Source organism: Pseudoduganella aquatica (genome assembly GCF_009857595.1).
GTDB classification, from domain to species: domain Bacteria; phylum Pseudomonadota; class Gammaproteobacteria; order Burkholderiales; family Burkholderiaceae_D; genus Rugamonas; species Rugamonas aquatica_A.
In genome coordinates, this window is sequence record NZ_WWCU01000001.1 from 1 (window position 1) to 56426 (window position 56426).

Consider the following 56426-nt stretch of genomic DNA (forward strand, 5'->3'; position numbering starts at 1 on the left):
ACCCTGCCGTGGCGGCGCGCATCGCCGCCCTGCCGGTCCACGCCGACCGCCGCGCCGCGCCCTTCCCTGCCCGCCAGGCGGTGCAGCGCGCGCGCTTCCAGCTGCCATCCTTCCCCACCACCACCATAGGCTCCTTCCCGCAGACGCCGGCCATCCGCGCCGCGCGCGCCGGCTTCAAGCGCGGCGAACTCGGCGCGGCGGCCTACGAGCAAAGCATGCGCGAGGAAATCGCCTACGCCATCGCGCGCCAGGAGGAACTGGGCCTGGACGTGCTGGTGCACGGCGAAGCGGAGCGCAACGACATGGTGGAATACTTCGGCGAACAACTGGACGGCTTCACCTTCACCCAGCTGGGCTGGGTGCAATCCTACGGCTCGCGCTGCGTGAAGCCGCCCATCATTTACGGCGACGTGGCCCGTCCGCAAGCAATGACCGTGGACTGGACCGTACACGCCCAATCGCTGACCGGCAAACCGGTGAAAGGCATGCTCACCGGCCCGGTCACCATCCTGCAATGGTCCTTCGTGCGCGACGACCAGCCGCGCGCCCAGACCACGCTGCAAATCGCGCTGGCCATCCGCGACGAGGTGGCGGACCTGGAACAGGCCGGCATCGGCATTATCCAGATCGACGAACCCGCCGTGCGCGAAGGCTTGCCGCTGCGCCGCAGCCGCTGGGGCGAATACCTGGACTGGGCCACGCGCGCCTTCCGCGTGTCGGCCAGCGTAGCGCGCGATGAAACGCAGATCCACACCCATATGTGCTACGCCGAGTTCAACGACATCCTGCCGCAGATCGCCGCCATGGACGCGGACGTCATCACCATCGAAACCAGCCGCTCGGCGATGGAACTGCTGGCCGGCTTCGGCGCCTTCCGCTATCCGAACGAGATCGGTCCCGGCGTGTACGACATCCACTCGCCGCGCGTGCCGGAAACGGCGGAAATGGTGCGCCTGCTGAAAAAGGCCAGCGCGGTGATCCCGGCGGCGCAGCTGTGGGTGAATCCGGACTGCGGCCTGAAGACCCGTGGCTGGAAGGAAACGGAAGCCGCGCTGCGCAATATGGTGGCGGCGGCGCGCGAATTGCGGGCCGCCTGACGCGCGCGCATCCCGCCTGCCGCCCAGGCCCAGAGCCGTTTCACGCGTGAGACGGCTCTCCCATTTCCGGCCCAACCACAGTAAAATGCTTGAGCCTTTGGCAAATCCTGGCCGATGGGCCGCCAAGCTGACTCTTTTACTGATCGTTTATGTCCAAAAGCTCGTTCCAAAAGCCCATCGAAATCAAAATTTCCACCGTCGTTGCCGTTTCCGCCATCCTGAACACTTCGGATGGCATCGCACTCGACGCCGCCCTCAACGAAATGACCGGCGGCACGCCCGACTTCTTTGAAGGCGACCTGACCGTCATCGACGTCGGCTCGCTGGCGCCGGGCTGCGCGCGCATCGACTGGGGCAGCATTATTGCCCTGCTGAAAAAATACCGCTTGAATCCGGTGGCCGTGCGCAACGCCGCGCCGGACATGATAGACGACATCCTGGCCCAGGGCCTGTCGCTCGACAGCGGCAAGCGCGACGAAGAAAAACCGGCAGCGCCGGCGCCGGCAGCAGCGCCAGCACCCGCGCCGGTGGCCGAAGCCGCCCCGGCAGCCGCGCCCGCCGTCGGCGCCGCCGGCACCATGATTATCGACACCCCGGTGCGCGCCGGCCAGCGCATCTACGCGCGCGGCGGCGACCTGATCGTGACGGCTGTGGTCAACAACGGCGCCGAAATCATCGCCGACGGCAGCATCCACGTCTACAACACCCTGAACGGCCGCGCGCTGGCGGGCGCTTCCGGCAATGCCGACGCGCGCATCTTCGCCCTGTCCATGTCGCCGGAATTGGTGTCGATTGCGGGCGTGTACAGCACTTTTGAAGACGGTTTCCCTGCCGAGCACGCACGCAAACCCACACAAATCAGCCTGGTGGGCGACCGAATCGATATACTATCTGTCAATTCCCCTACTCGCGCTTAATGCTCAACCGCGGCTAGACTGCGGTTCAGCTTTCTGAAAAGGACACTTTTGTGGCAAGAATTATCGTTGTAACGTCCGGCAAGGGCGGTGTCGGCAAGACGACGTCCAGCGCCAGCTTCTCCTCCGGCCTGGCCTTGCGCGGGCACAAAACCGTGGTGATCGACTTCGACGTCGGCCTGCGCAACCTCGACCTGATCATGGGCTGCGAACGCCGCGTGGTGTACGACCTGATCAACGTGATCAACAAGGAAGCCACGCTGAACCAGGCCCTGATCAAGGACAAGCACTGCGACAACCTGTTCATCCTGCCCGCTTCGCAGACGCGCGACAAAGACGCGCTGTCGGAAGAAGGCGTGGAAGCGGTGCTGCACGAGCTGATCAACATGGGCTTCGAATACATCATCTGCGACTCGCCGGCCGGCATCGAGCACGGCGCGCTGATGGCGCTGACCTTCGCCGACGAGGCGCTGGTGGTGACCAATCCGGAAGTGTCGTCGGTACGCGACTCGGACCGCATCCTGGGCATCATCCAGGCCAAGTCGCGCCGCGCGCAATCGGGCGGCGAGCCGGTCAAGGAACACCTGCTGATCACCCGCTACTCGCCGAAACGCGTGGAAGCGGACGAAATGCTGTCCTACCAGGACGTGCAGGAAATCCTGCGCATCCCGCTGATCGGCATCATTCCGGAATCGGAATCGGTGCTGCACGCATCCAACCAGGGCAATCCCGCCATCCACTTCAAGGGCACCGACGTCGCCGACGCCTATGAAGACGTGGTGTCGCGCTTCCTGGGCGAAGACCTGCCGCTGCGTTTCACGACCTACGAAAAGCCCGGCCTGCTGCAGCGTATCTTCGGAGGGAAGTAATATGGCCCTGCTGTCATTCCTGTTCCCGAGCAAGCCCAAGACGGCCACCGCCGCCAAGGAGCGCCTGCAAATCATCATCGCGCGCGAACGCAATGGCCGCGCCGGTCCGGACTTCCTGCCTGCCCTGCACAAGGAACTGATCGAGGTGATTTCCAAGTACACCAAGGTGAACGCCGACGACATCAAGATCTCGCTGGACCGCCAGGGCAACCTGGAGGTGCTCGACGTCAACGTGGTGCTGCCGGACGCCTGAGTCCGGCTAGGGCGCAGCGTCGCGCTGCGCCAGCATGACCTCCTGCGCCACCCTGGCGCAGGCTTCCACGTGCTGGTAGCCAATCTGGCGGAAGGCGAAAAAGCCGATCGCCGCCGCAGCGGCCTGGCCGGCCAGCGGTACAAAACGGGTAGCCTGCCTGGCCACCAGCCCGGCGCCGGCCCGCTGCATCATCCGCAGCACCACTTCCCTGGTCACATATTTGCCCACCATGGTGCCGCCCACGTTGACGGCGGCCTGGTAGGCCAGCAGCCGGAAACGCGGCTGCAAGCGCCCCACCTGCTCCGGCGTCAGGCCGAATTCCCGGTTCACGTCCTCGATCAGCTCGGAAAACAGGCGCAAGTCGGACACCACGTCCAATCCCGGAATCGGCACCGCCGACATGCCGGCCGACACGGCGGCACGCCGCTGCACCAGGCGCCGGCAGCGCGCGCGCACCTCGTCAAGCTCCTGTTCAGAGGCCGGTATCAACGTCCATTTCACGTCTTTCTTTGTAAACATGATGACTTTTCGTGTTACGCAATTGTACCAAAGGCCATTGAAAAGCTACTTTTAAGGGAGTACCGTGTAATCATACGACGAGTTTGCATAAGAACATTTTTGATTCTCACAGGAAAAATTTCATTCCTGAAGTGATACACTCTGTCGGCCGCCCGTGTAACTATATTCCAACTTCCTCGGCGAACGCCTTGCATCGCCGGACTTGAACCGCCCTATCATGAGAATCGTAGTACTAGACAATGACCGCAGCCAAGCCGACGTGATCTGCCAGGTGCTCACCTCGGCGGGTCACATTTGCCACGGCTTCCAGACCGCCAAGGACCTGCTCGGCCACTTGCGCAAGGACAACTATGACATGCTGATCCTGGACTGGCAGGTGGCGGACATGAGCGGCGCCGAAGTGGTGCGCCGCGCCCGCGAAAAAATGCCTGAACAGGCGCCGGTGCTGTTCCTGACCACCGCCTCCGGCGAAGACGACATCGTGGCCGGCCTGGCTGCCGGCTGCGACGATTATATGATCAAGCCGCTGCGCCGCAGCGAACTGGTGGCGCGCGTGCAAGCCCTGCTGCGCCGCGCCTATCCTACGCAGAACGGCGCCGAACAGCTGCAATTTGGCCAGTACGTCTTCGAAACCCGCCCGGGCCGCCTGCTGATGGACGGCGCCGTGCTGGACGTGACGCACAAGGAGTTCTACCTGGCGCTGCTGTTTTTCCGCAACATCGGCCGTCCGCTGTCGCGCGCCTACATCCATGAAGCCGTGTGGATACGCGAAACCGCCATTCCTTCGCGCACCATGGACACCCACGTCTCGCGCGTGCGCAACAAGCTGCAGCTGAAGCCGGAAAACGGTTTCCGCCTGGTGCCGGTGTACAGCTACGGCTACCGCCTGGAAAAGCTGGGCGCCTGAGCCGCGCCTCAAGCAAATAGCGGCTATCGGCCCCGGCCGCCGGTGAGGCCGGACGCATCACGGTATAATGACCGGTAACGTTCCTATCCCGCCGCATACTGTCAAAAATGCAACTGCTTGCCGTCGGCCTCAACCATACCACCGCTCCAGTGTCGCTGCGCGAACAACTGGCGTTCGCCCCTGAGCAACTGGGTCAGGCGGTGACGGCGGCGCGCGCGTGGTTCGAGCGCATCGACCCGCGCGGCGGCGACGAGGCGGCCATCCTGTCGACCTGCAACCGCACCGAGCTGTACGCGGCCAGCCACGGCGTCAATCCGCTCGACGCGGGCGCCCATTTCCTGGCCGACTTCCACAAGCTCAACTACGGCGAACTGCGCCCGCATTTGTACATGCTGCCGCAACACGACGCGGTGCGCCACACTTTCCGCGTCGCTTCCGGGCTGGATTCCATGGTGCTGGGCGAAACCCAGATCCTGGGCCAGATCAAGGACGCCATCCGCACCGCCGAGGAAGTCGGCGGCTTGGGCACCTATCTGCACCAATTGTTCCAGCGCAGTTTCTCCGTGGCCAAGGAAGTGCGCAGCACCACCGAGATCGGCGCGCACAGCGTGTCGATGGCGGCGGCCGCCGTGCGCCTGTCGCAGCGCATCTTCGACAAGATTTCCGAGCAAAACGTGCTGTTCATCGGCGCCGGCGAAATGATAGAACTGTGCGCCACGCACTTCGCGGCGCAGAATCCGAAAAGCATCACCATCGCCAACCGCACCATGGAGCGCGGCGAGCAGCTGGCGCACCGCTTCGGCGCCAAGGCCATGCGTCTGGCCGATTTGCAGGACCGCCTGCAGCACTACGACATCGTCATTTCCTGCACCGCCTCCTCGCTGCCGCTGATCGGCCTGGGCATGGTGGAGCGCGCCATCAAGGCGCGCCGCCACAAGCCCATGTTCATGGTGGACCTGGCGGTGCCGCGCGACATCGAACCCGAAGTGGGCCGCCTCAGCGACGTCTTCCTGTACACCGTGGACGACCTCGGCAAAGTGGTGCAGACCGGCATGGAAAACCGCCAGGCGGCGGTGGCGCAGGCCGAAGCCATTATCGAAACCCGGGTGCAGTCCTTTATGCACTGGATAGACGACCGCGCCGTGGTGCCCGTGATCCAGAGCCTGCAGGAAAGCGGCGAAGCGCTGCGCCAGATGGAACTGGAGCGCGCCCGCAAGATGCTGGCCAAGGGCGAAGACATCGACGCGGTGCTGGAAGCCCTGTCCAAGGGCCTGACCGCCAAGTTCATGCACGGCCCGCAGCAGGCGCTGCACCGCGCCCAGGGCGACGAGCGCGCCCAGCTGGCCACCTTGCTGCCCCAGATGTTCCGCGGCCGCCGTTAGCGCAGCCAGCTTCCCCCCTGGCGTCCGCGCCGCAGCAGTACCGCACTCCCCATTCCACGTATTTCACAGAGCACCCATGAAACCATCAATGCTGGCCAAGCTGGACCAATTGGCAAACCGACTCGACGAACTGGACGAACTGCTGATGTCCGAGGGCGCCACCTCCAATATGGACAGCTACCGCAAGATGACGCGCGAACACGCCGAACTCGGTCCGCTGGTGGCGCTGTACAAGGACTACCAGGGCGCGCTGGGCGACATCGCCGAGGCGCAGGCCATGCTGTCCGATCCGGAGATGAAGGAGTTCGCGCAGGAAGAAATCGAAGCGGGCAAGGGCCGCCTGGCCGAACTGGAGCTGGCGCTGCAGAAAATGCTGCTGCCCAAGGACGCCAACGACGAGCGCAACATCTTCCTCGAGATCCGCGCCGGCACCGGCGGCGACGAGTCCGCGCTGTTCGCGGGCGACCTGCTGCGCATGTACACCCGCTTCGCCGAGCGCAACCGCTGGCAGGTGGAGATGGTGTCCGAGTCGGCCTCCGACCTGGGCGGCTACCGCGAGGTCATCGTGCGCCTGGTGGGCAACGGCGTGTACTCCAAGCTGAAATTCGAATCGGGCGGCCACCGCGTGCAGCGCGTGCCGGCCACCGAGACCCAGGGTCGCATCCACACTTCGGCCTGCACCGTGGCGGTGATGCCGGAAGCGGACGAGGTGGAGGACGTGCACATCAACCCTGCCGACCTGCGCATCGACACCTTCCGCGCCTCGGGCGCGGGCGGCCAGCACATCAACAAGACCGACTCGGCCGTGCGCCTGACCCACTTGCCCACCGGCATCGTGGTGGAGTGCCAGGACGACCGTTCGCAGCACAAGAACAAGGCGCAGGCCATGAAGGTGCTAGCGGCGCGCATCAAGGACGTGCAGCTGCGCGAACAGCAGTCGAAGGAGGCCGCCACCCGCAAGAGCCTGATCGGCTCGGGCGACCGCAGCGAGCGCATCCGCACCTACAACTACCCGCAGGGCCGCATGACGGACCACCGCATCAACCTTACGCTGTACAAGCTGGACTTCATCATGGACGGCGACCTGGCGGAGCTGACCAACGCCCTGGCCGCCGAGCACCAGGCCGAGCTGCTGGCCGCGCTGGGCGACTAAAGCGATTAATTGAGGCTTAAGGCGCGGGCACGCCGCTTTGTGCGAAAATTGCCCCGCCTATAATCTTTCCATACCATGATGAATCCACGTTCCCTGCTCCTGTCCATCGCCCTGGCCTGCTTCGGCCTGATCGGCGTCGCCCTGTATCTGCAGCACGTGGTGGATCTGCTGCCCTGCCCGCTGTGCGTGATCCAGCGCTATCTGTTCCTGCTGATCGGCTTCGCCTGCCTGGCCGGCTACTTCATGAAGAACACCGCCATCGGCACCGGCATCGGCCTGCTGGGCGCGCTGGGCGGCCTGGGCGTGGCGGGCAAGCACCTGTATGTGCTGGCCCACCCCGGCTTGTCTTGCGGCATCGATCCTATGGAAACCATGCTCAACAAGATCCCCACCGCGACCTATCTGCCCTTCCTGTTCCAGGCCGACGGCCTGTGCGAGAACGCCACCGACGGCCTGCTCGGCATGTCGATCCCGCAGTGGGCCTTTGTCTGGTTCGGCCTGTTCGCGGTAGCCCTGGGCTGGTCGCTGCTGCGCCGCCGCGCGCAATGATCGCTGCCGGCGCCACCATCGCCGCCGTGCAGGCGCAAACGCACTACGCGCAGCGCCTGGACCCGCTCGACAACCGCATCCTGATCTGCCACGCGCTCGGCCTGACGCGCGTGGCCCTGATCACCCAATCCGAACGCGCGCTCACGGCGGACGAGGCGGCCCGCCTGTCCGCGCTGCTGCAGCGCCGCCTGGACGGCGAACCCATCGCCTACATCGTCGGCGAGCGCGAGTTCTTCGGGCTGCCCTTCAAGGTCAGCCCCTCGGTGCTGATACCGCGCCCGGACACCGAACTGCTGGTGGAGCTGGCCATCGAGCGCCTGCCGCCGTCCGGCCGCGTGCTCGACATGGGCACAGGCAGCGGCGCCATCGCCGTGGCGCTGGCCCATACCCGGCGCGACGCCGACGTCACCGCGCTGGACGTGAGCCCGGCCGCGCTGGAGGTGGCGCGCGGCAACGCCGAACTGAACGGCGCCCGCGTGCGCTTCCTGGAAAGCGACTGGTACAGCGCCGCCGCCGGCCAGCGCTACCAGCTGATCGTCTCCAACCCGCCCTATATCGCCGACGGCGACCGCCACCTGTCCGAGGGCGACCTGCGCTTCGAGCCGGGCGGCGCGCTGACCGACTACGCCGACGGCCTGAGCGCGCTGCGCACCATCATCGCGGGCGCGCCGGCGCACCTGGAAGCCGGCTGCTGGCTGCTGATGGAGCACGGCTACGACCAGGCCGAGGCCGTGCGCGCACTGCTGGCCGCGCAGGGGTACACTGAGGTGCAAAGCTGGCGCGACCTGGCCGGCATCGAGCGCGTCAGCGGCGGCATCGCGCCCACCACGGCGGCCTGAAACCGCGCCGTGGCGCGGGCCGCGCGCCTTTTGATAAAATAGCAATCCGAGCTTTTTGGGCGGTCGCCGACGCGCTTGGCCGTTTTCGGTTAATCTCGCACCAATCTTACATTGCTGCACCAGAAAGGAAGCCCAAATTGTCCAACCTATTGACGCGCCGCCTGGCCTTGTTGGCCGATGACAAGCACCGCGCGGTGCTGGGCGGCGGCTTGCGCGGCATAGAGCGGGAAACCCTGCGCGTGGACCCCGCCGGCCATCTGGCGGCCACCTCCCACCCGGTCGCGCTGGGCTCGGCGCTCACGCACCCGGAAATCACCACCGACTACGCGGAAACCTTGCTCGAGTTCATCACTCCGGCCGAGCACGACATCGCCATCACGCTGAACAAGCTGGACGCCATCCACCGCTACAGCTACAGCAAGCTGGGCAGCGAAATGCTGTGGAGCCAGTCCATGCCCTGCCAGCTGCCGGCCGAGGAAGACATCGAAATCGCCTGGTACGGCAAGTCGAATATGGGCATGCTCAAGCATGTGTACCGGCGCGGCCTGGCCGTGCGCTACGGCAAGGCCATGCAGTGCATCGCCGGCATCCACTACAACTACTCGCTGGACGAGCGGCTGTGGGCGCTGCTGCACGACAGCGAAGCGGACGATCGCAAGCTCTCGGCCAAGGCCTACCAGTCCGAGCGCTACTTCGCCACCATCCGCAACTTCCGCCGCTACAGCTGGCTGCTGATGTATCTGTTCGGCGCCTCGCCGGCGCTGTCGGCCAGCTTCCTGCGCGGCCGTCCGCACAAGCTGGAGCAGCTGTCGGACGACACGCTTTACCTGCCCTACGCCACCAGCCTGCGCATGAGCGACCTGGGCTACCAGAACGACGCCCAGTCCGGCCTGAGCCCGCACGAGAACTGCCTGGACAGCTATGTGGCCACGCTCACCAAGGCGGTGAACCAGCCCTACGCGCCCTACGCGGAAATCGGCACCAAGAAGGATGGCGAATGGGTGCAGCTGTCCACCAATGTGATCCAGATCGAGAACGAGTATTACTCGACGATACGCCCCAAGCGCGTGATCCGCAGCGGCGAGCGCCCCATCCAGGCGCTGTGCTCGCGCGGCGTGCAGTACATCGAAGTGCGCTGCATGGACGTGGACCCGTTCGAGCCGGTCGGCATCAGCCTGGAAACGGGCCGCTTCCTGGACGCCTTCCTGCTGTTCTGCGCGCTGGAGGAAAGCCCCGCCATCTCCGAGGAGCAGGGCCGCATCTACACCGAGAACTTTGCGCGCACCGTGAAGGAAGGCCGCCGTCCTGGCCTGACGCTGCAGCACAACGGCGCCGAAGTGACGCTGCAGGCCTGGGGCCGCGAGCTGCTGGACCGCATCCGCCCCGTGGCCGAACTGCTGGACCGCCAGCGCGGCGGCAGCGTGCATGCCGAGGCTATGGCCGTGCAGGCCGCCAAGCTGGACGATCCGGACCGCACGCCGTCCGCGCGCGTGCTGCGCGAACTGCGCGCCAACGGCGGCTCGTTTGCCGCCTTCGGCCTGCACCAGAGCGAACGCCACGCGGCCTACTTCCGCAGCCATCCGCCCACCGCCGAGGAAGCGGCCTACTTCGACGCGCAGGCAGCCGCCTCGCTGGCCGAACAGGACGCGATGGAAGCGGCCAACACCGGCAGCTTCGACGACTTCGTGGCCGCCTACCGCAACAGCAACCTGTGTAAAAACGTCGGCTAAGCCACCGTGCTGACCTTCTACAACGAGCAGCACGGCCAGCACCAGGGCCGCTACGAAATCTTCCGTGGCGAAATGGTGCCCTGCTTCGAGAAGGCGGAGCGGGTCGACTCCGTGCTGGCCGAACTGGGCCGGCGCGGCCTGGGGCAGATCGTCACGCCGCACGGCGTGCCGCTGATGACGCTGGAGCGCGTGCACAGCCCGCGCTATCTGCAGTTCCTGCGCGGCGCCTGGAACGAATGGCTGGCGCTCGATCCGGCCAACGCCGGCAAGGACGCCTTCCCCGCCGTGTGGCCGGTGCGCTCGCTGCGCTCGGACATCGAACCGGATAATTTCTGCGCCAGGCTGGGCCTGTATTCCATGGACAGCGGCACGCCCATCACGGCCGGCACCTGGACCGCCGCCAAGACCGGCGCCGACTGCGCCGTCAACGCGGCGCACGCGCTGCGCCTGGGCGAGCGCAGCACCTTCGCGCTGACGCGCCCTCCCGGCCACCACGCCGGGGCCGACTTCTACGGCGGCTACTGCTTCCTGAACAACGCCGCGCTGGCGGCCCAGCACCTGCTGGACGACGGCGCGCGCAAAGTCGCCATCCTGGACATCGACTACCACCACGGCAACGGCACGCAGAGCATCTTCTACGACCGCAGCGACGTGCTGTTCGTCTCCATCCACGCCGACCCGCGCCAGGAATATCCCTTCTACCTGGGCCACGCCGACGAAACCGGCGCGGGCGCGGGTCTGGGCTTCAACGTCAACCTGCCGCTGCCCCACGGCACCGGCACGCAAGCCTGGTTCGCCGCGCTGGAGACCGCCTGCGTGCGCCTGCAGATGTATGCCCCGGAAGCGCTGGTGGTGTCGCTGGGCGTGGACACCTTCGCCGGCGACCCGCTGTCGCACTTCGCGCTGCAAAGCGCGGACTACCTGCGCATCGGCGAGCGCCTGGCCTGGCTCGGCCTGCCCACCGCCTTCGTGTTCGAGGGCGGCTACGCGGTGAAGGAACTGGGCGTGAACGTGGTCAATGTGCTGGAAGGCTTCGAGACAGCCTTGTAAGCGCTGTACGCGCGCGCTCACGCCGATGCCGCAACAGCAGGCCCACGTTGCCGCCACCCTGCTAGACTAGGCGCCTCATTCCCTCACGACAGGAGACGCCATGAAATTCAGCAGCAAACTGTTTGCAATCGCAGCCCTGGCCAGCGGCATGGCCAGCAATGGGGCCACTGCGGCGCCGGTCAGCTACGACGTCGATCCGCACCACACCTTCCCCAGCTTCGAAGCCGACCACATGGGCATCTCCTTCTGGCGCGGGAAGATCAACAAGAACAGCGGCAAGATCGTGCTGGACCGCGAAGCCGGGCAAGGCACGGTCGATATCGCCATCGACCTGTCCAGCATCGATTTCGGCGAAGACCTGCTCAACAAATGGGCGCTCGGCAAAGACTTCTTCGACGTGAAAAAGCACGGCAAAACCGCGCGCTACAGCGGCAAGCTCAATCTCGCCAACGGCGACCCCACCGAAGTGCAGGGCCAGCTCACGCTGATGGGCGTAACCAGGCCGCTCACGCTCAAGCTGAACCGCTTCAAATGCATACCGCACCCCATGCTCAAGCGCGAGCTGTGCGGGGCGGACGCCGCCGCCACCTTCAACCGCGAGGAGTTCGGCCTCGCGGCAGGCAAGGACTACGGCTTCTCGATGGATGTGGCCTTGCGCATCCAGGTGGAAGCGGTGGCGGCGAAGTAAGGCGCAGGCGCCCGGCTCAGCGGTGCAGCTCGCCGGCGCGCTCCGGCTGGTACAGCACGTCCAGCACGGTGAGCTTGAAGGCGGCGCCGTCGGGACGCGTCCAGTCGATGGAGTCGCCGGCCGCCAGGCCGATCAGGGCGTTGCCGACCGGCGCCAGCACCGAGATGCGGTCGTCGCCGGGACGCATGTCCTTGGGATAGGCCAGCGTGAGCGTGAATTCCTCGGCCGGCTGGTCCAGCGCAAAGCGCACGCGCGAGTTCATGGTGACGACGTCCGGCGGCATGTCGGCCGGTTCCACCAGCTCGGCGCGCGACAGTTCTTCCAGCAGTGCATGGCGGGCGGCCGACTGCGCGGACGGCAGCGCGTCCAGCAGCGTCTCAAGGCGGTCCATGTCGACGGACGACACAACGATATTGGGTCTCATGATGTAACTCCACAAATGTCAGGAAAAAGGCAAGGCAGTTGGAGAGCGGCCCGGAGGGAGGGAAGACGGCGTCTTCCTGGCGTTCCCGCCGGGCCTCAGGAAAGGCCGGCGAGATCACGCGCGTGCGCGCGCCAGCCTTCGTCGCACAGGGGCGAAGGGGCGCAGCAATACGGGCGGTTACTCGGCAGGGTCATGAGGATCAGGATATCGGGACTGTCCCGAGTATAACCGCTTTGTTCAGACGCGGGCCGGCGCCGGCCAGGCGCCCATGGCCAGCGCCACCACTTCCAGCAGTTTCTTGCGGCCGGCGCCGTCGCGCGCCTGCAAGGTCATGCCTTCGATCACCGTGTAGTAGAAGCGCGCCAGCGCCGCCGCGCCGGTGTCGGCCGGCAGTTCGCCGGCGTCGATGCCGCGCGCGATCCAGCGGCCGATACCGGCCTCCACTTCGGCGCGGCGCCCGCGCAACAGTTCCTGCACTTTGGCCGCCGCCGGCGAGCCGTTGACGGCGGACGCGATCACCATGCATCCCGGGGGTTGTCCGGCGCGCGTCAGCTCGATGGCGTTGCTCTTCAGGAGCTGCTCCACCGTGCTGCGCGCGCTCTGGCCCTGCGCGAACACCGCCTCCGCATTGCCCGGACCGGCCGCGTAGCGTTCCACCGCCTCCAGGAACAGGCGCTCCTTGTCGCCGAAGGCCGAGTACAGGCTGGGCGGCGTGATCCCCATGGCCTGCGTGAGGTCGCTGATGGACGTGGATTCATAGCCATGCCGCCAGAACAGCAGCATGGCTTTTTCCAGGGCGGCGTCGCGGTCGAAGGACAGCGGACGCCCGCGAACGCGGACCGGCGGGGTGGCGGGAGCGGTTTCTTTTTTCATAGTGATCGATATTAAATACATTGACAGCGCATTGCAAGCGGAATATATTTCATCTAATTACATAGTGATCGCTATGTATATCAAGTCAATCGACCCGGAGAAACCCATGAAATCCCCTATCGGCGCCCTGCGCGCCATCGCCATTGCCGCCGCCATCGCCGCTACCGGCACGCTGGCCCCGCCTGCCGCCCACGCTGCGCAACCAGCCAAGATCAGCAAGGCCGAACTGAGCGACACCGCACTGGTGAAATCCCTGCCCGGCTTCAGCAACGGCTACGCCGAAGTGAACGGCACCCGCCTGCACTACGTGGAAGGCGGCAAGGGCGAAACGCTAGTGCTGCTGCCGGGCTGGCCGCAGACCTGGTGGGCCTTCCACAAGATCATGCCGGAGCTGTCCAAACACTACCGCGTGATCGCGCTGGACCTGCGCGGCATGGGCGGCTCGGCCAAGCCGGAAGGCGGCTACGACAAGAAGAACATGGCCAAGGACGTGCTGGAACTGCTGAAGCAGAAAGGCATCGAGAAAGCCCACATCGCGGGCCACGACATCGGCGCGCAAGTGGCGTGGAGCTACGCCGCCAACTTCCCGCAGGCGACCGGCAAGCTGGTGATGATGGATGTGCCGCATCCGGACCAGGGCCTGTACAGCTGGCCCATCCTGCCGGGCGTGGGCACCTTCAACGAGAAGATCGACGAGCGCGCGCCTTTCGCCTGGTGGTTCGCCTTCCATCAGGTAAAAGGCCTGCCAGAAAAACTGCTGGCCGGCCGCGTGCACCTGGAGCAGGAATGGTTCTTCACCTATCTGCTGAAGGATGAAGCGGCGCTGTCGCCGAAAGACCGCGCCATCTACGCCAGCGCCTACAACAGCGCGGACGCCATCCGCGCCGGCAACGCCTGGTACCAGGCCTTCCCGCAGGACATCGTGGATGAGAAGGAATACAAGAAGCTGGAGATGCCGGTGCTGGGCATTGCCGGTCCGGGCTACGGCTGGCTGAGCTCCACGCTGGCGGCCAAGGCCAGCAACGCGCGCACCATCCGCCTGGAAAACAGCGGCCACTTCGTGCAGGAAGAAGCGCCCGCCGACACCACCAGGCACATGATTGAATTCCTGAAGTAAGGGGAGCACCATGGACCGCAACCACTCGGTGCCGGCCAATCCACAACGGCGCCTTTTGCTGCGCGCTGTAGGCGCGGTTGCCGGCATGTCCGGCGCCTTCGCTGCGCTGGGCAGCAGCATGCTGGCAGCGCCGCTGGCGGCCGAGCTGGCGGATGGCGCCAGGACCGGCGCAGGCAGCGACGCCATCGTGCCATTCCGGATTGCGGTCCCACAGCAGCAGCTGGACGACCTGAAACAGCGGCTGGCGCGCACGCGCTGGCCGGATGCGGAAACCTCCGGCGACTGGCGCCAGGGCGTGCCGCTGGCGACCGCCCAGGCGCTGGCGGCGTACTGGCAAGGCGAGTACGACTGGCGCAGCTTCGAGCGCCGGCTGAACGCCTTCCCGCAATTCCGCACCGAAATCGACGGCCTGGGCATCCACTTCCTGCACGTGCGCTCGAAGCACGCCGGCGCGCTGCCACTGCTGCTCACGCACGGCTGGCCGGGATCCATCGTCGAATTCCTGAAGATCATTCCCATGCTGACTGACCCGGAAGCGCACGGCGGCAAGGCCGAAGACGCCTTCCACGTCATCATTCCTTCCTTGCCCGGCTTCGGCTTCTCCGACAAGCCGCGCGGCGCAGGCTGGAACCTGATGCGCACCGGCCAGGCCTGGGCCACGCTGATGGCGCGCCTGGGCTACAAGAAGTGGGTGGCGCAAGGCGGCGACTGGGGCGCTGGCGTGACCACGGTGCTGGGTCATCTGCGCCCGCCCGGCCTGGCCGGCATCCACCTGAACTGGCAGTTCGTTTTCCCCGAGAAGATGCCCGAGGTGCTGAGCAAGGAAGAGCAGCGCGCAGTCGATGGCGCCAATCGCTTCCTCCACGAAGGCTCGGGCTATTTCCGCATGCAGGCCACGCGCCCGCAAACCATAGGCTACGCGCTGGACGATTCGCCGGTGGCGCTGATGGCCTTCATCTACGACAAATTCCGCGACTGGACCGGCCCGGCCTCCACGCTCACGCGCGACGAGTTGCTGGACAATATCAGCCTGTACTGGCTGACCGGCACCGGCGCCTCATCGGCGCGCATCTACTGGGAGAACGCGAACGGCAGCTTCTCGGGCGGCAAGCTGTCGCTGCCGGTGGCGGCGTCCGTGTTCCAGCACGAGATCTACCGCGCGCCGGAAAGCTGGGCGCGGCAGACCTATTCGCAGCTGGTGTACTGGAACGAGGTGGGCAAAGGCGGCCATTTCGCCGCCTTCGAACAGCCCGCGCTGTTTGTGCGGGAACTGCGCGCGGGCTTCCGTCCCATGCGCTAGGCGGCGGCCGGCTGGCGCCGCAATGTAGGCGCCCAGGCCAGCAGTCCGGCCAGCGCCAGCAGCATCTGTCCGGCAGCCAGCGCCAGCATCGAATGCTCCAGCGCGGGCGCCAGCACCGCCGTCACCGCGGCGGCCAGCATCACCATCGAGAAGGACTGCATGGATGCCGCCACGCCGCGCGTGTTCGGGAACAGGTCCAGCACCATCAGCGTCAGTCCCGGCGATGCCAGCGACATGCCGAAACCATAGAAGAAGATGGGCATCACGCTCCACGGCAGGGACGGCGGGAACGCGGCGTGGTAGGCCACGTTGGCAACCGTGGCGGCCAGCAGGATGGCGTAGCCGGCGGCGATCTGCCCGCGTAGGCTCAATTTTTCCGCCAGCCGTCCGGCCGCATACGAGCCAAGGAAGATGCCGCCGACCATGGGAATGAACTGCCAGCCGAACTGGCTCGCGCCCAGGCCCAGGTGCCGGCCCACAATGGCAGGCGCCGCCGCCACGAACAGGAACAGGCCGCCGAAGTTGAAGGCGATGGCGGCCGAGCCGCGCTGGAAGTCCACCGAGCGGAATACCGCCAGATAGCTGCGCAGCATGCCGGCCGCCTGCAAGGGCTGGCGCTGCGCCGCCGGCAGCGTCTCGGGCAGATGGCGGTAGCAATACCAAAGCAGCAGCACGGTGTAGGCGCTCAGGAAGGCAAAGATGGCGCGCCACTGGAAGGCCGTCACGATCCAGCCGCCCAGTACCGGCGCCAAGGCCGGGGACAGCGAGAAGATCATGCTCACCAGCGCAAGCATGCGGGCGGCCTGCGTCCCTTCATACAGGTCGCGCACCATGGCGCGGCCCACCACCGTGCCGGCGCCCGCCGCGACACCCTGCAGGGTGCGGAAGGCGGTCAGCCAGCCGATGTCCGGCGCTAGCGCGCTGCCCAGCGAGGCGGCGCCGAATACCACCAGCGAAGCGAGTATCACCTTGCGGCGGCCCAGCGCGTCGGCCAGCGCACCATGCCACAAGCTCATGGCGGCAAAGGAGAACAGGTAGGCGCTCAGCGTGAACTGCACCTGCTGCGTTCCGGTGTGCAGGGAGCTGCGGATATTGTCGAATGCGGGCAAATAGGCATCCACCGAGAGCGGCCCCAGCAAGGCGAGGCCGCCCAGCAGGAAGGCGATGGTGCGCGGATGGCTGCTCATCGCATGCCACGCTGCACGGCGGGACGACTGCCCACCAGTTCCATCCAGCGCAGCAGCGCAGGCTTGGTGCCGATGCGCTCGGCCAGCACTTCGGCCAGGAAGGTGGACGCGGTCACGGCCCAGGGGTAGGCGGCGATGTCGGCGATGCTGTATTCGTCGCCCGCCAGGTAGCGGCTTTCCGCCAGGCGCTTGTCCATGACCGACAGCAGCCGGTCGGCCTCGGCGAGGAAGCGCGCGCTGGCGGCCGCCGACTTCTCCTGGGCGAATTTCTCGAAGTAGCCCAGCTGGCCCAGCATGGGACCCAGGCCGCCCATTTGCCAGTTCAGCCATTCCAGCGTCTTGTAGCGCGCAGCGCCGCCGGCGGGCAGGAAGCGCCCGTGGCGCTCGGCCAGATAGGTGAGGATGGCGCCGCTTTCAAACACGGACAGCGGCCCGCCCTCCGCGCCGTGGTCGACGATGGCGGGAATCTTGTTGTTGGGGGAAATGGCTAGGAAGCCCGGCGTGAACTGCTCGTTGCGGCCAAGGTTGACCGAAATGCTCTCGTAGGCGAGGCCCAGTTCTTCCAGCAGGATGGCGACTTTGCGGCCATTCGGCGTGGTCCAGGTGTAGAAGGAAATCATGGTGTGCTCCGGAAGGCAGGACAAGAAAAAGGGCCGGCACTGCCGGCCCCGTGGGGATCAGACGGAAAGAGGCGCGATCAGATCTGCGCGATGCCGCCGTCGACGAACAGCTCGATGCCGTTGATGAAGCTGCTGTCGTCCGACGCCAGGAAGGTCACGGCCTTGGCCACTTCGGCAGGCTGGCCCAGGCGGCCGATCGGCACCAGCGTGGCCAGGTGTCCCAGCAAACCGGATTGATGCTCTTCCGGCACCAGGCCGGCCAGGCCGGGCGTATGCACCGGACCAGGGCTGACGGCGTTGACGCGGATATTGCGCGGTTTCAGGTCCAGCAGCCAGTTGCGGGCGAAGTTGCGCACGGCGGCCTTGCTGGCGCTGTACACGCTGAAGTTCTCGGTGCCCTGCACCGAGGTGGTGGAGGCGGTCAGTATCACCGAGCTGCCATCCTTCAGCAGGCGCAGCGCTTTTTGCACGGTGAACAGCGTGCCCTTGACGTTGACGTCGAAGATGCGGTCGAAGTGCTCTTCGGTGACGTCGGCCAGCGGCATCATGTCGCCGCCGCCGGCGTTGGCGAACAGCACGTCAAGGTGGCCGCTGCGCGCTTCGATTTCAGCGTAGATGCGGTCCAGGTCTTCCAGCTTGGCGACGTCGCCCTGGATGCCGTAAGCGGCGGCGCCGGTGGCGGTGATGGTGGCCACGGCTGCATCCAGCTCGGCCTGGCGGCGGCCAGTGATGTAGACGGTCGCGCCTTGCGCTGCGAAGTCCTGTGCCGAAGCCAGGCCGATGCCGGTGGTGCCGCCGGTGACCAGTGCGATTTTGCCTGCCAGTTTCTGTGCGTTGCTCATTTCAGTGCTCCTTTAAGTGGATGAATGTGTTTGACGACGGAATCCACTTTACGCTCGCTGGATTATTGAATAAAGTAGCAATAACAGAATACTTTATTCCCCCATGTGAATAATAAGGACGCACGATGGACCAGTTGCAGGCAATCCGGGCCTTTGCCCGCGTGGTCGAAGCGGGCAGCTTCACCAAGGCGGCGGACACGCTGGGCATGCCCAACGCCACACTGACCAAGTCGGTGCAGGCGCTGGAGGCGCACCTGCGCATCAAGCTTTTGCAGCGCACTACGCGGCGCGTTTCGGTCACGCCCGAGGGCGCGCAGTACTACGAGAAAACGCAGCGGCTATTGAAGGAACTGGACGACGTGGACGCCAGCTTCAGCGCGGCGCAGTCGCGCCCGCGCGGCCATCTGCGGGTGGACGCCGGCAGCTCCATCGCCAGCCAGGTGCTGCTGCCCGCGCTGCCGGCCTTCCTGGCCCGCTATCCGGACATCCGCATCGACATGGGCGTATCGGACAAGCATGTGAACCTGATCGGCGATAACGTCGACTGCGTGATACGGGGTGGGGAACTGACCGACCTGTCGCTGATCGGCCGCCAGGTGGGCAGCGCCTCCTGGGTTACCTGCGCCACGCCTGCCTATCTGCGCGATCACGGCACGCCGAAGCATCCATCCGAGCTGGAACAGGGCCACACTGTCACGCACTACCTGTCCACGCGCACCGGGCGCGGCATGCCGCTCAATTTCGCCAAGCAGGGAGAGAAGCTGGAGATACTGGGCGAGCGTTCAGTGGGGGTCAACGAGAGCAACGCCCACGTCGCGGCCGGCCTGGCCGGCCTGGGCGTGCTGCAGACCTTCCGCTACGGGGCCGCGCCGCATATCGCCAGCGGCGCGCTGGTGCCCATCCTGGAGGACTGGCGGCCGGCGCCCTACTCCTTCTACGTGGTTTATCCGTCCAACCGCTATGTGAGCAACCGGCTGCGGGTCTTTATCGACTGGACCGCTGACCTGTTCGCCGCGCTGGAGTAAGCGCAACGCTGCTGCCGGACGATGGAGGCAGTCCAGCAGCGCTTATTTCGCTTTTGCAGGCTCGATCAGCACGAGCCGGCCGGTCTTGGGGTCGCGGAATACTTCGCCGACGCGGTCGTAGCCGCTGCCGTCCTGGGTAACGCCGGAGGCGGGGCGCTCGATCTGGCGGCCCTTTTCCACCGGCTTGGGCGCTTTCAGCGCGCCCTGCGTGCCGGCGATGGCGGCGATCAGGCCGCAGGCGAAGACCAGCATCACGTCGACCAAGTTGACCAGGCTGGCGCGCGGGTCTTCGTCGCCGTCGTCAAAGCGGGCGTCGAGGCGGGAGTAGAGGCGCAGACGCTGGCGCGCGGGCTGGGCGCTCACGCCGCTTGCTCCAGAGAGTGCTCCATGGCTTCCAGCGTTTCCTCGTACCAGCGGCGGCGCAGCTTGCCGATCACCAGGCCGCCGATGCCGGCGACGAGGCCGAGCACCGTGGCGTCGAAGGCCACCGTCACGGCGCTGGCGAGTTTGGCGGGGTCGCCCTGGCCTAGCGCGGCCAGGCCGGGTCCGAGCGGAATGATGGTGGCCATCAGGCCCAGCATCGGCGGGATGCGCGCCAGCAGGTCGGCGCGTTCCAGGCGGTGGCGGGCGATGGCCTGCACTTGCGCCAGGTTGCCGCTGGCGCCCAGCTTGGCCAGGCCGTGGAAGCGCTCGCCGACGGCAATACCCGCTTCCACCACCGCGATCGCACAGGCGATCAGCAGGGCGGCCAGGGCAGGTGCGAGCAGCCAGCGGACTGCGTCGTGCAGCCAGGCGAAGGACAGAATTTCGGTCATGGGGAACTCCTTACAGGTTGAGATACGTAACGGCCGCGCCACAGGCCCAGCGAGAACAAGGCCAGCACGGCGGCCAGCGCGCCAAGCAGCTTGGCGGCGCGCAGGGCGGGCGCTTCGGGCGGCTCGGCCTTCTGGTGCAATTCATAGGCGCGCGGGGCAGGCTGGGTGGGCTGCGCGGACGCCTCGGCGTCGGCGGCAGGTGCCGCCTGCGCTGTCTTTGCGGCTGCGGCGTCCGCAGGCGGCGCGGATAGCATATCGCCGCGCGCCTTGGCCAGCGTGACGCCCAGCGCGCCCGCGTCGGCGCTTTCCAGCTGCGGCGCAAGCCACTCCCACATGGGATGGTTGGGCGCGGCGTGGCCGCTGCCAGGCAAGCCGTTCCTGGCCACCAGGCGCGCCAGCTCGCCGCCCATCTGCTTGATGGTGGCGGGGTCGGTTTTCCAGTAGCCCTTCTCCGCAGCCACCATGAAGATGGCCAGCATGTGCGCCTTCACATGCGCGTTGTGCTGCTGGCCGAGAAACTGCGGCAGGCCCAGTTTGTGCGCGTCGTCGAAGTAGACCGACTTCACCTCGTCCCAGGCCCAGTTCTTCACCAGGTCCGGCCGCGTAACCTGCCAGCCCCAGAGGTTCTCCAGGAACTCCTGGCCCATGGTGCGCGCACCGGCGTAGCCGTGGCCCATCAGCGGCTTGAGCCAGGCGGGGTTGAGGAAGCGGCCGCGCAGTTCGCCCAGCAGGGCGGACGCCAGCGGCTCCACGTCGGCGCGGCCGGGCTGCGCGTGCTGCAAGATCATCGCTTCCGGCACGCGGCCGGTGCGGCCTTCGATGGCCAGCGACAGGCCGCCCAGGTAGTCGAAGGCGTCGTTGTTGTCCAGCAGGCCGTACAGATTGCTGGCGCGGCCATGATAGGTGCGCGTGATGCCGTCCAGCGCCACGTCGAAGGCGGCGTGGTTGGCTTCGCCGCTCGCGTCCAGGCCGTAGGCATGGCCCATGCGGTTGCGGTAGGCGCGGCCGATTTCGTCGCGCTCGCGCCAGGCGCCCGAGCGTTCGGTCAGGCGGTTGACGCCGGTGCCGTAGGCGCCCGGCGCGTCGCCGAACACGCGCTGCGCGGCGGCGCGGCCCGCGTCCGCTGCCGGCATGCCGCCGGCGGCGAGCGCACGCTGGCGCACCAGCCATTCGCGCGCCACGCGGTTCTGCGCGGGGTCTTCGCTGCCCCAGGCCGCAGCGGGCACCGGTTCCAGCGCCGCCTGCAAGGCTTCTTTCAAGGCCGGGTCTTTCGCGGCCAGGCCGGCAGCCGATGCGGCCAGCGCCATGCGGCCGGCGCGGTCTATCAGGCGGATCAGGTTGGGATACAGGTCGCGGAACAGGCCGGAGGTGGTCACCAGCGCGTCGCGCCGAACCGCGCCCGGCTTGAGCCGCACGTCGGTGACGATGCCGCGCGCGTTCCACACCGGCTCCGCGCCCATCATGGCCAGCGCGAACGCCACCATCACGCCCTCGTCGCGCACCGCGTCGGAGGCCCACAGGATGATGCCTTCGCTGCCCTTGTCCGTGCCGTTGCGCGCATTGGCCTTGTCCGCCATGCGCTCGCCCAGCTGGTAACCCAGGCGGGTGGGCAAAATGTCGCCGTCGACCGCGTGGAAATTGCGGCCGGTGGGCAGCGCTTCGGGCGAACGCAAAGGGTCGTTGCCCTTGCCGGGTTCGATGTAGTGGCCATCCAGCCCGGCCAGCAGCGCCAGCATTTCGCGGCGCGGCGAATCGGCCAGCTTCGCGGCGACGTCCGGGCCTTCGATGCCGCCCTTCTTCATCGAGTCGAGCATCAGGTCTATCGATTCCTGCTTCCACGGGCGGCCGAATATATGCAGGCCGTGCGGCATGAATTTTTCCTGCAGCTTGGTCAGGTAGTGGCCCACTTCGTGCGCCAGCAGGTCGTCATCGGCCGCGTCGAAACCGATGCCGCGCACTTCCAGAACGTCCGCCATCGACGCTTCCAATTCGGCCTTCAGGTTCAGCGCGTTGACGCGCTCGCGCATCAGCTTCGCGGCCTGCGCCTTGAGCGTTTCGGAACTGGCGGCTTCAAAGCTCTCCACCACCTGCCGCAGGGCCAGCAAGTCGTCATACAGCGGCGTGGCGGCCAGCGGCGGCGTCAAGTGGTCGACGATAACGGCCAGGCCACGGCGCTTGGCCTGCGTGCCTTCTCCCACGCCGTCCACGATGTAGGGATAGATGCCGGGCAGGTCGCCCGCGATCAGGCTGGGGTAGTCGTCGGAACTCAGGCCAACCGCTTTACCGGGCAGGAATTCGTAGGTGGAATGGCGGCCGACGTGCACCAGCGCGTCCGCCTTGAAGCGGTCGCGCACCCAGTGGTAGAAGCCCAGGTACTGGTGCGGCGGCGTGATGCTGGTGTTCGCGTGCAGCAGTTCCTCGTCCACTTCCCATCCGCGTGGCGGCTGCGGGCCGATGAAGACATTGCCGAACACCAGGCCGGGCACCAGCAGCTTGCCGCTGTCGACCATGATTTTTCCGGGCGCAGCGCCCCAGCCTTTCAGGCCTTCGATGCCGTAGCCGGACAGGCGCTTGCTGAGCGGCGCCAGCGCGCCGCAGCCGTTCTTGCCGGCCTTGCTGCCTTTGACACTCTTGCCATCCTTGGCGCCGGCCAGCTCCAGGCAGGCATGGTAGCCCTCCAGCAGTTCGGCCAGGCCTGCAATCGCCGCTTCGCGCTGCGGATGGTCCGCGCCTTCAACCAAATGCTGCAGTTCCTTGATGATGACCTCGGCCTGCTTGCGGCCCAGTGCGCGTTCGCCGTTCGCTTCGGCCTCCAGCACGTCGGCGTGCAGGCGGCCCAGCAGGCCGCTGGTCATTTCGCCCTGCACGCGCGGCGGCAGCGTGGCGAACCAGCGGCCGTAGTCGGCCGCGCTCACGCTGTTCACGGTGCCGCTCAGCTCACGCAGGGCGGCGCGGTCCTCCGGCAGGTTCACGCCGTGCGCCATGATCATGTCCAGCAGCGCCTGCGGCGATTCCGGCAGCGGGCCGGTGCTGTAGCCCGCCGCCTTCATCGCATTGAGCATGTCGAACAGCGAGGCCGGTACGTCGAGATTATCCGCGCCGATGTTCTGGCGGCCCGGCGGGTGGTTGTAATAGATCAGCGCCACGCGCTTGTCACGGTTGGCCTTCACGCGCAGCGCCAGCCAGCGGCTCACGCGCGCGCCCAGGCGCCCGGCTTCGTCGGCCAGCACCACGGGTGGACGGTTTTCTATGCCGGTCTGCCTGTCGCGCTGCGGCTGGCCCAGGGCCGCCACCACGATGGGCTGGCCTATGCCCTGCAGCTCCGGCAGCGCCACGCGGTACTGCACCGAGTCCGGCGGCAGGCCGTCCGGCGACAAGCGCCATTGCACGGCGCTACGGTCGGACAGGCGGATGGCCTTGAAGACCGGTACATTGAGCCGCTTGAACGCTTCGGTGACGGCTTCTCGCCCTTCGGCGGCGCCCACCACAAAGTCCTGCAACACCACCAGCGCCGCCGGCTGGGCCGGCGCGACCAGCTCGGGCAGGCGCTCCAGCGCCTCGCGCGAGGCGCCGCCCCAGCGCGTGAGCACCTGCACGCAGGGCTGGCCGCGCTGTTCAATCTGCCGGCACACGGCGGCGGGAACCACGCTGTCCATATTGGACAGGTCCAGCACCACCACGGTGGGCTGCGCCTTCAGGCCGAGCTGCGCGGCCTTGCCCCAGGCCTGCGCATCGGTCAGCTCGCGCTGGCCCACGCGCACGCGCAGCGTGGGTTCAGGCTGCGGGTCCGCAAGCTTCATGGCCGGATTGAGCAGATGCGCAAACAGCGCCGCCGTGTTGTCCACGCCGCCCGCCTGCCAAACCTGGCGCGCCGCCAGCCAGCGGCTCGCGGCGGGGTCGGCCTGCGCGGCTTTCAGGGCGGCGGGCGGCGGCGCTTCGGAGGACAGTTCGCGCAGCGTGTCCGGCGAAAAGGCCTGCAGGCTGGCGCGCCCGTCGCGGCTCATCAGGCTCAGGCTCGCTTCGCCGTTGAAGGCCAGCACGGCGGTCTGCGCGCGTAGGTTGCGCGGCAAGGCGTCCTTCAGGCGGCGCGCGGGGTCGCCGAACAGGGACACGGCCAGCACGCTGTCGGCCTGCTTGATCCAGAGGCCGGCGTCGCGTTCGCTGGCGGCCATCCACTGGGCCGGCGTGCGCAGCACGATGCGGTCGCCGGGATGGCTGGCCAGATGGCGGTGCGCGGCCTCGATGGCGGCCGGCGCGGCGCGTTCGGTGACGATGGCGAACAGATTGGCCGCAGGCGCGTGCGCACAAGCGCAGGCGCACAGCAGCGCTGCGGCTAGCCGCAGGAGTATGGAAGTGCCCAATTTGAACTTTAGCAGTGACTGCGCGCCAGGCGCGCAGGAAAACAGGAAAAACCACACCCCGGGTTTTGCACAATCTTCGTGACTGGCCGGTCTTCTGGCTGGCCTTCATCCTTCCCTGACCCTGCCTTCCCGTGCAATGCACAGTGGCGTTCGGTCAAAGTCGTCAGGCTTACAGCAGCGGGGGCTGCGCCGGACTGGCCCGCAATGAAAATCGCGCGCGTCACCGGCTTCCCGTTTCACCCTCCAGCCGACAAGCGGGAGGGCACCATTCACGTAATGCCGCGATTCTACCGTACCCGGCGTCTACATTGAACAAATTTGAGCAAGGTCATGAAACCCCTTCGTCGCGCTGGACGCGGGCGACCATGCGCATTATGGTTTTTTGCACCGCACGGAAAAGGAAGGCCATGAAACCGTCCACTTGCAGCGCCATCGCCCCGCCCGGGGCGGAGATTGAACCGGCCGCAAACTGGCCCACCCTGCTGGCGGTGGCCGTGTTTTCGGCCGCCCTGCTACGGGGCCACTGGCTGGCCCTGGGCCTGCTGCGCAGCTATCCTTCCGCCACGCTGCTGGCGCTCGTGGCCGTGCTGGCCTTCTGCATTGCGGCGTCCGGCATGACCTACGAAGCGGCGCCCCGGCCACTGCGCACGCTCATGCGCGGCCTGGGCATTGCCTGCGGCCTTTACAGCATCCTGCTCTACCCTTCGGTCCCGGCGATTGCGCATGACTTCAATGGCTGGAGCCAGTTCATGCTGTCCGCCGCATGGCTAAGCGCGGGACTGGCGGCGCTGCTGGCCATGCAACGCCCGGCGTGGCTGCTGTACTGCGGCTTCTACGTCTACTGGATCAAGCATGCGGCGGGCTATATCACCGGCTTTCCCTACGAGACGCAGCTCGACGTCTATCCGCTGATACAGCTGCCGGCCTATCTGGCCGCATCGTTGCTTGCACTGGAGCTGGTGAAGCGCGCGTGGCCTGCGGGCCGCAAGCACCTGGACGGCGCGGCGCCTTACTGGACCGTACTGTTTATCGCAGTCGCCATGCAGGCGGCGAACTATTTCTATTCCTCGCTGGCCAAGGGCAGCCTGGATGGCGGTGTGCTGGACTGGGTGCTGAACAACGAAAACCGCAACATCTATCACATCGCGCTGCATAACAAGCAGCTGCTATGGGGCGACTGGACGGCGCTTACCGGTGCGGTGTCCAGCCTGCTGCAGCTGGTGGGGCGGCCGTTCGCGGTGGGCGTTTTCCTGATCCAGCTGTCGGCCATACTGGTGTTCTCCAACCGGCGCCTGCTGCTGCTCCTGTTCGCCTTGTTCGACCTGATGCATCTCGGGATTTTTGTCCTGGTCGGCGCGAATTTCTGGACCTGGTTCATGGTGAACCTGTCCATCATCGCTGCGACGTCGCAGCTGCCGCGCAGCGCGTTCAACTGGCGCACGGGCGCGGCGGGCGCGCTCGCCATTGCGCTGTCGCCGCTGTTCGCGCATGTCGCCAGGCTGGGCTGGTATGACAGCCTGGCCGTCAACGAAGTGTATTTTGAAGTGATGCAGAAGGACGGCGGCACAGCGCGGGTGCCGTCGACCGCGTTCGGCTTTTATTCCTATCCGATAGCGCACATGAGCTTTGGCCTGCCGCCGGGGAACTACCTGCCCACGGCCACCAACGGCGGCACCTTGTCCTCCGCCGTGTTGCGCCAGTCCTACCGCTGCGATTTCAGCAGTTCGGCGCCCGCTGCAGGCGCGGCCTGGAACGGCGCGGCGCTGTCGGCCTTTATCCGGGGCTTCCATCGCCAGGTGCTCGGCAAGACGGGGCCGGACGGGCGCTGGTCGAACCAGCTCTACCCCCATCATTTCTGGAGCGCGCCGTCGGTGGAGCATGCATTTGCGGGCGTCGACATGCGCAGCGTGGACGCGTATCGGCTGGTGGTAGAGTCGGTATGTCTCGACCCGGACAGCGGCGCCCTGAAGCGAAAGGTCTATCCCAATGAATATCGTATCGGCCTTGCAGGCTGAGTATCCCGGCGGCCTGGTGATTGTGTACGACGGCGAGTGCCCGTTCTGTGCCAGCTATGTGCAGGTGCTCAAGCTGCGCGAGTCCGCCGGTCCGGTGCACCTGGTCGATGCGCGCGCCCGGCCTGTACTCGTCGGCATGCTGCGGGAAAGCGGCTATGACCTGAACCAGGGCATGGCCGCGCTGTACGGAGGACGCATCTACTACGGCGACAAGTGCGTGCATATGCTTGCGCTGCTGAGCACCGAGTCCGGCGCGTTCAACCGCATCAACAGCGCCGTGTTCCGCTCGCGCGCCCTGTCCCGCGTGCTGTACCCGGTGCTGCGCTGCGGACGCAACTTCACGCTCAGGCTGATGGGACGCAAGAAGCTGCCGGAATAGACCTCTTTGCTACAGGCCCGCTTCGAGTATGCGGCGGCTCGTCTCCAGCGTCACGTCCTGGCGTTCGCCCAGGGCCGTCATGCCATGCGCTTCCAGCTGGCTTATCACCGTTTCGATATGGTGGGCGCCGATATCGTGATCGCGCAGCCGCGTCGGCACGCCCAGGCTTTCAAAGAAGGCGCGGGTGCGGGCTATGGCCTCATCGATGCGCTGATCCTCGCTGCCTTCGGTGATGCGCCACACGCGCTCGGCGTACTGCAGCAGCTTGGCGCGCTTGGCTTCTCGGCGCACCTGCATATTGGCAGGCAGCACGATGGCCAGCGTGCGCGCATGGTCGACGCCGTGCAGCGCGGTCAGCTCGTGGCCTATCATGTGCGTGGACCAGTCCTCCGGCACACCAGCCGCGATCAGGCCGTTGAGGGCCATCGTGGCCGCCCACATCAGGTTGGCGCGCGCGTCGTAGTTGGAGGGCTCCGCCAGCACCTGCGGGCCGATCTCGACCAGGGTTTGCAGCAGCCCTTCGGCAAAGCGGTCCTGCACGCGGGCGTCGGCCGGATAGGTCATGTACTGTTCCATGACGTGGGTGAAGGCGTCCACCACGCCATTCGCCACCTGTGTCAGCGGGAGGCTGAAGGTTTTGGTTGGGTCGAGCACCGAGAAGCGCGGGAACACGTGGGGGCTGGAAAACACCAGCTTGGCCTTGGTCGACTTTTTGGACACGACGGAACCGCTGTTCATCTCAGAGCCCGTGGCCGGCAGGGTCAGCACCGCGCCGAAGGCCATGGCGCGGCGCACCGTGGCGCCGTGCGTTTCCATGATCTCCCACGGATCGCCCTGGTAGCCCACTGCCGCCGCCACGAACTTGGTGCCGTCGATGACGGAACCGCCGCCCACGGCCAGCAGGAAGTCCAGGCCTTCCAGGCGTATCTGTTCTACGGCGCGCATCAGCGTTTCGTAGCTGGGATTGGGTTCGATGCCGCCGAACTCGCGCACGTCGCGCTGGCCAAGGGCGGCCCGCACTTCAGCCAGCGTGCCGTTGCGGCGCGCGCTCTCGCCGCCGTAAAGTATCAGCACGCGCGCAGTGGCGGGCACCAGTTCGTCGAGGCGGCTGATGGTGTTCGCACCGAACACGATGCGGGTGGGGTTATGCAGATCAAAATTGTTCATGTAGCTGTTCTCAATTTAAAATTTACTGTGCGGCGGCCAGCATGCGGCGGCGCGTTTCGATGGCTTCGCCGAAGACGCGCTTGGCCTGGCCGCGCACCTGCACGAATTCCAGCTGCTCGCCTTCAGGTCCCTTCGCATAGATCAGCGTCCAGCCGTCGGACTTGCCGCTGGTGATGCGGTTGGTCATGGTGTTGAGCGGCGCCTTCAGGCGTTCCTGTTCGCTGCGCGAGGAGATGATGCGGTTGGCGCGCACATTGCTCATGCCGCGCTTGGCCGATTCGGCCTCCAGGTCGCGCACGAACTCGTTGAAATCGACGTCCTCGCGGATGTAGAAGCAGATGTGCATGGAACGAGGATAGGCCGGACTGGTTTTCTCGGTGGGCGGCGCGAAGCTGGCGCCGTTGCCTTGCGGCTGGCTGCTGTCGCGGTACTGCAGCAGCTCGATCACCACGTTGTCGAACTGGATAAAGCGCACGTCCAGGCGCTGCGCGCCGCTGCGCAGGTCGGGTATGCCGACGGTGCGCGGATTCACCTGGCGCTGGGCTGCGTCCAGCTCCTCGGTCAGCAGCAGCGTGTTGTGGATCACGTCGCCCTGGAAGTCGCCGTCGCGCATGATCTCGGTGCCGCCCAGTACTTCGGTGTAGAACGCGAAGGCACGGTCCATGTTTTGCACGGTCACGCCGAAATGCTGCACGCCCTGCAGCCGGGCGCCGAGCGCGCTGCGGCTTGCCGAGACGGGCGCCGCCTGCACTGCGGCTGGAACGAAGGCCGTCACGGCGGCCGCGCCGGCGGCGAGCATCAGTTCGCGGCGGCCTGGATTATCGATAGACATGGTGTAGCTCTCCAAAATTGAATTGAACGCGTCCACTGTAGCGAGCAGGCATATGGCGCACCAGTTAAGACCGGTAAATTTTGGTAAAGCGGCGCCGCGCCGCCACAACCACGCAGGGTGAACCGGTGCAGCAGGCAAAGGCCGGCGTGCCGGCCGTTTTCACCAACCTGTCCGACAACGGCATCGACGTGCTGACCAAGCGCGGCGAGCTGCGTCCGCTGGTGCGCGATGCCCGCTTCCTGTGGCCGGACAACGTCCATTTCGGCAAGGACTCGTGGCTCTACGTCGCCATCAACCAGCTGCACCGCAATCCCATCTTCACCAATGCGGCCGACCAGGGCAAGCCGCCCTACCTCATTGCGCGCGTGTGGACCGGCACGCGCGGCCAGCCCGGACGCTAAACATCGCCCGGCGCTTGGAAGCGCGGTCCGGTCTGTGAGATCATGGCGGGGCACGCCAGGATTTCCCACTCACCAGCGCCGGACCCCATGACGACCAGCGACCAGCCCAGCTCCAGCGCGGAGCGCGAGTACAGCTTCGCGCCGTTCCGTTTTATCCCGGGACAGCAGTTGCTGCTGCACGGCGACACCCCTGTGCGGCTGGGCAACCGCGCGCTGGATATTCTGGCCGAGCTGGTGGAGCGCCCAGGAGAACTGGTGAGCAAGCGGGAGCTGATGGCGCGCGCCTGGCCCACCAGCGTGGTCGAAGAAAGCAACCTCAAAGTGCACGTGGCGGCCCTGCGCCGCGCATTGTGCGACGACGGGCGGGAGCACCGCTACGTCGCCACCGTGAGCGGACGCGGCTACCGCTTCGTCGCGCCGGTCACGTCGCAGGCGCGCGCGGCGGCGCCGCCTGCCGCCCTCCCCTTTCCGCTTCCGCCGGCAGCCGGCGAGCCGCCGCGCCGGCTGCCGTCACCGGCCGCCGTTCTTGCCGGGCGCAGCGAAACCATCGCCGCCCTGCTGCGCATCATGGAGCAGCGCCGCTGCGTCAACATCGTCGGGCCGGGCGGCATAGGCAAGTCCACGGTGGCCCTGCCGGTGGCCGAAAGCTGCGCGGCCCAGGCCGGCCTGGAACTATGTTTCGTGGACCTGAGCCCCATTTCGGACGCACAGTTTCTGGCGGGCGCGGTGGCGGCCGCCATCGGCGTCACCATCCAGACCGGGGACGCCGCGCAGCCGCTGCTGGCCGCCCTGCGCGGGCGCCCGCTGCTGCTGGTGCTCGACAGCTGCGAGCACCTGATCGATGCGGCGGCCGCACTGGCGGAACGGCTGATCCAGGGCGCGCCCGAGCTGCGCATCCTGGCCACCAGCCGCGAACCGCTGCGCATCGCCGGCGAGTATGTCTACCGCCTGATGCCGCTGGCCTATCCCGCCGCCGGCAGCACCCTGACCGCCGCCTCGGCGCTCGCCTTTTCCGCCATCCAGCTGTTCGCCCTGCGCGCCGCCGACTGCCAGGACGGCTATCAGCTCAGCGACGCCGACGCGCAGCCCGTGGCGGAAATCTGCCGCCGGCTGGAAGGCATTCCGCTCGCCATCGAGCTGGCCGCCACGCGCATGGACGCCCTCGGCGCGGCCGGGCTGGCGGCCCGCCTGGGCGACCGCTTCCAGCTGCTCAAGCGCGGCCGCCGCAGCATGCTGGAACGCCACCGCACACTGGAAGCGGCCCTGGACTGGAGCTACGAATTGCTGTCCGCACGCCAGCAGGCGCTGCTGCGCGCGCTGTCCGTCTTTGCCGGCGGCTTCACGCTGGACGACGCCACCGGCTTGTGCCAGGACGCGCAGTTCGACGCCGCCACCATCGTCGACGGCGTGGCCAACCTGGTGGACAAGTCGCTGCTGTCGGCCGACACCTCCCAGCCCTGCGTCCACTACCGCCTGCTCGACACCACCAAGGCCTACGCCCAGGAAAAGCTCGACCAGTGCGGCGAAACCGGCTACAAGCGGCGGCGCCATCTCGAATACCACCGCGCCCTGCTGGAACGCGCCTCGGTTGAATGGGACACCATACCCGGCGCAGAATGGCTGGCCAGGTACGGCCGCTGCCTGGACGACGTGCGCGCCGCGCTGGCCTGGGCTTTTGCACCCGGCGGCGACGCCGCGCTGGGCACCTGTTTGACCGTATCGGCCATACCAATGTGGATGCAGCTCTCGCTGCTGGAGGAAGGCCGGCGCTGCGCCGAGCGCGCGCTGGCCGGCGCAGGCGGCACGCTGCCCGACGCCTGCGCCGAAATGAAGCTGCGCGCCGCTTGGGCCGCAGCCACGCTGTATGCCAACGGCCCAATACCGGCCACCGAAGCCGCGTGGACGCGCGTACTGGCCCTGGCCGACGGGCTGCAGGACAAGGAATACCAGTTGATGGCGCTGTGGGGCACGGCGGTATGCCGCAGCTATGCCGGCGAGCCGCAGGCGGTTCAAGTACTGCATGAGCGCTTCCGCTCCGTGGCGCCCGATGTGGACGCCGCGCCGGTCAGCATGGAAAGGCTGCTCGGCACCGCGCTGTACTACGCGGGCGACCAGGCCGGCGCCAGGCGCCATCTGCAATGCATGCTGGACCACTACGCACCGCCGGTGCGCGGCTCGCGCCTGGCGCGCTTCCAGCTCAACCAGCGCGCAGCGGCGCTCGGCACGCTGGCCTGCGTGCTATGGCTGCAAGGCTGCCCCGAACAGGCGGCGGATACCGCGCAGGCAGCCCTGCAGGAAGCGCGCGCCTCCGGCCACGCGCAGTCCATGATGTACACCATCAGCAATGCGGCCTTCCCGCTCATGCTACAGACCGGCGACTTCGCGGCCGCCGAAGCGCACCTGGCCGAGCTGTCCTGCTACATGAAAACGCATGCGCTCACGCAATGGGAGACCCTGTGGCGCTGCATGCAGGCCACCTTGCAAGTGGCGCGCGGTGTCGCCGCCGCTCTGCCGGTGCTGCAGCAAACCGTGATGGAGTTGCAGGAAGCGGGCTACCGCATGCATTTGATCAGCCATCTCGGCACGCTGGCCGAGGCGCTGGGGACGCAGGACCAACGCGCCGCCGGCCTGGCGCTGGCAAACGGCGCGCTGGCGGCGTGCGAGGCCGGGGAAGACCGCTGGTATCACGCGGAACTGCTGCGGATTAAAGGCGCACTGCTGGAACCGGCCGATGCCGGCGCGGCCGAACAGCTGTACCGGCAGGCGCTGGCCCTCTCCGCCGAACAAGGAGCGCTGTCCTGGCAACTGCGTGCGGCCGCCAGCCTGGCCCGGCTGAAGATGCGCCACGGAGCGCAGCAAGAGGGCCGGCAGCTGCTGGAAGACGTGCTGCGCCAGTTCAGCGAAGGCCACGGCACGGCCGACTTGCTGGCCGCGCGCGCCTTGCTGGACCAGGCGCCTTAGCCCAGCGCCGGGTAGTCGGTGTAACCGCCGGCGCCGCCGCCGTAGAAGGTGTTGCGGTCCGCTTCGGCCAGCGGCACATTGCGGCGCAGGCGCTCCACCAGGTCCGGATTGGAGATGAAGGGACGGCCGAAGGCCACCATGTCCGCATGCCCCGAATCCACCGCTTCGATGGCCATCTGACGATCATAGCTGTTGTTGGCGATGTACTTGCCGCCGAAGGCCACATGCAGGCGCTTGAAGTCGAACTCGCCGGCGGCGTTGTCGCCGCGCGTCTGGCCTTCCACGCAATGCAGATAGGCCAGACCCAGCTTGCCCAGCTGTTCAGCCAGGTAGAAATAGGTGCCTTCCGGATCGCTGTCCAGCGGCGTGTCGCCCACGGCGCGGGTGATCGGCGACAGGCGCACGCCGACGCGGTCCGCACCCCACACACCGGCCACCGCCGTCACCACGTCGATAGGGAAACGGGTGCGGTTTTGCACCGATCCGCCGTATTCGTCGGAGCGCTGGTTGGTGCTGTCGCGGATGAACTGGTCCAGCAGATAGCAATTGGCCGCGTGCACTTCCACGCCGTCAAAGCCCGCGTCCTTGGCGCACTGCGCGGCGTGGCGGTAGTCCTCGACGATGCGGGCGATTTCCGCCGTCTCCAGCGCGCGCGGCATGGACGGACGGTCGAAGCCTTCGCTCTCCAGGAACACCTGCTCGTTGGCCTGGATGGCGGAAGGCGCCACCGGCGCGGCGCCGCCGGCCTGCAGGCTCACATGCGACATGCGGCCCACGTGCCACAGCTGGCAGACGATCTTGCCGCCGGCTTCATGCACCGCGTCGGTGATGCGGCGCCAGGCCGCCACCTGCGTTTGCGTGTAAATACCGGGCGTGAAAGCATAGCCGCGCCCTTCGCGCGTGATGTTGGTGGCTTCGCTGATAATCAGGCCGGCGCTGGCGCCGATGGCGGTGGGGGAGAACAGTTTTGCCTGGATGATGGTGGTCATGGTCTTTACGCTTTTGCTGTAGCAGTTGATCGGATACCGTGAAAACAGCTTAGCACCGGCACCGGCCGCAACAGGGTTAAGCCTGGTAAAGCCTGGTAGCGTCCGCAGCGCGCCGGGATTTACCAAAATTTACCGCCGGCGAACCGTGACAGAATTTCTGTAAGGAATCCTCTAGCCGTTTGACCAAGCAAGATCTCCCTCACAGGCACGGCGTAAAATGACACCTTCAAACTTGAAAATTAAGCATCGCCTCGGGGCCGGATTCGGTGTGCTGCTCCTGCTCATGTCTGTCATGATCTTTGTCGGCATCGGCCAGTTCAACACGATTAGCGCCAGCATACGCGGCATTGTGGAGCGCGATTGGCCGGGCGCGGCTGCGGCCAGCAGCATCGACTCGGCCGCCCGCGAGGACGCGCGCCGAACCCTGGCGTTGTTCATACTGACCGACCGTGAGCAGCGGACCAAGAGTTACCAGCAGATAGACCGGGACAAGCTGATCATCGACGCAGCCCTGCTAACGCTGGAACAGCAGGCCAGTTCGCCCGAAGAGAAGGCGTTGATCAAGGAAATCCAGGCCGCCCGCACCGCCTATACGACTTCCTTCCTGGAAGTTGCCGACCTGGTGGAAGGAGATGCGCTGGCAAACGCCTCCGCACGCATGAATAGCGAGACCTTTCCTCGCCTCGACGCCCTGCTCGATTTAATCAAGAAGATGGTCGCTTTGCACCAGGCCCAGATTACCGCTGGCGGTCAGCAGGCCGCCAGCAGTGTCGATTTTTCGCGCCAGGTGATGCTGGCGATCGGTGGCACGGCCTTGCTGGTGTCGCTGGCGCTCGCCATGTGGATTACCGCATCCATTACGCGGCCACTGGGCCATGCCGTATCGATTGCCAAGGCCGTGGCGAACGGAAATTTGGCGACCGATATCACCGTGCGCTCGCAAGACGAGATGGGGCAATTGCTGGGCGCGCTCGGAGAGATGAATCACAGTCTGGTGCAGACCGTGAGCGAAGTGCGGCAAAGCACGATACGCATCACCGCAAGCTCCACCGAGATTGCTGAAGGCAATCTGCACTTGTCCGGCCGCACCGAGCTGCAAGCGAGCTCGCTGGAGGAAACGGTGCGCTCCATCGAGCAGGTAACGGCGACAGTGAAACAGAACGCCGACAATGCCGCCCGCGCCAATGAGCTGGCCATCAGTGCTTCGTCGGTCGCCAAGCAGGGCGGCAATCTGGTTGCGCAGGTGGTGAGCACCATGGGCGCAATCAAATCCAGTTCCAGCAAGATCGTGGATATTATCAACGTGATCGATAGCATTGCCTTCCAGACTAACATCCTGGCGCTGAATGCGGCAGTCGAGGCAGCCCGCGCAGGCGAACAAGGACGCGGATTTGCCGTGGTGGCAGCCGAAGTCAGAGGACTGGCCCAGCGCTCCGCCGTTGCAGCAAAAGAAATCAAAGAGCTGATTGATGACTCGGTTCGCCGCGTCGACGATGGCAGCGAGCTGGTTGACAAGGCCGGCCACACCATGGAGCTGATCGTGGTGTCTGTGCATCAGGTGACGGACATCATGTCCGACATTACGGCAGCCAGCCGGGCGCAAAGCATGGAAATTGACTCCGTCAATGCGGCCATTGCGCAAATGGACCAGATAACCCAGCAAAACGCCGCGTTGGTCGACAAGGCCGCCGTCTCCGCGCAGCGCATGCTGAACGAAGCCAATTCACTCTCGTCCTCTGTCAGCGCATTCGATCTGGGTGATCGTGGGCAGCGGCTGCCGCCCGCGCATCGGATAGGCGCGTGATGAAATTATTTTTTTCGCAGCATGTAAGGATTAGCCATCCCGGCCCGACTATCGTAGTGAGTCAGGGCCCTGACGGATCACCACACTAAACCAATATCCTGGAGCATAGTATGAACTCATCGATCAAATCGTTTGCAGCATTGGCCGCTACCGTCGCCACCATGGCCATGTCCGCATCGGCAATCGCCGCCACCAGCAGCATCAGCGCCGACGACACCGTGCATTGCGCAGGCATCAACAGTTGCAAGGGCCAGAGCGACTGCGCGACTGCGACAAATGCCTGCAAAGGCCAAAATAGCTGCAAGGGCCACGGCTTCAAAGCCACCAAAGCCGGCGCCTGCTTGGCCGCCAAAGGCAAGATCGTCGACCTGGACAAGTAATCCCGATTGACCGCTAGTGTCATGCGCCGGGCTGGTCCCGGCGCCTATCCCCCTCACGAGCCGAACGCCATGCCCCTCCCTTTGCTACAGCCGTCACCAGGCTACGGCCTGGGCTTGCGCCCCGCCCATTACCACGCCATCGTCGGCACGGCACCGGCGGAAAGCGGCGTGGACTGGTTCGAAATCTTGTCCGAGAACTACTTGGTACCTGGCGGCAAGCCGCTCGCCATGCTGGACCGTATCCGCCAGGATTACCCGCTGGCGATGCACGGCGTGTCGATGTCGATCGGTAGCCCGCAAGGACCATCGGACGACTATTTGCGCGCCCTGAAGCAACTCATCGATCGTGTGCAACCATTGTGGGTCTCGGACCACTTGTGCTGGACCGGCATCCACGGCAACAACTTGCACGACCTGCTGCCCTTGCCCTACACGGACGAGGCCGTGGCCACCGTGGTGGCCAATGTGCGCCGCGTACAGGACTTTCTGGAACGTCCGCTACTGCTGGAAAACGTGTCCAGCTATCTGTCCTACGCAGCGGACAGTCTTCAGGAATGGGATTTCGTTGCGACCGTGGCCGAAGAGTCCGACAGCCTGATCCTTCTGGACGTCAACAACATCTATGTCAGCAGTGTCAATCACGGCTTTGATCCGCAAGTATATTTGCGCGCGCTCCCCGCAAACAGGGTTCAGCAGATTCACCTGGCAGGACATAGCGCGCAGCAGGGCTGCATCATCGACACGCACGACCAGGCCGTCGCCGAGGCCGTGTGGGCGCTCTACGCCGATGCGCTGCGCCGCTTCGGACGCGTTGCCACGATGATAGAGCGCGACGACAACATTCCCCCGCTGCCCGAACTGGTCACCGAGCTGCAGCGTGCCCGCCAGCTGGGCTGCGCGGTGCTTGCCGAGCAGGAGGCTGCATGAGTGCGCTGCAAACGCTACAGCATCAATTTCAAGACTACATACTCAATGCGCCGCCGAACGCAGGGGCGCCGGAAATCGCCGCCGCTATAAACGCAGGGTCTGGTTTATCGGCGACCGAGCGACTGGCGATTTATCACCGAGCCTATCGGGGCCGCTTGCGCGAAGCGCTGTGCGAGGCCTACGACAAGACCTGGTCCTACATCGGCGATGAGATGTTCTCCGAGCTGGCCGACACCTATCTGACGACGCACCCTTCGGTCCATCGCAATTTGCGCTGGTTTGGCGGCGGACTGGCTGACCACGCGGCGCAACTGTATCGGGAATACCCTTTTCTCGCCGAACTGGCACGCCTCGAGTGGGCGCTGGGACTGGCCTTCGACGCTGCGGATGCAACCGCGCTGACACACGCGGACCTGGCGGCAGTGGCGCCGGAACAATGGGGCGAACTGGTCTTGGCCCTGCATCCCTCGCTTCAGATCGTGGCGTTCGAGTGGAACGCCGTCGCGCTATGGCAGGCCATGGCCGCCGGGCTGGACGCCCCTGAGCCGCAGCAGCTTGCCACGCCAACACACTGGCTGGTATGGCGCCAGTCCGGCCAGCCGCATTTCCGTTCACTGACTGCGCTCGAGACCAGGGCCTTGCATGGGCTCGCCGATGGCCTGGCATTTGGCGCCATGTGCGGCGCCGTTTGCCAGCCGCCGGCCGATGCGGATGCCACGATGCTGGCGCTGGCGGGGTTCCTGCAGCATTGGCTGTCCCAGGAAATACTCGTGCGCAGCTGATGATGTCCCCCAGTTTGTTGCCGCTGGCTTCGAAATGCCCCCTGTCGCTGGAATTTTTTGCCATTGATGTTCTGGCCAAATATAGTCGCGAACAACTGGCAGATCTCGTGCATTGCGCGGCGCGGAGCGCTAGTGGCGTCGTTGCCAAACGAGCGAACGGTCGGCCGAAGCAGTTTGCAGAACAATTTCTAACACCAGACTCCAGTCCGGTTTCGTACCAAGTTAGTTAGCAGGTCAAACCCTGTGGCTGCCATTTTTGCATTTCAGTTCCCCTCGCTATAATTTCGCATTGAGGGCGCGGTCTGCACCACTAAGCTGAAAGCCTGCCCACTCGCGCGCTGGCGCGCCCTTGGAGTACGCCCCCAGTTTGGCGGCGCGCAGCGCGGCGCCGCATGAGTCACCATGTGCCAGACGCTGATAAAACGCCGCCATCAAGCTGCTGGTCGGAGCACTGGGGACCTGCCACAGTGCCGTCACTGCGCTATGGGCACCCGCCATTTCCACCGCACTGCGCAGGCTGGCGATGCCTTCGCCTGCGGCGATGTCACCATTGGCGGTGTTGCACGCCGACAGAACCACCAGAGCCGTTCCCTGCAAGCGCAGCCGCGCGACATCCTTTGCCAACATGACGTCTGGCCGGCCGTCGCGTGAGAGGACCAAGCCGGACTGGCGTCCCGGCAGCAGAAGATCCATCGCCCCTTCGGCGTTGCTGCCGGCGCCAGCGCCGCCGTCCAGTGCTGAGCGTAGAACGGCATGTGAGGCGATATGCAGTACGGCTGGCTGGCGGACCTGAGACAGAGTCTGCGCCGTGGCGCGCTTGCCCAGCAATACTTCGCTGGGAATGCCGATCTGGCCGAGTGCCCGTGCGGCTTGGCGGACTTCCGCACGGGTCTCCGGCAGGGCCGCAACCGGACCGAGCGCGATCGCCCCACTTGCCCAGCGCAGGGAGATATCCGGCTTTGCCGGGCCTTGGCCCTGTTGATAGTCGGGATCAGCAATGAGGACGGCGGGTCGGCGCATGGTCGGCGGCAACCGTGTTTCGAGCAATTGCCAGAGCGACGTGAGTACCCGGAATTTGTGCGTGCAGAGCAGCGGCTTTCCGTCCTGATCGGGCAAGGCGTCGAAAGGCAGCAGATGCAGGGCGCCGTCTGCTTCGATCAGCCACTCCTCAGCGTCTTGTACTGATGGCGCCAACCCATCCAGTAATTTCAGGGACAGTGCTGCTGCCGCGCGCGACTGGCTCGCGCCGCGCAGAAAATCGGTACGGCAGGTATGGACCAGGCGCTCGATCACTTCCTGCTGGTCCAGCATGTCCAGTTGAGTTTCCTGGGCGGTGACACAATAGCGCAGATAGTAGCGTTGACCTGGCCTGCCGTTGATTCCGGGGCTGTCAGTGAGCAGCATGAATCCAATCGCTGCCGATCCGGCCAGTTGCGATTGCATCGCTTCAAGACGTGTACGGTCTGCGTCCAATACCCCCAACTGCTCGGGCGGAAGCATCCACATGGCCGAGCTCGATATGAGGTCATGCTGAGCCAGTAGCCGAAGAAATGGCTGTACATCGGTGACCGTTGCCGGGGTGTTTGCCAGCGCGTCTTCCAATGTCTGAAGCAGCTCGGCGGTGATGGGGCTCTGTGTGGCGATGCCCGCCTGCGCTGCTTCCCGATAGCGTCGCCCGGCTAACTTGGTTTGCAGGATAGTCAGCAGCTTGTCTTCGGCTCGCTGGTTGAGCTGCCCATTGGCATGCTCGGCAAGCAAGCGCGATGACAGCAGGACGCGCCGCATGGTGCACGCGGCAAAGACCGAGTGCGGTGCGCCTTTCCGTTGCAGTAGGCGCAGACGGCTGGTATTCGCATCCAGCGCACGACGCCACGCATCACTGGCAGCTTCGTGAGCGCCTGCTTGGCCCAAGGCCTGGCCAAAAGCGTACAAGCGATATTCGTGGGCGACCAGCAATGGCAGATTGCTTGGTGCGGGCGACATGTCCACCACGCGCTGCGTGTATAGCTGGATCAGTGGCGCGGTCATGCCGCCCGCCCGCATGGCCGCTGCCAACAGAATCCAGAGCTCGGTCATTTCCATGGCAGCGTGCATTGCCAGGTCTTCGCCGGTGCGTATGGTCATGCTGGTCCGGATTATGGCGGTCAGTTCCCTGCCATACTCGACCCGCATGATTTCCATGCCCATCTTCTCGTCCTGGGACGACTGCAGTTCGCAAAAGCCCGGCATGCATTCGGTGACAATGCGATCCCTGGCCCGCAAAGCTTGTTCCAGCATGGAGACCGCTGCCACCGCGCGCTCTTGTCGCAGCAGGCTGAGTGCGTAGGGCGGCAATACATACGGCCGGAATGGCCAGTATGCTTCAGGATCTTGTTCAATCAGGGCGTTTGCCTGCGCCAGCAGCGCCTCCGCTTCGCTGTAGCGGCCGGCCTTGAGATGCAAGCGAGCGGGTCTGACCAATTGCGCCAGTCTTGCCTGCATGCCGCCGAGCTCTTCCCGCTCCTTGGCCGATGCCAGTGCCGGGGCTGCTGCTAGAGTGCAAGCCGCTTGTAGCCAGCGGCGACGGCCGCGATGCACGGAGCGGGCTTGGTCTGCCTTCACTGCTGGCCCATCTTGATGGCGCGTGCAATGCGTTCCCATTGCGCCGGCGGAGTCACCTCCGGACGGCGCAAGGCCTGGCATGATGCCGGCACGGGTGCGGACGGGGGCAGGCCGGCGCAGGTCCGCAACTGCGCGAGACGGGCTTCAAGGGCACGTTGATGCGCCACTTGCTTTTCCATCGCCTGGCGGATGGCCTTGGCTGCGCGGCTGGTCTCGGCAGGCGAGGTCACGCATTGTTCCTGCGCCTGCCTGGCCTGACTGAGCATGTGCCGCCACTGCTGCGGCGATGGCTGGTCCGCACGCGGCCAGCGGTTGGCCAGCAAGTCGTCCATGCACGACGCAGTGTCGAAGGGTAGCGTACTGCCCAGCAGGCTTTCGTACTCCAGCAAGCGCATCGCCTGCTGCCGCTGGGCGGGAGGCAGGTCCTCATCCACGGCTGCGGCAGAGGAGGGAAGAATGGTTGCGACCAGGCTGAATGTTGCGAGGAGGCCTGCGTAGAGTTCCGTTATGCGCATGGGGACTGTGATCAAGAAGAATGGCGACAGTAGCAGCACTATTACTTGCTGTAAAGAATTTAGTTGTCGTCTTTGCTTCCGCAGGTGACCCGTTTCATTCTGGATAAACCCGGGTTCGTCGCAATCCGGATGACGGCACGGAGCCTTGCGGTCACGATGAGGCCATCATCAACCACACGAGGTATCCATGAAAAATTCACAGCAATGCCTGCCCCTTTGCTGCTCTGCACTGATTCTGGTCGCCACGGCAACTTTGCTGCCGGGTTGCGGCGGCGGTGCTGGCGGTCCGGAGCAGCAACAGGCCGGGGTGGCCGCGAGCGATGTGGCGGCCTATGCGGCTACCTTGGCTTATTGCGGCAGCCAGGAGCCAGGTGGCAGTGGCGCGTCGGCCGATAGCTTTGAAGTCACCTGGCCGACACATTCCGGTCCCACCGACTACGACGTTAATGCCATTGTGTCGCCGGCAGGGTATATCAATCCGACCGGGCCAGCGCAACGCCTGCAAGTGGATATTCATGATTACCGCGGCGCCAAGGACACGGTCCTCAAGGCGGCCTATATCGAGCCAGCCTGGAAAATGGGTATCGCTTTCCAGCCTGCCCTGGCGCCGAAATCGGTTGCCTGCGTGGCCAGCCTGGGCAAGCTCACGCCGATCCCGAAGGGCGGGTACACGCTTGCCTGGCGCAGTAAATGGGCAAGCGCGGTTCCGGTCGAACGTGTGCCGGGAGCGGTGTTCGATGGTTTCGAATTGGTCAGCAACTTCAGCCCGGCCAATGCCACCGTGTTCTTCGTCATGGCGAAGAGCCGCATTGCAAGTACGGCGGGCGCGTCGATCTGCTATCTCGCACCCACATCGCAGCAATGGGATTGCGCGGCCGCGAGCGTCAACGATCTCGGTACCAACTGGAGTTTCAATCGTCTGAGTAGCCAGGAGGGCGTCTATGTCCTGACCGTGCCGGGAATTGGCTGAAACTTAACGATTGGAAATTCATAATATATCGCTTACCATTGCCCAATAGCAATTACCAAATTCTACATGATCCAAACAGCCATCATTGCCGATGACGAACCCCACATGCGGGAGATGTTGCGCGAACAGCTTAACGCCTTGTGGCCGGAGCTGCGGATTGTGGGCGAGGCTGAAGATGGCCTCGCCGCTACCGCCTTGATCCACGCGCTCAAACCTACCTTTGCTTTCCTCGACATTCGCATGCCGGGTATGACCGGGCTGGAGGTGGCCAGTGGCAAGACGGCCGACACCCGCGTGGTGTTCGTGACCGCCTTTGACGCACACGCCGTCGAAGCCTTCGAAGTGCAGGCCTTGGATTATCTGCTTAAGCCGGTTGAAGCGGGGCGCCTGGCGAAATTGGTCGCCAGACTCCGCACCTTGCAGCCTGCGGCAACGGTCGACCTGGCGCGCCTGGCTGAATCGCTGGCCAGCTTGAGCACGATGACACAGGCCGTGTCCCGGCTGCAGTGGTTGCAGGTGGCGGTGGGGCAGCAGGTGCGCATGCTGCATATCGATGAGGTGTGCTTTTTCGAGTCCGATCTGAAGTACACCCGGGTGGTGGGCGAAAACGTGGACGGCATCATTCGCTTTTCGCTCAAGCAACTCAGTGAGCAGCTTGATTCCGCGCTGTTTGTGCAGACCCATCGGGGCACAGTCGTCAACCGCCGCTTCATCCATGCCGTCCATCGTCACGGCGAGACCATGGAGCTTGAGCTCAAGGGAGTCGGCGAGCGCCTCAAGGTGTCGCAGCCAAATCACCATTTGTTCCGGGCGATGTAAATGTTTTTGCTCTTCCGTTTTCACCGCGTGGCGCTGGCGGTCATGGCAGCCGTTGTCTGCGTGGTCTTTGCAGGCCTGGAATGGTTGACCAATATCGCCTTTGGCAATGGCATTTCGACTTGGGGGATGGCGCTGGGGATAGCTTGCTCCAGTCTGCTGTTTTTGGGGATTGCCGGCTTGCAGCGTGCTCACGCGCCGCTGCGTCAGGCCGCCTGGGCCGCGCTGGCCAAGTCGATGGAGATGGCGTTGGGCGCCACCTTTCTGTTTGTGCTGGTGGCTGCGGCGTCGTTCCTGCCGGTCTCGCTGACCAGCCGCTTCATGCTGGGCGATCGTGCGACCGACACCATCATCTATCTCGCGCTCGGTCTAGGCATATTGTTGGCCGTGAATGCCAGTATTGGTGCGCTAGTGCAGCGCAAGCTTGATCAGGCCGAGGCGCGTGCCGAGATCGCCGAGCGCGATCATCAGTTACTGCAGGCGGAAATGGCCGTGCTGCGCGCCCAGATCGAGCCGCATTTTCTTTGGAATACATTGGCGCATGTGCAGTTCCTGGCCCGGAAGAGTCCCGACGAGGCGGCCGACATGACAGGCAACCTGATTACTTATCTGAGGGCAGCCGTGCCAGGCGCGCGCCGCGACGCCAACACGCTGGGCAGCGAACTGGCGTCGGTGCGCGCCTATCTGGACATCATGCGCATCCGCATGGGGCAGCGGTTGCAGGTTGAGGTCGAAATGGAGTCGAAGCTGGCCGGTCTGCCTTTCCCGCCGCTGATTGTGCAAACCCTGGTGGAGAACGCCATCAAGCATGGCGTTGAGCCTAAGCCTGGTCCGGTTTCTGTGAGGGTGTTAGCCCAGATCGTGCAGGAAGGCGCACAGCGGCAGATGGTGCTCTGTGTAAGCGACACGGGTGTTGGCTTGCGGTCCGATGCCGCCACGGTCGGAACGGGATTGGGTCTGGTTAGTGTGCGTACACGCTTACAAGGATTGTATGCCGGACAGGCAGTGTTCACCTTGGCCGAGCGCGCCGGTGGCGGCGTCGAGGCCCGAGTCGTCATCGCGCTCTAATATGGGTTAGTGACCATAAAGCAGGGATTCATTCCCGGATTCCCCGCTTTGGTCAGATGTTAGCTGTGATGGGGCGCATGCGGCGGCAAGATGTGCACATACTTTTAAGGGGAGCAGTCAATGCAGAATACTGAGTGCAAGATACCTGAAATGCGCAATCGCATCAGTGGGAAAGTGCTGTACATACTATAAATCAACGGGGTGACTATTTTGAAATCTATACTCGCCTTTTCTATTATTTCATCGATTGTCTTGTTCGCTGTAGCGGCCGAGCCATCTTTTTCTGAATTCAAAAATTCTTGGATTTGGGTAACTAATGTCGAAAAACATCGGCTAAGGATGTGACTATAGAGCTAGGTCTTTTTGTGTAGCCAGGCAGCAAATATTCGAAGATCTTTCATCTGTTAACCGTTAATTGGGATGGGGTTGGACAGTCTACGGTTCGGAATGGAATTATCCAAGGATGCGATTCTCATCAAGGAACGTATACTCTTTATCTTCCTGAAGAGTCTGGCACTTGGAATGCAAATGGTCAGAAGATAATTGACAAAATAGCGTCAGTCGCATGTGGGAACAAAAAGCAATAAGTTGCGCCTGTCACCTTTGTCGCATGGCGGCTGCGATGGTAAAAAAGCGACAGCAGGCGATATGCGAAATTAATGAGTTTTTTAATGAGGTATAATCAATGATGGACAGCGAGTATAAAATTCCTGAAATGCGCAATAGCATGAGTGGAAAATCATTATATATATTTTTAATCGTTCCGCTCCTAGTTTTTTTCTATATCTACGTAGAAACCATGAATAGTGCCACACCCATTAAATGGGTAGATTATATTTTTAGCGGTATCTTTTTGAGCTTCATTGGAAATATTCCTGTGCTCATCGTGTTTAATATCGTGAATGAAATTATTGCCGGACCCGGCAGCAATCGTCGCTTGAAACAGCACTGGGCCAAACATTCCTACGTCTGGTATCGTTCCACCTTCCCTGGCCATGCGCACGCCAATGGCAGAGTGAGTTGCCGTCACTGTGGTGGGGATAAACTGCGGGTGACAAATTTGATGAAGCAAACTTATATGCGTGTCCATAATTGTGCGCAATGCGGTGAACCTCTCTACTTCACGCCTGAAAAAATCTGATCGATATTTTTTACAACAAGGTTAAATAATGATTAAAGAAGAAAATAAAATGTCCCTGAAGAAGAACAAATTTTTTTTAAACCTTGGCTTAGCATTGATCTCGGCAGCCTATGCATCGCAGTCTGTTGCCGCAGATTTGTATGCCCAGCTTGAGCGTGATGGCAATACCTTCAAGATCGCAAGCAATTTTTCCATGACTCCTCCTGCACCATCTTCGGAGAAGGGGTTTCTTCTTTCTTCCTGGCCGTTCAAAGCCAGTAACTTGGATCCAGCGTTCGACACGAAAAGGTTTGAATGCGTAATAAATAGCGCAACGAAATCAGACGGTTGTGAAAAATACAGGAACAATGAAAATAGCTTCGTCTACGTAAATACACTGTCAAGCTTTTATGGAAAGACGCCGGATGAACGGCGGAACATAGAAAACAGGGGGGGGAGCGCTGCCGGTGAAAATGCGAAGGCGGTGGCGGGGGGCGTGCTTGCATTACCATTCCTGGTTGTTGCATCGCCCCTTCTTTTACTTGGCCAGGCGACGAAAACTGAGACTAAAAAATGGGTTGAGTTTAATCATGAAGAGTTCATGAAGGCCCAAGAAGCAGGGATAAAAAACTCGGGTTTTTCCAGCAAAGAGGATTTTTTTAAGTTTCAGGTTAACGCATCAAAAGTGTTTGACAATCTTAATAAGACCAATCTTGACCAATTGGCTTGGCTTAACGGGGCAGTAAAAAAGGAACGTGAGGCGTTACGTGACTACGTTAATGTTGGGATCGAGGTGAATTCGTATTCTTTTTCACCGAGCAAATTTGTTATCCCGCAACTGGAAATCAAGCAAGATCTTGTAGCGTTTGAATCTAGTAATGGTGCAGCCATCAAGCAGTACTATGATGATCAATATCGGGATTTCGCGGCAAGTCTGGAGGCTGACAGGATCAAATTGCGGCCTGCATATGAGGCGAAACTCAAGCAAATTGAAGCAGCAGAGAAAGAGCGTCTGGCGCAAGAAATAGTTGCCGAGAAGGAACGTATTAAACAGGAGAAGATTGCAAACGAGCAGAGGCGCCTTGCTCTTGCAAAAGAAGCTGCGCGGCTTGAGTCTTTCCGCAAAACGTTGAAAGTTGGAGAAGACACCTTCTGCGGTCCCGTCATTGAAGTTAAGTACCCAATGATTAAAGTGGCGATCAGTGCACCATTGCCTGGATTCGCGTCGGAGACATGGCTCAAAAGCAACCAGGTCTTCCCTTCAGAGTATGGCTGCCGGAACGTGAACGGGAAACTCTCTCCGCTGCACTATTTCTAGATCGTTTTTTACGTTGGCGGGAACTACGAGGTCACGGACAGTCTCCGCCAGCTCAAACCACGGCGTTCTCAAGAACCAAGTGCAACACCCACTTGCTGTAAGGTGCTGCCATGCCGAGAAACTATTTTCACCTAACTCCACAAGATCGTGCGGTGGTCATGCTCATGCGCGACGACCAGTGCAGCATCCGTTCCATCGCTAAACGCCTTGGCCGCGCCCCCAGTTCAATCAGTCGGGAGATTAGGCGCGCGCCGCCCGGAACCGGCGCTTACGATGCCAATCTTGCTCATTTGCAGCGCGGCGCCCGCCGCGTTGCGCCGCGCCGCGCCACCAAGTTGCATCCCGACAGCGTTTTGTTTATGGTCGTCCGGCATTATTTGACGGAGCTCTGGTCGCCGCAGCAAATTGCGAACATACTGCGCCTCATGTGGCCCGACGAATCCGACAAAACGGTCTCTCACGGGACGATCTACAACGCGATCTACCTGCACCCGCGAGGCGAACTCAAGCGCGAGATGATCGCCTGCCTGCGCCATCACAACCAAGCGCGCAAACCGCGCAGCAGGGGCGTCGACGGGCGCGGCCAAATCAAGGATATGCGAAGCATCCATATACGGCCGCCGGAGATCGAGGACCGCCTGATTCCGCAGCACTGGGAAGGTGACCTCATCAAGGGCGAGGGCAACCTTTCCTCGGTCGGTACGCTCGTTGAGCGCACGACCCGCTTCGTGGTACTGGCCAAGATGGACAACTCGGGCACGCGCTCCGTTGTCGACAGCTTCTCTGCAGTGCTCAATCGCCAGCCGGCGGCGATGCGCAAGTCGATGACATATGACCAAGGCCGCGAAATGCTCGGCCACAAGATCCTGCCTGGCGAACGCCGCCACGCGGTCGTATGACCCCTCGTAACCCAGCTCTTTCAGGTCCTCGTGGATCTGCTTCAAATTGCGTCGCTGCTTGCGCGGCTTGACCGTTTCGGCCTTGAGCCACCCCGACAACTGCAATGAGTATTTGTCCAGCGCGCTGGACGCTCGCCGCTCCGCATAGGAGGGCTCAGTGATTTCCGAGCGCAGATAGCGTCGGACGGTGTTCCTCGAGATGCCCAGTCGCCTGGCGATCTCCCTGAGGAGGACCTGGTCACGCAAGTGCCAGCGTCGAATTATGCCTAGCAATGCCACGTCGATCACTCCGTTCTCCTGCCGATGAGACAGGTGGATTGTGCTTCAAACGTAGGTCAGATTCGTTTGCAAATTACTGGGGAAACTGGGTCAATTTTCGACACAAATCAACATGTAGAGACTTTCACCAGGCAACCAGTTGAGGACGGGGCCTGATAAGGGACGAAGCTGGGCTCGCCAATCCTCCAGATTTCTGTGCGCTGGAGTCATCAGTGCTTGTTCTCGACTATTTTTCGTTGTTCGCGACTTCATTTCAAAAGAACATTCCCCTTGGACCAATTCGGCCCATTCAAAAAATTTTAAAAATATCGCTTGCTATTCTGTAGTGCACGATATAAAGTACACACATCGGCGCTGCAAACACAGCGAAGAGCAGCAAAAATATAGTGCGCTACTTAGTAGCAAGCAACTTAAATTAACCCATAGCAAAGGAAATCATCATGTCGATCAAACAAGTTCTGTACCGCGCAAACGCTAAAGCAACCGGTGGCCGCGAAGGCCGTGCTGTCTCCTCCGACGGCGTGCTGGACGTCAAACTGACCACCCCGAAAGAACTGGGCGGCGCCGGCGCGGTGGGCACCAATCCTGAACAGCTGTTCGCCGCCGGCTACTCGGCTTGCTTCCTGGGCGCCATGAAATTCGTCGGCGGCCGCGACAAGATCGCCGTGCCTGCGGACGTGTCGGTGGAAGGCACCGTCGGTATCGGCGCCATCGAAACCGGCTTCGGCATCGAAGTGGAACTGAAAATCTCGCTGCCGGGCCTGGACCGCGCCACCGCTGAAAAGCTGGTCGCCGCCGCCCACATCGTCTGCCCTTACTCGAACGCCACCCGCGGCAACATCGACGTAACGCTGACCATCGTCTAAGCACGGTTTGCTGCTACCGCCAAGGCGGTAGCGGCGGCCTGGAAGTCCACCAAACAAGTAGTGCACGATCTAATCGATAGTAACTAAACTTAGGAGCAATATCATGAAAGCATCCATCCTGTCCGTCGCCGCCGCCGTCATCGCCCTGACCTCGAGCGCCTATGCCGCCGACCCCGTGAACAGCGGCGAAGGCTACCAGGCCAACATCAGCGCCGTGTCCACCCGCACCCGCGCCGAAGTGAAAGCAGAAACCGTCGCCGCGCTGCGCAACGGCCAGATCCTGAACGGCGAAGCCTATCCAGCCAGCTTCACCACCGCCGCACCGGGCAAAACCCGCCAGGAAGTGCGCGCCGAACTGGCCCAGGCCATCAAAGCCGGTACCCTGCCGCACTATGAATAAAGCCCCTACAATGGTTGCTTCTATCCCTGTAGAGGCAACCATGATTGAGTGGCAATGGCTTGAGTTTGAACACCTTCCACGCGAAGACCTGTATGAAGTGATGCGCCAGCGGCAAGAGGTCTTCGTGCTGGAACAGAAGTGCCTGTATCCCGACCTCGACGGCTACGACCAGGCGGCGCATCACTTGATGGCCTGGCATGCGGTTGACGGCAAACGCCAGCTGGCGGCCTATCTGCGCTGCATAGCGCCCGGCGTGAAATTCCCTGAAATGTCCCTCGGCCGCGTTTTGACGGCAACATCCGCGCGCGGCAGCGGCATTGGCCGCCAGTTGCTGGACGAAGGCATACGCCGCGCCGAAGCGCTGCATCCCGGCCACCGCATCCGCATCGGCGCCCAGCTCTATTTGGAAAAATTCTACAGCAGCTTCGGCTTCGTCCGCGTGAGCGAACCGTATGACGAAGACGGCATCATGCACATCGATATGCTGCGCTAAAACGCCGGGCTTAAAACGCGATGATGAAGCGCGCGCCGGCGCCTACCGGTTTGGCGTAGCGCACCATACCGCCGTTGGCGTGCACCAGGTGGCGCACCATGGCGAGGCCGATGCCGCGCCCCTGTTTCTTGGTCGAGAAAAACGGCGTGAACACTTGCGCGGCCAGCTCCTGCGGCACGCCGGGGCCGTTGTCGGCCACTTCGATGCGCAGCCGTCCGCCGCGGCTCAGGCGCGCGCTCAGCTGCACTTCCGGCTGCAGCGTGGCGGCGGTGGCTTCGGCCGCGTTCTTCAGCAAATTGATCAGGGCCTGTTCCAGCTGGCCTGGGTCCACCATCACGTCCAGCGAGGCCGGTTCGACGGAGAAGACGGCGCGGCCGCCGCGCGCCAGCCATTGCGGCGCCATCAGCATGGACAGGCGCGCGAACAGTTCGCCCAGGTGCACCAGCTCGGGCTGCGCCTGCGGCACGCTGGACAGGCTGCGATAGCTGGCCACGAACTCCACCAGGCTGGCGGCGCGGCGGGCGATGGCGTCCAGCGCGGTGCCCAGGTCGCCGCTGACGTCGGGCGCCAGATCGGCCTGCACTTCGGCCAGCAGGTCGCAGGCGGTGCGCGACAGCGACGCCACCGGCGTGAGCGAATTCATGATCTCGTGGGTGAGCACTTGCACCAGCTGGCGCCAGGCGTTCATCGCTTCCGCTTCCAGTTCGCTTTCCACCGGCATCAGCGCGGCCAGGCGCTGGCCAGCGCCCTGCACTGTCAGCGCTGTAACGGAGGCCAGGGCGCGCTCGGTGCCGCGTTCCGTTTCAAAGCTCACCAGTTCGCGGCGCTCGGCCGTCTGCGCGGCCAGCACGTCGGCCAACTGCAGGGGATCGCTGGCGCGGCCAGGCGCAAGCAGGCGGCGCGCGCTGGCGTTGAGCGGCGTCAGCGCACCGGGGCCGCTCAGGGCGGCGATGGAGAACAGCGCGATCGGGGCGTGTTCGAGGCGCGCTTCCAGCAACTGCGCCGCGTCGAGCAGTGCGCGCCGGTCCGGCGTGAGCGACCACGGCATGCCCGCTGCCACCGCAGGCATTTCTGCCGCAGGCGCGGCTTGCGCTGCCTGGGCTTTGAAGGACAGGCGTCGCTGGAGCAGCCAGGCGGGAACAACGGCGGCGAGCACGCACAGCACTTGCAGGCGCGGCGACCCGGCGGTGCTGGCGGCGGCATAGCTCAGCGCCATGAGCGCGGCCACGCAGGCGTAGGCTACATAGGTGGAAGCTTGGCGTGGCCGTTCAGATGCCATGCTTGCCCAGCTTGCGGTATAGCGCAGCGCGGCTCACGCCCAGCATGCGGGCGGTATGGCTGATGTTGCCCTTGGCTGCGGCCAGCGCGGCAGAGATGGCGTCCCGTTCGAGCGCGTTCAGGGTCAGGTCGTCGCTCGCTGAGGATGGCGCGAGGACAGGCATGAGCGCCGATGCTGGTGCCGGCATCGCAGCGCCGCCCGCCGCAGTACTCTCGGCGGGTGCTGCGAGGCCGAAGTCTGCGGCCAGGTATTCGCTGTCGCTGCCGAGGATGACGGCGCGCTCGCAGGCGTGGCGCAGCGCGCGCACATTGCCCGGCCACGGATAGGCCTCCAGCCAGGCCAGCGCGGCGGACGACAAGGGGCGCGCGGGGCGCTGGTACTGGCGCTCGTAGGCGTCCAGATAGTGCCGCAGCAGGCCGGGTATGTCTTCTCGCCGTTCGCGCAGCGGCGGCACGCGGATCACGATGGTGTTGAGCCGGAACAGCAGGTCGGGACGGAATTCGGCTGGATCGAACAGCCGCACTTCGTCCAGGTTGGTGGCGCTGATGATGCGCACGTCGATCGCTTCCGGCTTGTCGGCGCCGATCGGCGTCACTTCGCGCCGTTCCAGCACCGTCAGCAGCTTGGCTTGCGCGGCCAGCGGCATGTTGCCGATTTCGTCGAGGAACAGCGAACCGCCGCGCGCGGCCTGGAAGCGTCCGGCGCGGTCGGCCTTGGCGTCGGTGAACGAGCCTTTGCGGTGGCCGAACAATTCGCTTTCAAAGGTGGACTCGGGCAAGGCGCCCATGTCCACCGCCAGGAAGGTGCCGCCGGCGCGCTGCGAGGACAAATGGATGGCGCGCGCCACAAGTTCTTTGCCAACACCGTTTTCGCCCAGCACCATCACGTTGGCGCCGGTGGGGCCAACGCTGGCGATCATGGCTTTCACGCTGCGCATGGCGGGCGAGTCGCCCATCAGGGCGGCGGTGGCGTCGTCGGACGACTGCGACGGCGCGCGGGCGGGCACTTCGGCGGCGCGGCGCGCCAGTGCGGCGTCCACAGCGGCCACCAGGCGCGCGTTGTCCCACGGCTTGGTGATGAAGTCGCACGCGCCGCGCTTGAGCGCCTCCACCGCGAGCGGCACGTCGGCATAGGCCGTCAGCGCGATCACGGCACAGCGTTCGGCGCGCAGCGTGTCCAGCAGCGCAAGGCCTTCCGCGCCGTCGATACGGCCGGGAGTGAAATTAAAATCGAGCAGCACCACGTCCGGCACGCCGCGCGCGAGATAGGCGGGCAGCCCGGCGGGATCGTTCAGGGTGGCGACGGTGCCGTAGCGGCGGCGCAGCAAAAGCTGGGCGGCGCAGGCCACGTCGGTGTCGTCGTCGAGGATCAGGATGTGTGCTGTGGTGTGGGCCATGTGGCGCATTCTAGCAGCACGGATAGCCTTGCGGAGCATGGGTTTCCGCCGTTTTTTCGCAGTGGCCGCGCACTGTCCGGATCCGAACACTTGGCCCTGTCCGCATGCGGACAACCACCCTCGCCAGCAGCCCAAAAGCGCCCAAAAAAGCGCTGCCGGATGCCTGGCACGGCGCTTGCAATGTGACGGCTATCGCTCACTGCAAGCAAACAACAACATGAACACTCCCCATCCCAAACTGGTCACCGGCGCCGCCATGGACACCATCGTGCCCAAGCGGCGCGGCAAGACCATCGCGCTCGCCGTCGCCGGCACTGCAGCAGTGGCGGCCTTCGCTTTCGCGCTGTGGCACTGGATGCCGCGCGGCCTGCAAGTGGCGGCAGGCGAACTGCGCATCGCCGCCGTGGAGCGCGGCGTGTTCCGCGACGATGTCGTGGTGCGCGCCACCGCCCAGCCGCTGCAGTCGGTGATGCTGGACTCTGTGGAGTCGGGCCGCATCGAAGAAGTGTACGCACGCGACGGCGACCTGGTGAAACAGGGCCAGCTGCTGTTCCGCATCTCCAACCCGCAGCGCAACCTGGAGCTGCTGGCGCGCCAGGGTGAACGTGCGCAGCAGATATCCAACCTGTCCAATCTGCGCGTGGCGCAGGAGGCCAGCCGCAGCGAACACCAGCGCCGCCTGGACGACCTCAGTTTCGCCATGGACCAGGCGCAGAAGCGCTATGCGCGCGACGAGAAGCTGGCCGCGCAAGGCTTCCTGTCCTCGGTGGCGCTGGAAGAATCGGCCGACCGCGTGGCGCAGCAATGGCGCGTGCTGGCGCAGGCGCAGGCCAGCAACGATACCGACCAGCGCGTGCGCGCCACCGCGCTGGAGCAGCTGGACAAGGCACTGGACGGCTTGCAGTCCGGCCTGAAGCTGGTCAGCGCCACGGTGGATGCGCTGGCCGTGCGCGCGCCCAGCGACGGCAGGCTGACCGACTTCCGCCTGCAGGTGGGCGAGTCCATCACCACCGGCAAGCATGTCGGCCGCATCGACGATCCGGCGCGCTTCAAGCTGTCCGCCGAAGTGGACGAGTACTACCTCAAGCGCGTGGCTGTGGGCCGCCACGGCAGCGTGCAGATGGACGGCCGCAGCTACGCGGTGGACGTGTCCACCATCTACCCGCAGATCAAGGAAGGCCGCTTCACCGTGGAGCTGGTCTTCAGCGCGGGCCAGCCGGATGCGCTCAGCCCCGGCCAGAGCGTGGACGCCACCATCACGCTGGGCGAACCCGCGCCCGCGCTGCTTCTGCCGAACGGCGCCTTCCTGAACGACAGCGGCGGCACCTGGGTGTACGCCGTGGCGCCGGACGGCGGCGTGGCCGAACGGCGCGCCATCCGCAGCGGCCGGCGCAACAACGCGCAGCTGGAGGTGCTGTCCGGCCTGGCCGTGGGCGAGCGCGTGATCGTCTCCGGCTATACGGCCTACGGCAACGCCCCCAGGCTGCAAATTTCCAAGTAAGCTCACCACCAACGACAAAAGGAGTCACTATGCTCAAGCTACACGGCGTCAGCAAAACCCACCTGGCAGGCGAAGTACAGACCACCGCCCTGGACCGTATCGACCTGCAGATCGACGCCGGCGAGTACGTGGCCATCACCGGCCCCTCGGGCTGCGGCAAGTCCACTTTGCTCAGCCTCCTGGGCTTGCTGGATGTGCCCAGCAGCGGCGAGTACTGGTTCGAAGGCCAGAACGTGGCGGGATGGAGCGAAGGGAAGCTGAACGAACTGCGGCGCGGCCGCATCGGCTTCATCTTCCAGAGCTTCAACCTGATCGAGGAACTGAGCGTGTTCGAGAACGTGGAACTGGCGCTGGAATACACCGGCATGGCCAAGGCCGAACGCAAGGCCAAGGTGACGGCCATGCTGAACAAGCTGGGCGTGCTGCACCGCGCCGGACACCGTCCGTCCCAGCTGTCCGGGGGCCAGCAGCAGCGCGTGGCGATCGCGCGCGCGCTGGTGTCCGGCCCTGCCCTGCTGCTGGCCGATGAACCGACCGGCAACCTGGACACGGCGCACGGCGACGAGGTGATGCGCCTGCTGCGCACCATCAATGCCGAGGGCACCACGGTGGTGATGGTGACGCACTCGCCGTCGCACGCCGCGCAGGCTTCGCGCACGCTGAACCTGCTCGATGGACGCATCATGGTTGACGCACTGCGCGCAGCATGAAAACGTCCGACTTCCGCATCGGCTGGCGCCTGCTGCTGCAGGAGCGCGCCTATTCCGCCGTCACCATCCTCGGCCTGGCGCTGGGCTTCACCGCCTGCTTCCTGCTGATGGCCTATGTGCGTTTCAGCTTCAGCTACGACAGCCATGTGCCGCAGGCGGACCGGGTGTACGTGGCCAAGAACCGCATCAACATCCTGGAGCACGGTGGCTGGTTCGACAACACGCCGATCAATCTGCTGGCCGTGGCGGAAGCCAGTCCGCTGGTGGAGGCGGCTGCCGTGGCCTTGCCCGGCTCGTCCACGCTGAGCCAGAACGGCACGCTCAGCACCATCGAGATCCTGCTGGCCAGTCCCGCCCTGCCCAAGGTGCTTGGCCTGCGTGCGCTGGAAGGCGACCTGGCCGCTGCGCTGGAGCGTCCCGAAGGCATCGCCCTCACCGAGAGCAAAGCGCGCCAGCTGCTGGGCGCAGCGCGCGGCGTGCTGGGCAAGACCATCACCATGGAGGGCAAGCAGTACCAGGTGCTGGCCATTCTGCCCGACCCGCCGGCCGCCTCCACGCTGCACTATGCGCTCCTGGCCGGCACCAGCAGCCAGCTGGTGCCCAAGAATATGCGCAAAAGCCTGGACAAGAACGATAGCTCCAACTGGGGCGGCATCATCTCGCGCCTGTATGTGCGCCTGGCGCCCGGCGCGACGCCGCAGGCGCTGCAGCGCCTGCTGCAGGAAGCGCACGACCACTCGCCCCTGATCGCCACCCTGCCGCCGGACGTGCTGCAGCGCCTGAACGGCCGCAAGGTGTCGGACATCGCCCTGACCGCTCTGCGCGACTGGTATTTCGACCCCGAACTGGCCAGCAACAGCAGCAGCGCCAAGCACGGCGACGCTAGGCTGGTGCTGGGCGTGGCCGCCATCGGCGCGCTGATCCTGCTGCTGGCCGCCATCAACTACGTCAACCTGGCCACCGTGCGCGTGATGCGCCGGCGCGCCGAAATCGCCATGCGCAAGGTGCTGGGCGCCAGCCACGCCAGGGTGGCGGCCATGCTGATGGCCGAGTCACTGCTGGCCAGCATGCTGGCGGCCGGCTGCGGCCTGCTGCTGGCCTGGCTGCTGCTGCCCGGCTGGGCGCAGCTGCTGAACCGGCCTCTGGCCACCGTCATGGGACCGGGCGCGGTGCTGGCGGCGCTGGCCGTGGGCCTGTTCACCGGCGTGCTGGCCGGCCTGCATCCGGCCTGGCTGGCGCTGCGCGTGCGGCCCGTGCAGGCGCTGGCGGCGCGCGGCGGGCAGGAAACCTACGGCACCACCTGGCTAAGGCGCGGCGTGACCGTGTTCCAGATGACTTGCGCCATGGCCCTGGTGGCCAGCACGCTGGCCGTGGCCTGGCAAACGCGCTACGCCAGCAGTGCCAATCCCGGCTTCGACGCGCAACCCTTGCTGGTGCTGGAACTGCCCTCGCTGATGTGGCAGGGCCAGGCGCCGCGCCAGATGCGCGACGCCTTGCTCCGGGTGCCGGGCGTGGAAGGCGTGGCCGCGTCGCCGTCGCCGGCGGGACGCTACTACCTGGGCCTGAACAATCCGGTGCGTACCAGTACCGGCGTCTCCGCCACGCTGCAGCAGCGCTCCGTGTCGCCCAGCTTCTTCCAGGTGTACGGCGTGGCGCCGCTGGCCGGGCGCAGCTTCGATCCGCAGCGCGAGCAGGAGAACAACGACGACGTTGTGGTGCTCAACGCCGCCGCCGCCAAGGTGCTGGGTTTCGCGTCGCCGCAGGCGGCGGTGGGCCAGAGCGTGGCGCTGGAGAGCCGAGGCAGCGAAGTGCGGCCGGTGGTCATCGGCGTGGTGCCGGACCTGCGCTACCAGTCGCTGCGCGAAACGCCGGCGCCCGTCCTGTACCGCAACAACCTGCACGCGTCCGTGCTGACGGTGCGCTACCACGGCGACATGGCGGATCTGGAACGCGCCGTCGACGCCCTGTGGCGGCAGTACTTCCCGGACACCATCCCCGAGATGCGGCGCGCCGCCAGCTACTTCGCCGAGAACTACGACGACGACGCGCGCCTGGCGGCGATGCTGGCGGCGGGCAGCGCCATGGCCTTGCTGCTGTCGGCCTTCGGCATCTACGTGCTGGCCGCGTACAACGTGCAGCGGCGCGCGCGCGAGATCGTGCTGCGCAAGCTGTACGGCGCGCGGCGCGGCGCCGTGGCGCGCCTGCTGGGCAAGGAGTTCGCCTGGATGCTGGGCTGCGCCGCGCTGCTTGGCCTGCCGCCAGCCGCGCTGGCGATACAGCGCTACCTGTCCGAGTTCGCCGAGCGCGCGCCGGTCGGCCACTGGACGCTGCTGGCGGCGCTGGGCGCCGTGCTGGCCGTCGCGCTGGGCGCCACCATCCGCCATACCCTGGCCGCGCTGCGCATGTCGCCGGCGCTGGCATTGCGCAGTTAAGGAGCCCACATGCAAATACAAGACTTCCGTATCGGCTGGCGCCTGCTGCTGCAGGAGCGCGCTTATTCCGCCGTGTCCATCCTGGGCCTGGCGGTCGGCTTCGCGGCCTGCTTCCTGCTGCTCGGCTTCGTGCACTACTGCCTGAGCTACAACAGCCACGTGCCGGACGCGGCGCGCGTGTACTCGGTGAAGCAGCGCATCAACGTGTTTCCGCGCCCGGACTGGGGCGAGTACGCCTACCTGCCCCTGCAGGCCGCAGCCGACGCCAGCGGCATGGTGGAAGCGTCCAGCATCGCCAAGCAGCTGGACCTGCCGCTGTGGAACGGCGCCCAGCGCCACCCGGCGGAGCTGCGCGTGGTCGATCCGGCGTTCGAAGCCATGTTCGGCTTGCGCGCGCTGGAAGGCGACGTGCAGGCCGCGTTGACGCGGCCGGACGGCATCGCCCTGACGGCCACCACCGCGCGCAAGATCTTCGGCGCGGCGTCCGCGCTCAACCAGTATCTGCGCGTGCGCAAAGAGACGCTGCAGGTGCAGGCGGTGCTTGCCGATCCGCCGGCCAACGCCACGCTGCGCTACGACGGCCTGCTCGGCAGCGCCAGCGCGGCGTGGCCT

General features: G+C 64.9%; 51 protein-coding genes, 2 pseudogenes and 1 riboswitch (1 of these 54 running past the window's edge). Of the genes and pseudogenes, 36 read left to right on the forward strand and 17 right to left on the reverse strand.

Translation table 11 applies throughout. The features are described 5' to 3' along the window. From metE to minE, 4 genes are all read left to right on the forward strand, one after another. Window positions 1-1097 (forward strand): 5-methyltetrahydropteroyltriglutamate--homocysteine S-methyltransferase (metE, locus tag GTP77_RS00005; RefSeq protein WP_161070121.1); only part of this gene is annotated, 1097 nt, incomplete at its 5' end. A gap of 149 nt (window positions 1098-1246) precedes the next feature. After that, the gene (minC, locus tag GTP77_RS00010) at window positions 1247-2014 is read left to right on the forward strand and encodes a septum site-determining protein MinC (RefSeq protein WP_161070122.1); all 768 of its coding nucleotides are present in this window, start codon (window positions 1247-1249) and stop codon (window positions 2012-2014) included. A 50-nt stretch (window positions 2015-2064) separates the two neighbouring features. Further along, window positions 2065-2880 carry a septum site-determining protein MinD gene (minD, locus tag GTP77_RS00015; RefSeq protein ID WP_161070123.1) on the forward strand — a complete coding sequence of 272 codons (816 nt, stop codon included), beginning with the start codon at window positions 2065-2067 and terminating at the stop codon, window positions 2878-2880. A gap of 1 nt (window position 2881) precedes the next feature. Beyond that, complete coding sequence (minE, locus tag GTP77_RS00020; RefSeq protein WP_056400827.1) at window positions 2882-3133, forward strand: cell division topological specificity factor MinE; 252 nt, start codon at window positions 2882-2884, stop codon at window positions 3131-3133. Window positions 3134-3139: 6 nt separating this feature from the next. On the opposite strand, the gene GTP77_RS00025 is transcribed toward minE, so the two are convergent. Beyond that, window positions 3140-3652 (reverse strand): hypothetical protein, encoded by a 513-nt coding sequence (locus GTP77_RS00025; RefSeq protein WP_161070124.1) that lies wholly within the window; start codon window positions 3650-3652, stop codon window positions 3140-3142. A 217-nt stretch (window positions 3653-3869) separates the two neighbouring features. On the opposite strand from GTP77_RS00025, the gene GTP77_RS00030 reads away from it, so the two are divergent. The 8 genes from GTP77_RS00030 (at window position 3870) to GTP77_RS00065 (ending at window position 11950) form a co-directional block, all read left to right on the forward strand. Next, the gene (locus GTP77_RS00030) at window positions 3870-4559 is read left to right on the forward strand and encodes a response regulator transcription factor (protein ID WP_161070125.1); all 690 of its coding nucleotides are present in this window, start codon (window positions 3870-3872) and stop codon (window positions 4557-4559) included. A 107-nt stretch (window positions 4560-4666) separates the two neighbouring features. Further along, window positions 4667-5941: a glutamyl-tRNA reductase gene (hemA, locus tag GTP77_RS00035; RefSeq protein ID WP_161070126.1), complete on the forward strand. Its 1275-nt coding sequence runs from the start codon at window positions 4667-4669 to the stop codon at window positions 5939-5941. A gap of 76 nt (window positions 5942-6017) precedes the next feature. Next, window positions 6018-7094, forward strand: coding sequence for a peptide chain release factor 1 (gene prfA, locus GTP77_RS00040; RefSeq protein ID WP_161070127.1), 1077 nt, complete (start codon window positions 6018-6020; stop codon window positions 7092-7094). Between the two features lie 75 nt (window positions 7095-7169). Continuing rightward, the gene (locus tag GTP77_RS00045; protein WP_161070128.1) at window positions 7170-7643 is read left to right on the forward strand and encodes a disulfide bond formation protein B; all 474 of its coding nucleotides are present in this window, start codon (window positions 7170-7172) and stop codon (window positions 7641-7643) included. Beyond that, complete coding sequence (gene prmC / locus GTP77_RS00050) at window positions 7640-8482, forward strand: peptide chain release factor N(5)-glutamine methyltransferase (RefSeq protein ID WP_161070129.1); 843 nt, start codon at window positions 7640-7642, stop codon at window positions 8480-8482. The genes GTP77_RS00045 and prmC overlap by 4 nt, the downstream gene beginning before the upstream one ends. Before the next feature lie 137 nt (window positions 8483-8619). Then, window positions 8620-10212 carry a glutamate--cysteine ligase gene (gshA, locus tag GTP77_RS00055; RefSeq protein WP_161070130.1) on the forward strand — a complete coding sequence of 531 codons (1593 nt, stop codon included), beginning with the start codon at window positions 8620-8622 and terminating at the stop codon, window positions 10210-10212. Between the two features lie 6 nt (window positions 10213-10218). Continuing rightward, window positions 10219-11262, forward strand: a complete 1044-nt coding sequence (locus GTP77_RS00060; protein ID WP_161070131.1) for a histone deacetylase family protein — start codon at window positions 10219-10221, stop codon at window positions 11260-11262. 100 nt (window positions 11263-11362) lie between these two features. After that, entirely contained in the window at window positions 11363-11950 is a 588-nt protein-coding gene (locus tag GTP77_RS00065) for a YceI family protein (RefSeq protein ID WP_161070132.1), read from the forward strand. A 16-nt stretch (window positions 11951-11966) separates the two neighbouring features. On the opposite strand, the gene rnk is transcribed toward GTP77_RS00065, so the two are convergent. Both rnk and GTP77_RS00075 read right to left on the reverse strand, forming a co-directional pair. Beyond that, window positions 11967-12374, reverse strand: coding sequence for a nucleoside diphosphate kinase regulator (rnk, locus tag GTP77_RS00070; protein ID WP_187358560.1), 408 nt, complete (start codon window positions 12372-12374; stop codon window positions 11967-11969). 237 nt (window positions 12375-12611) lie between these two features. Further along, window positions 12612-13247, reverse strand: coding sequence for a TetR/AcrR family transcriptional regulator (locus GTP77_RS00075; RefSeq protein ID WP_161070133.1), 636 nt, complete (start codon window positions 13245-13247; stop codon window positions 12612-12614). 106 nt (window positions 13248-13353) lie between these two features. Between GTP77_RS00075 and GTP77_RS00080 the strand changes: the two genes are divergently transcribed. After that, complete coding sequence (locus GTP77_RS00080; RefSeq protein WP_161070134.1) at window positions 13354-14364, forward strand: alpha/beta fold hydrolase; 1011 nt, start codon at window positions 13354-13356, stop codon at window positions 14362-14364. A 10-nt stretch (window positions 14365-14374) separates the two neighbouring features. Further along, complete coding sequence (locus tag GTP77_RS00085) at window positions 14375-15664, forward strand: epoxide hydrolase family protein (RefSeq protein ID WP_161070135.1); 1290 nt, start codon at window positions 14375-14377, stop codon at window positions 15662-15664. Here the strand turns inward: GTP77_RS00085 and GTP77_RS00090 are convergent. The 3 genes from GTP77_RS00090 to GTP77_RS00100 form a co-directional block, all read right to left on the reverse strand. Further along, on the reverse strand, window positions 15661-16851 hold the full coding sequence (locus GTP77_RS00090; RefSeq protein WP_161070136.1) for a multidrug effflux MFS transporter: 1191 nt from the start codon (window positions 16849-16851) through the stop codon (window positions 15661-15663). The two genes, GTP77_RS00085 and GTP77_RS00090, sit on opposite strands and share 4 nt — an antisense overlap. Next, entirely contained in the window at window positions 16848-17471 is a 624-nt protein-coding gene (locus tag GTP77_RS00095; RefSeq protein ID WP_161070137.1) for a glutathione S-transferase N-terminal domain-containing protein, read from the reverse strand. The genes GTP77_RS00090 and GTP77_RS00095 overlap by 4 nt, the downstream gene beginning before the upstream one ends. A gap of 77 nt (window positions 17472-17548) precedes the next feature. Beyond that, window positions 17549-18313: an SDR family NAD(P)-dependent oxidoreductase gene (locus tag GTP77_RS00100; protein WP_161070138.1), complete on the reverse strand. Its 765-nt coding sequence runs from the start codon at window positions 18311-18313 to the stop codon at window positions 17549-17551. Window positions 18314-18438: 125 nt separating this feature from the next. On the opposite strand from GTP77_RS00100, the gene GTP77_RS00105 reads away from it, so the two are divergent. Further along, window positions 18439-19338 carry a LysR family transcriptional regulator gene (locus tag GTP77_RS00105; RefSeq protein ID WP_161070139.1) on the forward strand — a complete coding sequence of 300 codons (900 nt, stop codon included), beginning with the start codon at window positions 18439-18441 and terminating at the stop codon, window positions 19336-19338. Between the two features lie 42 nt (window positions 19339-19380). Here GTP77_RS00105 and GTP77_RS00110 read toward each other — a convergent pair whose 3' ends face one another. Genes GTP77_RS00110 through GTP77_RS00120 form a run of 3 tightly spaced genes read right to left on the reverse strand, consistent with a single transcriptional unit; the run spans window position 19381 to window position 24514 of the window. Further along, window positions 19381-19701 carry a DUF2149 domain-containing protein gene (locus GTP77_RS00110; protein WP_161070140.1) on the reverse strand — a complete coding sequence of 107 codons (321 nt, stop codon included), beginning with the start codon at window positions 19699-19701 and terminating at the stop codon, window positions 19381-19383. Then, window positions 19698-20153: a MotA/TolQ/ExbB proton channel family protein gene (locus GTP77_RS00115; protein WP_161070141.1), complete on the reverse strand. Its 456-nt coding sequence runs from the start codon at window positions 20151-20153 to the stop codon at window positions 19698-19700. The genes GTP77_RS00110 and GTP77_RS00115 overlap by 4 nt, the downstream gene beginning before the upstream one ends. Beyond that, window positions 20150-24514, reverse strand: a complete 4365-nt coding sequence (locus GTP77_RS00120) for a cobaltochelatase subunit CobN (protein ID WP_161070142.1) — start codon at window positions 24512-24514, stop codon at window positions 20150-20152. The genes GTP77_RS00115 and GTP77_RS00120 overlap by 4 nt, the downstream gene beginning before the upstream one ends. A gap of 67 nt (window positions 24515-24581) precedes the next feature. Then, a riboswitch (cobalamin riboswitch) is annotated at window positions 24582-24799 on the reverse strand. Between the two features lie 122 nt (window positions 24800-24921). Between GTP77_RS00120 and GTP77_RS30135 the strand changes: the two genes are divergently transcribed. Both GTP77_RS30135 and GTP77_RS00130 read left to right on the forward strand, forming a co-directional pair. Further along, window positions 24922-26529: a hypothetical protein gene (locus GTP77_RS30135; RefSeq protein ID WP_187358561.1), complete on the forward strand. Its 1608-nt coding sequence runs from the start codon at window positions 24922-24924 to the stop codon at window positions 26527-26529. Further along, entirely contained in the window at window positions 26501-26908 is a 408-nt protein-coding gene (locus GTP77_RS00130; protein WP_161070143.1) for a DCC1-like thiol-disulfide oxidoreductase family protein, read from the forward strand. Before GTP77_RS30135 ends, GTP77_RS00130 begins: the two co-directional genes overlap by 29 nt. Window positions 26909-26917: 9 nt before the next feature. Here GTP77_RS00130 and GTP77_RS00135 read toward each other — a convergent pair whose 3' ends face one another. Both GTP77_RS00135 and GTP77_RS00140 read right to left on the reverse strand, forming a co-directional pair. Further along, window positions 26918-28075, reverse strand: coding sequence for an iron-containing alcohol dehydrogenase (locus tag GTP77_RS00135; protein ID WP_161070144.1), 1158 nt, complete (start codon window positions 28073-28075; stop codon window positions 26918-26920). A 22-nt stretch (window positions 28076-28097) separates the two neighbouring features. Continuing rightward, window positions 28098-28907, reverse strand: a complete 810-nt coding sequence (locus tag GTP77_RS00140) for a VOC family protein (protein ID WP_161070145.1) — start codon at window positions 28905-28907, stop codon at window positions 28098-28100. 125 nt (window positions 28908-29032) lie between these two features. Here GTP77_RS00140 and GTP77_RS00145 point away from each other — a divergent pair, with 125 nt between their 5' ends. Further along, window positions 29033-29308 (forward strand): hypothetical protein, encoded by a 276-nt coding sequence (locus GTP77_RS00145; RefSeq protein WP_223149280.1) that lies wholly within the window; start codon window positions 29033-29035, stop codon window positions 29306-29308. A gap of 87 nt (window positions 29309-29395) precedes the next feature. Then, the gene (locus GTP77_RS00150) at window positions 29396-32269 is read left to right on the forward strand and encodes an ATP-binding protein (protein WP_161070146.1); all 2874 of its coding nucleotides are present in this window, start codon (window positions 29396-29398) and stop codon (window positions 32267-32269) included. On the opposite strand, the gene GTP77_RS00155 is transcribed toward GTP77_RS00150, so the two are convergent. After that, on the reverse strand, window positions 32266-33258 hold the full coding sequence (locus tag GTP77_RS00155) for an alkene reductase (RefSeq protein WP_161070147.1): 993 nt from the start codon (window positions 33256-33258) through the stop codon (window positions 32266-32268). The genes GTP77_RS00150 and GTP77_RS00155 overlap by 4 nt on opposite strands. A 217-nt stretch (window positions 33259-33475) precedes the next feature. Between GTP77_RS00155 and GTP77_RS30975 the strand changes: the two genes are divergently transcribed. The 4 genes from GTP77_RS30975 (at window position 33476) to GTP77_RS00175 (ending at window position 37151) form a co-directional block, all read left to right on the forward strand. Then, entirely contained in the window at window positions 33476-35062 is a 1587-nt protein-coding gene (locus GTP77_RS30975; RefSeq protein ID WP_161070148.1) for a methyl-accepting chemotaxis protein, read from the forward strand. Window positions 35063-35172: 110 nt separating this feature from the next. Then, window positions 35173-35442 (forward strand): BufA2 family periplasmic bufferin-type metallophore, encoded by a 270-nt coding sequence (bufA2, locus tag GTP77_RS00165; RefSeq protein ID WP_161070149.1) that lies wholly within the window; start codon window positions 35173-35175, stop codon window positions 35440-35442. Window positions 35443-35511: 69 nt separating this feature from the next. Next, window positions 35512-36369 carry an MNIO family bufferin maturase gene (bufB, locus tag GTP77_RS00170; protein WP_161070150.1) on the forward strand — a complete coding sequence of 286 codons (858 nt, stop codon included), beginning with the start codon at window positions 35512-35514 and terminating at the stop codon, window positions 36367-36369. Then, window positions 36366-37151 (forward strand): HvfC/BufC N-terminal domain-containing protein, encoded by a 786-nt coding sequence (locus tag GTP77_RS00175; RefSeq protein WP_161070151.1) that lies wholly within the window; start codon window positions 36366-36368, stop codon window positions 37149-37151. Before bufB ends, GTP77_RS00175 begins: the two co-directional genes overlap by 4 nt. Window positions 37152-37427: 276 nt before the next feature. On the opposite strand, the gene GTP77_RS30980 is transcribed toward GTP77_RS00175, so the two are convergent. Together GTP77_RS30980 and GTP77_RS00185 are read right to left on the reverse strand one after the other, a co-directional pair. Beyond that, entirely contained in the window at window positions 37428-39752 is a 2325-nt protein-coding gene (locus tag GTP77_RS30980) for a CHAT domain-containing protein (RefSeq protein ID WP_161070152.1), read from the reverse strand. Further along, on the reverse strand, window positions 39749-40186 hold the full coding sequence (locus GTP77_RS00185; protein WP_161070153.1) for a hypothetical protein: 438 nt from the start codon (window positions 40184-40186) through the stop codon (window positions 39749-39751). The genes GTP77_RS30980 and GTP77_RS00185 overlap by 4 nt, the downstream gene beginning before the upstream one ends. Window positions 40187-40454: 268 nt before the next feature. Between GTP77_RS00185 and GTP77_RS00190 the strand changes: the two genes are divergently transcribed. The 6 genes and pseudogenes from GTP77_RS00190 to GTP77_RS00215 form a co-directional block, all read left to right on the forward strand. Then, complete coding sequence (locus tag GTP77_RS00190) at window positions 40455-41237, forward strand: hypothetical protein (RefSeq protein ID WP_161070154.1); 783 nt, start codon at window positions 40455-40457, stop codon at window positions 41235-41237. A gap of 66 nt (window positions 41238-41303) precedes the next feature. Then, complete coding sequence (locus tag GTP77_RS00195) at window positions 41304-42056, forward strand: LytR/AlgR family response regulator transcription factor (RefSeq protein WP_187358562.1); 753 nt, start codon at window positions 41304-41306, stop codon at window positions 42054-42056. Then, a complete protein-coding gene (locus tag GTP77_RS00200; protein WP_161070155.1) occupies window positions 42057-43121 on the forward strand; it encodes a sensor histidine kinase in 1065 nt (354 codons plus the stop codon). 685 nt (window positions 43122-43806) lie between these two features. Continuing rightward, on the forward strand, window positions 43807-44262 hold the full coding sequence (locus GTP77_RS00205; protein WP_161070156.1) for a hypothetical protein: 456 nt from the start codon (window positions 43807-43809) through the stop codon (window positions 44260-44262). Window positions 44263-44290: 28 nt separating this feature from the next. After that, window positions 44291-45559: a hypothetical protein gene (locus GTP77_RS00210; RefSeq protein ID WP_161070157.1), complete on the forward strand. Its 1269-nt coding sequence runs from the start codon at window positions 44291-44293 to the stop codon at window positions 45557-45559. Between the two features lie 110 nt (window positions 45560-45669). Beyond that, window positions 45670-46428 (forward strand): annotated as a pseudogene (locus GTP77_RS00215) (IS30 family transposase); the annotation flags it as partial. On the opposite strand, the pseudogene GTP77_RS30435 reads toward GTP77_RS00215, so the two are convergent. Beyond that, window positions 46429-46746 (reverse strand): annotated as a pseudogene (locus GTP77_RS30435) (helix-turn-helix domain-containing protein); the annotation flags it as partial. 431 nt (window positions 46747-47177) lie between these two features. Between GTP77_RS30435 and GTP77_RS00220 the strand changes: the two are divergent. The 3 genes from GTP77_RS00220 to GTP77_RS00230 all read left to right on the forward strand — a co-directional run bounded on the left by GTP77_RS00220 (window position 47178) and on the right by GTP77_RS00230 (window position 48496). Next, window positions 47178-47603, forward strand: a complete 426-nt coding sequence (locus GTP77_RS00220) for an organic hydroperoxide resistance protein (RefSeq protein WP_161070158.1) — start codon at window positions 47178-47180, stop codon at window positions 47601-47603. A gap of 103 nt (window positions 47604-47706) precedes the next feature. Next, entirely contained in the window at window positions 47707-48003 is a 297-nt protein-coding gene (locus tag GTP77_RS00225; RefSeq protein ID WP_161070464.1) for a DUF4148 domain-containing protein, read from the forward strand. 40 nt (window positions 48004-48043) lie between these two features. Continuing rightward, entirely contained in the window at window positions 48044-48496 is a 453-nt protein-coding gene (locus GTP77_RS00230) for a GNAT family N-acetyltransferase (protein WP_161070159.1), read from the forward strand. A 10-nt stretch (window positions 48497-48506) separates the two neighbouring features. On the opposite strand, the gene GTP77_RS00235 is transcribed toward GTP77_RS00230, so the two are convergent. Both GTP77_RS00235 and GTP77_RS00240 read right to left on the reverse strand, forming a co-directional pair. Further along, window positions 48507-49775, reverse strand: a complete 1269-nt coding sequence (locus GTP77_RS00235) for a sensor histidine kinase (RefSeq protein WP_161070160.1) — start codon at window positions 49773-49775, stop codon at window positions 48507-48509. After that, a complete protein-coding gene (locus GTP77_RS00240) occupies window positions 49765-51171 on the reverse strand; it encodes a sigma-54-dependent transcriptional regulator (RefSeq protein ID WP_161070161.1) in 1407 nt (468 codons plus the stop codon). Before GTP77_RS00240 ends, GTP77_RS00235 begins: the two co-directional genes overlap by 11 nt. A 217-nt stretch (window positions 51172-51388) precedes the next feature. Between GTP77_RS00240 and GTP77_RS00245 the strand changes: the two genes are divergently transcribed. The 4 genes in view from GTP77_RS00245 to GTP77_RS00260 are tightly spaced (at most 29 nt apart) and all read left to right on the forward strand, a layout consistent with a single transcriptional unit that may run on beyond the window. Beyond that, the gene (locus GTP77_RS00245; protein ID WP_228894230.1) at window positions 51389-52672 is read left to right on the forward strand and encodes an efflux RND transporter periplasmic adaptor subunit; all 1284 of its coding nucleotides are present in this window, start codon (window positions 51389-51391) and stop codon (window positions 52670-52672) included. A 29-nt stretch (window positions 52673-52701) separates the two neighbouring features. After that, a complete protein-coding gene (locus GTP77_RS00250; RefSeq protein WP_161070162.1) occupies window positions 52702-53382 on the forward strand; it encodes an ABC transporter ATP-binding protein in 681 nt (226 codons plus the stop codon). Further along, a complete protein-coding gene (locus GTP77_RS00255; protein ID WP_161070163.1) occupies window positions 53379-55814 on the forward strand; it encodes an ABC transporter permease in 2436 nt (811 codons plus the stop codon). Before GTP77_RS00250 ends, GTP77_RS00255 begins: the two co-directional genes overlap by 4 nt. Before the next feature lie 9 nt (window positions 55815-55823). Further along, a protein-coding gene (locus GTP77_RS00260) for an ABC transporter permease (protein WP_161070164.1) crosses the window boundary here: on the forward strand, window positions 55824-56426 show its start. It continues 1797 nt past the right edge of the window; 603 of the gene's 2400 nt are visible here — the first part of the coding sequence; its start codon is at window positions 55824-55826; its stop codon lies off the right edge, out of view.

What these genes read in the sequence shown, in the direction of transcription:
- GTP77_RS00025 (WP_161070124.1), bottom strand. Translation starts at nt 3,652, where the DNA reads ATGTTTACAAAGAAAGACGTGAAATGGACGTTGATACCGGCCTCTGAA.
- rnk (WP_187358560.1), bottom strand. Translation starts at nt 12,374, where the DNA reads ATGAGACCCAATATCGTTGTGTCGTCCGTCGACATGGACCGCCTTGAG.
- GTP77_RS00095 (WP_161070137.1), bottom strand. Translation starts at nt 17,471, where the DNA reads ATGATTTCCTTCTACACCTGGACCACGCCGAATGGCCGCAAAGTCGCC.
- GTP77_RS00240 (WP_161070161.1), bottom strand. Translation starts at nt 51,171, where the DNA reads ATGGCCCACACCACAGCACACATCCTGATCCTCGACGACGACACCGAC.
- GTP77_RS00155 (WP_161070147.1), bottom strand. Translation starts at nt 33,258, where the DNA reads ATGACCACCATCATCCAGGCAAAACTGTTCTCCCCCACCGCCATCGGC.
- GTP77_RS00190 (WP_161070154.1), top strand. Translation starts at nt 40,455, where the DNA reads ATGAAAAATTCACAGCAATGCCTGCCCCTTTGCTGCTCTGCACTGATT.
- GTP77_RS00115 (WP_161070141.1), bottom strand. Translation starts at nt 20,153, where the DNA reads ATGACCGAAATTCTGTCCTTCGCCTGGCTGCACGACGCAGTCCGCTGG.
- prfA (WP_161070127.1), top strand. Translation starts at nt 6,018, where the DNA reads ATGAAACCATCAATGCTGGCCAAGCTGGACCAATTGGCAAACCGACTC.
- GTP77_RS00255 (WP_161070163.1), top strand. Translation starts at nt 53,379, where the DNA reads ATGAAAACGTCCGACTTCCGCATCGGCTGGCGCCTGCTGCTGCAGGAG.
- prmC (WP_161070129.1), top strand. Translation starts at nt 7,640, where the DNA reads ATGATCGCTGCCGGCGCCACCATCGCCGCCGTGCAGGCGCAAACGCAC.
- minC (WP_161070122.1), top strand. Translation starts at nt 1,247, where the DNA reads ATGTCCAAAAGCTCGTTCCAAAAGCCCATCGAAATCAAAATTTCCACC.
- GTP77_RS00250 (WP_161070162.1), top strand. Translation starts at nt 52,702, where the DNA reads ATGCTCAAGCTACACGGCGTCAGCAAAACCCACCTGGCAGGCGAAGTA.
- GTP77_RS00080 (WP_161070134.1), top strand. Translation starts at nt 13,354, where the DNA reads ATGAAATCCCCTATCGGCGCCCTGCGCGCCATCGCCATTGCCGCCGCC.
- bufB (WP_161070150.1), top strand. Translation starts at nt 35,512, where the DNA reads ATGCCCCTCCCTTTGCTACAGCCGTCACCAGGCTACGGCCTGGGCTTG.
- GTP77_RS00230 (WP_161070159.1), top strand. Translation starts at nt 48,044, where the DNA reads ATGATTGAGTGGCAATGGCTTGAGTTTGAACACCTTCCACGCGAAGAC.
- GTP77_RS00150 (WP_161070146.1), top strand. Translation starts at nt 29,396, where the DNA reads ATGACGACCAGCGACCAGCCCAGCTCCAGCGCGGAGCGCGAGTACAGC.
- GTP77_RS00200 (WP_161070155.1), top strand. Translation starts at nt 42,057, where the DNA reads ATGTTTTTGCTCTTCCGTTTTCACCGCGTGGCGCTGGCGGTCATGGCA.
- GTP77_RS00065 (WP_161070132.1), top strand. Translation starts at nt 11,363, where the DNA reads ATGAAATTCAGCAGCAAACTGTTTGCAATCGCAGCCCTGGCCAGCGGC.
- GTP77_RS00135 (WP_161070144.1), bottom strand. Translation starts at nt 28,075, where the DNA reads ATGAACAATTTTGATCTGCATAACCCCACCCGCATCGTGTTCGGTGCG.
- GTP77_RS00195 (WP_187358562.1), top strand. Translation starts at nt 41,304, where the DNA reads ATGATCCAAACAGCCATCATTGCCGATGACGAACCCCACATGCGGGAG.
- GTP77_RS00130 (WP_161070143.1), top strand. Translation starts at nt 26,501, where the DNA reads ATGAATATCGTATCGGCCTTGCAGGCTGAGTATCCCGGCGGCCTGGTG.
- GTP77_RS30975 (WP_161070148.1), top strand. Translation starts at nt 33,476, where the DNA reads ATGACACCTTCAAACTTGAAAATTAAGCATCGCCTCGGGGCCGGATTC.
- GTP77_RS00105 (WP_161070139.1), top strand. Translation starts at nt 18,439, where the DNA reads ATGGACCAGTTGCAGGCAATCCGGGCCTTTGCCCGCGTGGTCGAAGCG.
- GTP77_RS00210 (WP_161070157.1), top strand. Translation starts at nt 44,291, where the DNA reads ATGATTAAAGAAGAAAATAAAATGTCCCTGAAGAAGAACAAATTTTTT.
- GTP77_RS00225 (WP_161070464.1), top strand. Translation starts at nt 47,707, where the DNA reads ATGAAAGCATCCATCCTGTCCGTCGCCGCCGCCGTCATCGCCCTGACC.
- GTP77_RS30135 (WP_187358561.1), top strand. Translation starts at nt 24,922, where the DNA reads ATGAAACCGTCCACTTGCAGCGCCATCGCCCCGCCCGGGGCGGAGATT.
- GTP77_RS00045 (WP_161070128.1), top strand. Translation starts at nt 7,170, where the DNA reads ATGATGAATCCACGTTCCCTGCTCCTGTCCATCGCCCTGGCCTGCTTC.
- GTP77_RS00220 (WP_161070158.1), top strand. Translation starts at nt 47,178, where the DNA reads ATGTCGATCAAACAAGTTCTGTACCGCGCAAACGCTAAAGCAACCGGT.
- GTP77_RS00100 (WP_161070138.1), bottom strand. Translation starts at nt 18,313, where the DNA reads ATGAGCAACGCACAGAAACTGGCAGGCAAAATCGCACTGGTCACCGGC.
- hemA (WP_161070126.1), top strand. Translation starts at nt 4,667, where the DNA reads ATGCAACTGCTTGCCGTCGGCCTCAACCATACCACCGCTCCAGTGTCG.
- GTP77_RS00175 (WP_161070151.1), top strand. Translation starts at nt 36,366, where the DNA reads ATGAGTGCGCTGCAAACGCTACAGCATCAATTTCAAGACTACATACTC.
- GTP77_RS00140 (WP_161070145.1), bottom strand. Translation starts at nt 28,907, where the DNA reads ATGTCTATCGATAATCCAGGCCGCCGCGAACTGATGCTCGCCGCCGGC.
- GTP77_RS00205 (WP_161070156.1), top strand. Translation starts at nt 43,807, where the DNA reads ATGATGGACAGCGAGTATAAAATTCCTGAAATGCGCAATAGCATGAGT.
- GTP77_RS00085 (WP_161070135.1), top strand. Translation starts at nt 14,375, where the DNA reads ATGGACCGCAACCACTCGGTGCCGGCCAATCCACAACGGCGCCTTTTG.
- GTP77_RS00235 (WP_161070160.1), bottom strand. Translation starts at nt 49,775, where the DNA reads ATGGCATCTGAACGGCCACGCCAAGCTTCCACCTATGTAGCCTACGCC.
- GTP77_RS00090 (WP_161070136.1), bottom strand. Translation starts at nt 16,851, where the DNA reads ATGAGCAGCCATCCGCGCACCATCGCCTTCCTGCTGGGCGGCCTCGCC.
- bufA2 (WP_161070149.1), top strand. Translation starts at nt 35,173, where the DNA reads ATGAACTCATCGATCAAATCGTTTGCAGCATTGGCCGCTACCGTCGCC.
- GTP77_RS00030 (WP_161070125.1), top strand. Translation starts at nt 3,870, where the DNA reads ATGAGAATCGTAGTACTAGACAATGACCGCAGCCAAGCCGACGTGATC.
- GTP77_RS00075 (WP_161070133.1), bottom strand. Translation starts at nt 13,247, where the DNA reads ATGAAAAAAGAAACCGCTCCCGCCACCCCGCCGGTCCGCGTTCGCGGG.
- minE (WP_056400827.1), top strand. Translation starts at nt 2,882, where the DNA reads ATGGCCCTGCTGTCATTCCTGTTCCCGAGCAAGCCCAAGACGGCCACC.
- GTP77_RS00245 (WP_228894230.1), top strand. Translation starts at nt 51,389, where the DNA reads ATGAACACTCCCCATCCCAAACTGGTCACCGGCGCCGCCATGGACACC.